Annotated in this window: 43 protein-coding genes and 1 tRNA gene (1 of these 44 running past the window's edge); 12 read left to right on the top strand and 32 right to left on the bottom strand. The window is 73.5% G+C overall.

Going from position 1 to position 57671, the window contains the following annotated elements:
* Together ABT232_RS33110 and ABT232_RS33105 are read right to left on the bottom strand one after the other, a co-directional pair.
* A protein-coding gene (locus ABT232_RS33110) for a ferritin-like domain-containing protein (protein WP_351847034.1) crosses the window boundary here: on the bottom strand, positions 1–67 show its 5' portion. Its footprint begins 722 nt before the window's first position; 67 of the gene's 789 nt are visible here — the first part of the coding sequence; the start codon lies at positions 65–67; the stop codon falls past the left edge of the window.
* A gap of 226 nt (positions 68–293) precedes the next feature.
* A complete protein-coding gene (locus ABT232_RS33105; RefSeq protein WP_351847031.1) occupies positions 294–1349 on the bottom strand; it encodes an LLM class F420-dependent oxidoreductase in 1056 nt (351 codons plus the stop codon).
* Between the two features lie 173 nt (positions 1350–1522).
* Here ABT232_RS33105 and ABT232_RS33100 point away from each other — a divergent pair, with 173 nt between their 5' ends.
* Positions 1523–2506 carry an aldo/keto reductase gene (locus ABT232_RS33100; RefSeq protein ID WP_351847029.1) on the top strand — a complete coding sequence of 328 codons (984 nt, stop codon included), beginning with the start codon at positions 1523–1525 and terminating at the stop codon, positions 2504–2506.
* Positions 2491–4686, top strand: coding sequence for a helix-hairpin-helix domain-containing protein (locus ABT232_RS33095; protein ID WP_450871692.1), 2196 nt, complete (start codon positions 2491–2493; stop codon positions 4684–4686). Before ABT232_RS33100 ends, ABT232_RS33095 begins: the two co-directional genes overlap by 16 nt.
* An 82-nt stretch (positions 4687–4768) precedes the next feature.
* On the opposite strand, the gene ABT232_RS33090 is transcribed toward ABT232_RS33095, so the two are convergent.
* On the bottom strand, positions 4769–5524 hold the full coding sequence (locus tag ABT232_RS33090; protein WP_351847024.1) for a hypothetical protein: 756 nt from the start codon (positions 5522–5524) through the stop codon (positions 4769–4771).
* Positions 5525–5571: 47 nt separating this feature from the next.
* On the opposite strand from ABT232_RS33090, the gene ABT232_RS33085 reads away from it, so the two are divergent.
* Complete coding sequence (locus ABT232_RS33085) at positions 5572–5760, top strand: DUF5703 family protein (RefSeq protein WP_351847022.1); 189 nt, start codon at positions 5572–5574, stop codon at positions 5758–5760.
* A gap of 69 nt (positions 5761–5829) precedes the next feature.
* On the opposite strand, the gene ABT232_RS33080 is transcribed toward ABT232_RS33085, so the two are convergent.
* The 3 genes from ABT232_RS33080 to ABT232_RS33070 form a co-directional block, all read right to left on the bottom strand.
* Entirely contained in the window at positions 5830–6945 is a 1116-nt protein-coding gene (locus ABT232_RS33080) for a chaplin (protein ID WP_351847019.1), read from the bottom strand.
* A 117-nt stretch (positions 6946–7062) separates the two neighbouring features.
* The gene (chpH, locus tag ABT232_RS33075; RefSeq protein WP_351847016.1) at positions 7063–7296 is read right to left on the bottom strand and encodes a chaplin ChpH; all 234 of its coding nucleotides are present in this window, start codon (positions 7294–7296) and stop codon (positions 7063–7065) included.
* A gap of 156 nt (positions 7297–7452) precedes the next feature.
* Positions 7453–8778, bottom strand: coding sequence for a M20/M25/M40 family metallo-hydrolase (locus ABT232_RS33070; protein ID WP_351847015.1), 1326 nt, complete (start codon positions 8776–8778; stop codon positions 7453–7455).
* Between the two features lie 189 nt (positions 8779–8967).
* Here ABT232_RS33070 and ABT232_RS33065 point away from each other — a divergent pair.
* The 4 genes from ABT232_RS33065 (at position 8968) to ABT232_RS33050 (ending at position 14972) form a co-directional block, all read left to right on the top strand.
* Positions 8968–9055: transfer RNA gene (locus ABT232_RS33065), tRNA-Leu, on the top strand.
* A 366-nt stretch (positions 9056–9421) separates the two neighbouring features.
* Complete coding sequence (gene glgX, locus ABT232_RS33060) at positions 9422–11554, top strand: glycogen debranching protein GlgX (protein WP_351847012.1); 2133 nt, start codon at positions 9422–9424, stop codon at positions 11552–11554.
* A 1-nt stretch (position 11555) separates the two neighbouring features.
* Positions 11556–13703, top strand: coding sequence for an AGE family epimerase/isomerase (locus ABT232_RS33055; RefSeq protein ID WP_351847009.1), 2148 nt, complete (start codon positions 11556–11558; stop codon positions 13701–13703).
* 69 nt (positions 13704–13772) lie between these two features.
* Positions 13773–14972, top strand: coding sequence for an IS701 family transposase (locus ABT232_RS33050; protein ID WP_450871737.1), 1200 nt, complete (start codon positions 13773–13775; stop codon positions 14970–14972).
* On the opposite strand, the gene ABT232_RS33045 is transcribed toward ABT232_RS33050, so the two are convergent.
* Positions 14947–16653, bottom strand: a complete 1707-nt coding sequence (locus tag ABT232_RS33045) for an ABC transporter family substrate-binding protein (protein ID WP_351847003.1) — start codon at positions 16651–16653, stop codon at positions 14947–14949. The two genes, ABT232_RS33050 and ABT232_RS33045, sit on opposite strands and share 26 nt — an antisense overlap.
* 170 nt (positions 16654–16823) lie before the next feature.
* Between ABT232_RS33045 and ABT232_RS33040 the strand changes: the two genes are divergently transcribed.
* From ABT232_RS33040 to ABT232_RS33030, 3 genes are read left to right on the top strand one after another with little or no spacing between them, the layout of a single operon-like run.
* Positions 16824–17807 carry an ABC transporter permease gene (locus ABT232_RS33040; RefSeq protein WP_351847001.1) on the top strand — a complete coding sequence of 328 codons (984 nt, stop codon included), beginning with the start codon at positions 16824–16826 and terminating at the stop codon, positions 17805–17807.
* Positions 17804–18733, top strand: a complete 930-nt coding sequence (locus ABT232_RS33035) for an ABC transporter permease (RefSeq protein WP_351846999.1) — start codon at positions 17804–17806, stop codon at positions 18731–18733. The genes ABT232_RS33040 and ABT232_RS33035 overlap by 4 nt, the downstream gene beginning before the upstream one ends.
* Positions 18730–20895, top strand: a complete 2166-nt coding sequence (locus ABT232_RS33030) for an ABC transporter ATP-binding protein (protein WP_351846996.1) — start codon at positions 18730–18732, stop codon at positions 20893–20895. The genes ABT232_RS33035 and ABT232_RS33030 overlap by 4 nt, the downstream gene beginning before the upstream one ends.
* 37 nt (positions 20896–20932) lie before the next feature.
* Here ABT232_RS33030 and ABT232_RS33025 read toward each other — a convergent pair whose 3' ends face one another.
* Entirely contained in the window at positions 20933–21058 is a 126-nt protein-coding gene (locus ABT232_RS33025; RefSeq protein ID WP_351846994.1) for a hypothetical protein, read from the bottom strand.
* A gap of 294 nt (positions 21059–21352) precedes the next feature.
* Here ABT232_RS33025 and ABT232_RS33020 point away from each other — a divergent pair, with 294 nt between their 5' ends.
* Positions 21353–22708 (top strand): helix-turn-helix domain-containing protein, encoded by a 1356-nt coding sequence (locus ABT232_RS33020; protein ID WP_351846991.1) that lies wholly within the window; start codon positions 21353–21355, stop codon positions 22706–22708.
* 62 nt (positions 22709–22770) lie between these two features.
* Here the strand turns inward: ABT232_RS33020 and ABT232_RS33015 are convergent, their stop codons facing one another.
* The 4 genes from ABT232_RS33015 to ABT232_RS33000 are packed head-to-tail and all read right to left on the bottom strand — an operon-like array spanning position 22771 to position 27463.
* Complete coding sequence (locus ABT232_RS33015) at positions 22771–24270, bottom strand: maltokinase N-terminal cap-like domain-containing protein (RefSeq protein WP_351846989.1); 1500 nt, start codon at positions 24268–24270, stop codon at positions 22771–22773.
* On the bottom strand, positions 24267–24893 hold the full coding sequence (locus ABT232_RS33010) for a DJ-1/PfpI family protein (protein WP_351846986.1): 627 nt from the start codon (positions 24891–24893) through the stop codon (positions 24267–24269). The genes ABT232_RS33015 and ABT232_RS33010 overlap by 4 nt, the downstream gene beginning before the upstream one ends.
* Positions 24894–24895: 2 nt before the next feature.
* Complete coding sequence (locus tag ABT232_RS33005; protein WP_351846983.1) at positions 24896–26575, bottom strand: thiamine pyrophosphate-binding protein; 1680 nt, start codon at positions 26573–26575, stop codon at positions 24896–24898.
* A gap of 48 nt (positions 26576–26623) precedes the next feature.
* The gene (locus tag ABT232_RS33000; RefSeq protein ID WP_351846981.1) at positions 26624–27463 is read right to left on the bottom strand and encodes a type 1 glutamine amidotransferase domain-containing protein; all 840 of its coding nucleotides are present in this window, start codon (positions 27461–27463) and stop codon (positions 26624–26626) included.
* 462 nt (positions 27464–27925) lie between these two features.
* Here ABT232_RS33000 and ABT232_RS32995 point away from each other — a divergent pair, with 462 nt between their 5' ends.
* Positions 27926–28819 (top strand): LLM class F420-dependent oxidoreductase, encoded by an 894-nt coding sequence (locus ABT232_RS32995; protein ID WP_351846978.1) that lies wholly within the window; start codon positions 27926–27928, stop codon positions 28817–28819.
* A gap of 83 nt (positions 28820–28902) precedes the next feature.
* Here ABT232_RS32995 and ABT232_RS32990 read toward each other — a convergent pair whose 3' ends face one another.
* The 20 genes from ABT232_RS32990 to ABT232_RS32895 all read right to left on the bottom strand — a co-directional run bounded on the left by ABT232_RS32990 (position 28903) and on the right by ABT232_RS32895 (position 57630).
* Entirely contained in the window at positions 28903–29799 is an 897-nt protein-coding gene (locus ABT232_RS32990) for a LysR family transcriptional regulator (RefSeq protein WP_351846976.1), read from the bottom strand.
* A gap of 113 nt (positions 29800–29912) precedes the next feature.
* Entirely contained in the window at positions 29913–30941 is a 1029-nt protein-coding gene (locus tag ABT232_RS32985; protein ID WP_351846973.1) for a LuxR C-terminal-related transcriptional regulator, read from the bottom strand.
* A gap of 139 nt (positions 30942–31080) precedes the next feature.
* Positions 31081–32073: a TauD/TfdA family dioxygenase gene (locus tag ABT232_RS32980; RefSeq protein WP_351846970.1), complete on the bottom strand. Its 993-nt coding sequence runs from the start codon at positions 32071–32073 to the stop codon at positions 31081–31083.
* Between the two features lie 5 nt (positions 32074–32078).
* Entirely contained in the window at positions 32079–33179 is a 1101-nt protein-coding gene (locus tag ABT232_RS32975) for an amino acid kinase family protein (protein ID WP_351846967.1), read from the bottom strand.
* The gene (locus ABT232_RS32970; RefSeq protein ID WP_351846964.1) at positions 33176–34219 is read right to left on the bottom strand and encodes an aspartate-semialdehyde dehydrogenase; all 1044 of its coding nucleotides are present in this window, start codon (positions 34217–34219) and stop codon (positions 33176–33178) included. Before ABT232_RS32970 ends, ABT232_RS32975 begins: the two co-directional genes overlap by 4 nt.
* Entirely contained in the window at positions 34216–35184 is a 969-nt protein-coding gene (locus tag ABT232_RS32965; protein WP_450871735.1) for a DMT family transporter, read from the bottom strand. The genes ABT232_RS32970 and ABT232_RS32965 overlap by 4 nt, the downstream gene beginning before the upstream one ends.
* Before the next feature lie 36 nt (positions 35185–35220).
* Positions 35221–36165: a transporter substrate-binding domain-containing protein gene (locus ABT232_RS32960; RefSeq protein WP_351846962.1), complete on the bottom strand. Its 945-nt coding sequence runs from the start codon at positions 36163–36165 to the stop codon at positions 35221–35223.
* Entirely contained in the window at positions 36162–37439 is a 1278-nt protein-coding gene (locus tag ABT232_RS32955) for a methylaspartate mutase (protein WP_351846959.1), read from the bottom strand. The genes ABT232_RS32960 and ABT232_RS32955 overlap by 4 nt, the downstream gene beginning before the upstream one ends.
* Positions 37439–37918 carry a cobalamin B12-binding domain-containing protein gene (locus ABT232_RS32950; RefSeq protein WP_351846956.1) on the bottom strand — a complete coding sequence of 160 codons (480 nt, stop codon included), beginning with the start codon at positions 37916–37918 and terminating at the stop codon, positions 37439–37441. Before ABT232_RS32950 ends, ABT232_RS32955 begins: the two co-directional genes overlap by 1 nt.
* 106 nt (positions 37919–38024) lie before the next feature.
* Entirely contained in the window at positions 38025–39386 is a 1362-nt protein-coding gene (accC, locus tag ABT232_RS32945) for an acetyl-CoA carboxylase biotin carboxylase subunit (protein ID WP_351846954.1), read from the bottom strand.
* Positions 39387–39397: 11 nt separating this feature from the next.
* Complete coding sequence (locus tag ABT232_RS32940; protein ID WP_351846952.1) at positions 39398–39922, bottom strand: acetyl-CoA carboxylase biotin carboxyl carrier protein; 525 nt, start codon at positions 39920–39922, stop codon at positions 39398–39400.
* Positions 39912–41618, bottom strand: a complete 1707-nt coding sequence (locus ABT232_RS32935; RefSeq protein WP_351846948.1) for an acetyl-CoA carboxylase carboxyltransferase subunit alpha — start codon at positions 41616–41618, stop codon at positions 39912–39914. The genes ABT232_RS32940 and ABT232_RS32935 overlap by 11 nt, the downstream gene beginning before the upstream one ends.
* The gene (locus tag ABT232_RS32930) at positions 41615–42097 is read right to left on the bottom strand and encodes a DUF4188 domain-containing protein (RefSeq protein WP_351846945.1); all 483 of its coding nucleotides are present in this window, start codon (positions 42095–42097) and stop codon (positions 41615–41617) included. Before ABT232_RS32930 ends, ABT232_RS32935 begins: the two co-directional genes overlap by 4 nt.
* Before the next feature lie 62 nt (positions 42098–42159).
* Entirely contained in the window at positions 42160–43575 is a 1416-nt protein-coding gene (locus tag ABT232_RS32925; RefSeq protein WP_351846942.1) for an aldehyde dehydrogenase family protein, read from the bottom strand.
* Positions 43572–44228 (bottom strand): RNA polymerase sigma factor, encoded by a 657-nt coding sequence (locus ABT232_RS32920; RefSeq protein ID WP_351846939.1) that lies wholly within the window; start codon positions 44226–44228, stop codon positions 43572–43574. The genes ABT232_RS32925 and ABT232_RS32920 overlap by 4 nt, the downstream gene beginning before the upstream one ends.
* Before the next feature lie 152 nt (positions 44229–44380).
* On the bottom strand, positions 44381–45187 hold the full coding sequence (locus tag ABT232_RS32915) for a 4'-phosphopantetheinyl transferase family protein (RefSeq protein WP_351846935.1): 807 nt from the start codon (positions 45185–45187) through the stop codon (positions 44381–44383).
* A 6-nt stretch (positions 45188–45193) separates the two neighbouring features.
* On the bottom strand, positions 45194–46951 hold the full coding sequence (locus tag ABT232_RS32910) for an acyl-CoA dehydrogenase family protein (protein WP_351846932.1): 1758 nt from the start codon (positions 46949–46951) through the stop codon (positions 45194–45196).
* Positions 46948–48699: an acyl-CoA dehydrogenase family protein gene (locus ABT232_RS32905; RefSeq protein ID WP_351846929.1), complete on the bottom strand. Its 1752-nt coding sequence runs from the start codon at positions 48697–48699 to the stop codon at positions 46948–46950. Before ABT232_RS32905 ends, ABT232_RS32910 begins: the two co-directional genes overlap by 4 nt.
* Positions 48696–50318, bottom strand: coding sequence for a PfaD family polyunsaturated fatty acid/polyketide biosynthesis protein (locus tag ABT232_RS32900; protein ID WP_351846926.1), 1623 nt, complete (start codon positions 50316–50318; stop codon positions 48696–48698). The genes ABT232_RS32905 and ABT232_RS32900 overlap by 4 nt, the downstream gene beginning before the upstream one ends.
* 223 nt (positions 50319–50541) lie before the next feature.
* Complete coding sequence (locus ABT232_RS32895) at positions 50542–57630, bottom strand: beta-ketoacyl synthase N-terminal-like domain-containing protein (RefSeq protein WP_351847047.1); 7089 nt, start codon at positions 57628–57630, stop codon at positions 50542–50544.
* Between the last annotated feature and the right edge of the window lie 41 nt (positions 57631–57671).

Raw genomic sequence — 57671 nt, 5'->3', positions numbered from 1 at the left:
AGCAGAACAGGGCGAAGGACGCGTCGTCGTCGAGGATCTCCTGGAACAGACTCTTGGCCGAAAGCATCTGGGCACCTCTCTGCAGGATTCCGCAGGCCGCGAAGTACGAGTCAAGTGCGGCCCGGGAGGCGGTGCAACAGGTGTGTCGGACGACTCCGCCGAAAGAAGGACCCCGGAGGCTTCGCCGGGGGCGTAACCGTGCGCGCGGCGGCGCGTTGTTCCGCGTGACGGCCGTGGCGGGGAAGACCCCCGAGCCCCCACCACGGCCGCGGAACTCCGGCGGACCGTTCGGGTTACGCCAGGCCGGCCCGCTCCAGCGCCTCCACACCGGCGCGCAGCGCGGCGAGGCGCTCGTCGAGGGTGAAGCCGGCCGGAGCCAGGGTCAGGGTGGTGACGCCGGCCGCCGCGTAGGCCTGCATCCGGTCGGCGATGCGGTCCACGGAACCCAGCAGAGTCGTCTTGTCGATGAGGTCGTGCGGTACGGCGGCCGCGGCGCCCTGCTTGTCGCCGGACAGGTACTTGTCCTGGATCTCGGCGGCCTGCTGCTCGTAGCCCATGCGCTGGGCGAGCTGGTTGTAGAAGTTCTGCTTGCGGCTGCCCATGCCGCCGACGTACAGGGCGGTGTAGGGGCGGAAGGTGTCGGCGAGCGCGGTGACGTCCTTGTCCTCGCCGACGGCGAGCGGCAGGGTCGGGCAGACGTCGAAGCCGTCCAGGGTCTTGCCGGCCTTCTCGCGGCCCGCGCGGAGGTGCTTGACCGCGGTGTCCTCCAGGTGGTCGGCGGAGGGGAAGATCAGCAGGGCGCCGTCGGCGATCTCGCCGGTCTGCTCCAGGTTCTTCGGGCCGATCGCGGCGATGTAGAGCGGGATGTGCTCGCGCTCGGGGTGCACCGTCAGCTTGATGGGCTTGCCGGGGCCGCCGGGCAGCGGCAGGGTCCAGTGCTCGCCGTCGTGGGTGAGGCGTTCGCGGGTCATCGCCTTGCGGACGATCTCCACGTACTCGCGGGTGCGGGAGAGCGGCTTGTCGAACTTGACGCCGTACCAGCCCTCGGAGACCTGCGGGCCGGAGACCCCGAGGCCGAGCCGGAAGCGGCCGCCGGAGAGCGAGTCGAGGGTGGCGGCGGTCATCGCGGTCATCGCGGGCTGCCGGGCGGGGATCTGGAAGATGGCCGAGCCGACGTCGATGCGGGTGGTCTGGGCGGCGACCCAGGTGAGCACGGTGGCGGCGTCCGAGCCGTAGGCCTCGGCGGCCCAGCAGACCGCGTAGCCGAGGCGGTCGGCCTCCTGGGCGACGGCGAGGTTGTCCGCGTCCATCCCCGCGCCCCAGTAGCCGAGGTTGATGCCGAGCTGCATGGCCTTCCCCTTACTGATCAGTAACGTCCCTGTGTGGGACGACCATACCGGGTGGCACGCACGCCGCCGGGGCGGCTGTGGACGACCGGTCCGGGGAGGGGCCCGCGGGGGCCGGAAACCGGTTGTCCACAGGCAACCCACCGCAGCAGTTCTGGCCAGTAATCTCGGCGGACATGGAGCAGAGGCATCTCGGCCGTACCGGCCTGCGTGTGTCCCGGGTCGGACTTGGCACCCTGACCTGGGGACGGGACACCGACGAGCATGACGCCGCGGACCTCTTGAAGACGTTCTGGGAGGCCGGCGGGACCCTCGTCGACACGGCGGACGTGTACGGGGACGGGGATGCCGAGTACCTGCTGGGGCGGCTCATGGACGGGCTGGTGCCCCGTCGCGATCTGGTCATCTCGACCAAGGCCGGGAGCGTGCCCGACCCGGACCGCCGGTTCGACGGATCGCGCGGACACCTGCTGGCCGCGCTGGACGCCTCGCTGGCGCGGCTGGGCACGGACCACGTCGACGTGTGGCACGTCCACGCCTTCGACCCGCACACCCCGCTGGAGGAGACGCTGCACGCGCTGGACCTGGCGGTGAGCAGCGGACGGGTGCGCTACGCGGGCGTGTCCAACTTCTGCGGCTGGCAGCTCGCGAAGGCGGCGACCTGGCAGCTGGCCGCGCCGGGCGCGCGGACCCGGCTGGCCAGTACGCAGCTGGAGTACTCGCTGCTGCAGCGCGGGATCGAGCGCGAGGTGCTGCCCGCCGCGCTCGACCTCGGCATCGGCCTGCTGCCCTCCTCGCCGCTCGGGCGGGGTGTGCTGACCGGCAAGTACCGCAACGCCACGCCGCCGGACTCGCGCGGCGCCTCCGAGCAGCTGGCGCCGTTCGTGGAGCCGTACCTCGACGACACCGCGAGCCGGATCGTCGACGCCGTGACCACCGCGGCGGACGGGCTCGCCGTGACACCGTTGCAGGTGGCGCTCGCCTGGGTGCGCGACCGGCCGGGCGTGACCGCGCCGATCGTGGGCGCGCGCAACGCGCAGCAGCTCACGGCGGCATTGTCAGTGGAGGCCCTTAGTCTTCCTGACGAGATCTGCCGGGCGCTCGACGATGTGTCGGCGCCCGTGCACCGCTATCCCGATCACGACTGGAGCACGCTGTGAGCACGGAGCCGGAGACCACCGAGGACGCCGAGCCGACGACGCCGGCCCCCGCGGCGGAGAGCGGCACCCCGCAGGCCGAGGAGACCGAGGAGGCGAAGCTCGCCGAGGCGAAGAAGCTCTCCGAGGCGGAGGCGGAGCTGGCGGCGCAGCGGCTGGAGCGGGAGCGGATCGAGCGGCGCAAGGCGGAGAAGCAGGGGCCCATCGAGGCCGGCGCCAAGCTGAGCGGCAAGGCCGCCGACCTGCTCGCGGCGGTACGGGCCGTGGAGAGCGGCGAGAAGCCCGTGGCCGCGGTGTTCGCCGAGCCCGAGGCGGCGGTGCGGCGCGCGGCGCCGGAGCCGGTGCGGCGGACCCAGCCGGTGACGCCGGCCGTCGTCGCCGCGCCCGCCCGGGAGGCCGTCGAGGGGGTGCGGCGGGTGCTCGCCGAGGGCGGCGCCCCGGAGGCGCTGGCGGCGCAGGTCGCCGCCGTGCTGGGGGACGGCGGCGAGGAGCGGCTGCGGGCGGACCCGTGGCTGCTGCTGCGGGTCGGCGGGGTGCGCCCGGAGCAGGCCGACGGCTTCGCGCGGGCGTTGCTGGGCGACCGGTGCGGCCCGGACGACGAGCGGCGCCTGCGCGCGCTCACCGTGTGGCTGCTGGAGCAGGCGGCCCTCGCCGGGCACACCGCGCTGGAGCTGCCGACGCTGCACAGCGCCCTGGCCCAGCGGGGCGTGCCCGATCCGGACGCGGCCGTGCGGAGCGCGCTCGCGGAGGGCGAGGTGCTGGCCTTCCAGGACGGCCTGGACGGTCTGGACGCTCTCGACGGGCCCGGGGAGGGCCTCGAGGCCGAGGACGGCGCCACCGGGGAAGAAGGCCCGGACGGCGAGGAAGCCGAGGAAGGCCACGGCGGCGCAGAGGACGCGGGCGAGCGGGAACCGGTGCGGGTGCTCGTCGGTCTGGAGCGGTACGCGCTCGCCGAGGAGAGCCTGGCCGACGGGCTCGGACGGCTGATCAACTCGGTGCCGAAGGAGGACGGCTCGGCCGAGGAGTGGGAGCGGGCCGCCGCCGCGGCCCGGAGCTCCACGGCCGACCTGGTCCGCGCGGTCGCGGGACACGGTCTGGTGCTGCACACCGGCGGTGAGGCGTCCCGCGCCGAGGTCGCGGAGCTGCTGGGTGCCGCACAGGGGCTGGGACTGCGGGCCTGGGCCGCCGTGCACAGCCCGGCGGGGCGCGGCCGGTTCGGTGCGGAGACCGCGGTCGCCACCGTGGCGGGGCTGCTGTCCGGGGCCGAGGGGCCGGGGCGGGACGCGGACGGGGCGCTGGACCTGGATCTGCTGGCCGTGCTGGACGCCCCGCAACTGGACGTGGAGACCGGAGCGTTGCTCGTCGAGTCGCTGCCGGACGGGGCCCGGCTGGTGCTGTCCGGGGACCCGGCGGTGCTGTGGTCGGCCGGGCCGGGGCGGGTCTTCGCCGATCTGCTGGCGGCGCGCCGGGTGCCGCAGATCGCCTCGCGGCGGCCGGACCCCGGTCCGCTGGGCGAGCTGGTGTCCGGGATCGGCGTGGGCGAGCTGAACCAGGTCGAGGCGCCCGGCAAGGAGATCGTGATCGTGCCGGTGCGGGACGCGGCCGAGGCGGTGCACCGGACGGTGCAACTGGTCGCCGACTCGGTGCCGCGGGCGATCGGCGTGCCCGCCGAGGAGACGGTGGTGATCACTCCGGGGCACGGCGGCGCGGCCGGCACGCGCGCGCTGAACGCCGCGTTGAAGGAGCGGCTGAACCCGGGCCCCGGCCGCTTCGGCGGCTTCGACCCCGGTGACCGGATCGCCTACTCCCCCGCGCCGGGTCGTACGGTGCCGGGACAGGTGGTCGGGGCCGACGTGGACGGGCTGCGGCTGTCGTGCGCCGGTGAGGCCGTCGTCGTACCGCGGGAGCGGGTGGAGCAGTCGGTGCGGCACGGGTGGGCGCTGACCGCGCACCAGGCGGTGGGCGGCCGTTGGCCGGCCGTGGTCGCGGTGCTGCCGGGCGACGCCGCGCAGGCCCTCACCCGGCCCTGGATCTACACCGCGTTCGGCCGGGCCGAGCGTCATCTGTCGGTGGTGCACGGCGTCGAGCAGGCGCTGCCGAGAGCGGTCGCGGAGGGCCTGGCGAAGCCGCGCACCACCCGGCTGCCGGACCTGTTGCGCCCCGCGGCGGCCCCGGCGGAGTGACCGGCCGCCGGGCCCGGACGTGAGACGGCGGCCACCGGGGTGTCCCGGTGGCCGCCGTGTCGTGCTCGGCCGGGTGCGTGCGTCAGCGGCGGTCCGCGTCCAAGGGCTCCAGGTCCGGATCGTCGTCCCCGTCGTCCTCCACGTCCTCGTCCACATCCGCGTCGTCGTCCACCTCCGCGTCCTCGTCCTCGTCCTCGTCCTCGACGAGGTCCAGGTCGTCGTCGACCAGTTCCGCGGGGTCCTCGTCGAAGACCGCGCTGACGTCGAAGCGGCAGACCACGTGCTGCGGGTCGACGGCCTCGAAGGGGGCCGCCAGCCACTCGCCGGGCTCGGGCGGCTCGTCGGTGGCGGTCACCCACAGCGTGGAGTCGCCCTCCTCCAGGCCGAACTCCTTGTGCCGGGAGGCGATCTCGTCCGGTTCGAACTCGCCGAACAGGATGCCCAGCGCCCCGTTCACCGACTCCGCGGCGTCCGCGTCCGCGCCCTGGTCCACCGCCTCGATCCGCTGGGCCTGCGCCAGCAGCCGCTGTGGTTCGGCCACCGCGTAGTCGCGGCGGATCAGCACACTGAGCGCGTTCGGTTCCTCGGGCCCGGTGTACGGCGGCAGTGAGTCGTCGGCGCCCGGGATCTCGAAGGGCGTGACCTCGTCGTAGCGGTCGTAGAGCAGTTCGTCGTACACCTCTGCGGCCGCGGCCAGCTGGTTGAACGCCTCGTAGACGGCCGGGTCGTCCTCTCCCGACCGGCGTTCGACCGCGGCGAGATGGCGGTCGAGCGCGGTCTTGACCGCCTCGGCGGCGGCGCGTACCTCGGCAGCGGTGGGCTGCGCAGCATCAGACATACTGCAGACGCTATCCGTACCGGGCCCCAGCCCGCACAATAGATGCGATGCCGGAATACGAATTTGTCGACGTGTACGTCCCGCGCGGGGTGTCCCGCAAGGATGCCGCACGTCTGCTGACGGACCATGCCGAGTACGGAAACTGGGAGTTGGACCGCCTGAGCCTGCTGCGTGACGGCAGCCGCAGGGTGCGGTTGCGCAGGAGGATCATCCGCCAGGTGCGTGCCACATGGTGAGGTGAGAAGTGAGTCGGAGCGGGCCCCGCCGGTGGCGGGGCCCGCTCCGTTCTCGTCACCGCGGGTGCGTCACGCCGACGCGCGTGCCTTGCGGTAGAGCACCGCGCCCGCGAGCAGCGCTCCCGCGCCGAGGCCCGCGGCGGCCCCCATCGGCAGGCTGCTGCCGGTCTCCGCGAGCTGGGCGGTGCCCTGGGGCTGGGTCACGGAGTGCGCGCCGGGCCGGTTGCCGGATCCGTCGTCGCCGGGCGTGCGGTCGCCCGCGGGCGGCGTCGCGGGGGTGCCCGGGGTCACCGGGGTTCCCGGAGTGCCGGGTTCGACGGGGTCGCCCGGAGTGCCGGGCTGCTCGGGGGTGCCGGGCGTGCCGGGCGTCTCCGGCTGGGTGCCGGGCGGGGTGCCGGGCGGCGTCGTTCCCGGCGGGTTGGTGCCGGGCGGGTTGGTGCCGGGCGGTGTCGACCCGTCGCCGTCGCCCGGCGGAGTCGGGTGGCCGCCGCCGGAGCCGCCGTCATCGGCGCAGTCGTTGCCCACGGCGGTGTTGCCGACGCCGATGACGTCGACGGTGTTGCCGCAGACGTCGACCGGCGCGTGGACGGGCGCCTCGATGTGGTTGCCCGAGGCGACGCCGGGCGAGTCGGAGGCGTGTCCGCCCGCGTGGGCGCCCCCGGAGCCGCCGTGCCCGCCGGAGTCGCCGTGACCCCCGGACGGACCGCCGCCGTGGTGGCCGCTGTGGTTGCCGCAGGAGTTGCCCGCCGCCGGGTTGAGCAGCCCGACCACGTTGACGGTGTTGCCGCAGACGTCGACCGGCGCGTGGACGGGCGCCTCGATGTGGTTGCCCGAGGCGACGCCGGGCGAGTCAGAGGCGTGTCCGCCCGCGTGGGCGCCCCCGGAGCCGCCGTGCCCGCCGGAGTCGCCGTGACCCCCGGACGGACCGCCGCCGTGGTGGCCGCTGTGGTTGCCGCAGGAGTTGCCCGCCGCCGGGTTGAGCAGCCCGACCACGTTGACGGTGTTGCCGCAGACATTGACCGGCGCGTGCACCGGTGCCTGCACGGTGTTGCCGGACAGCACGCCGGGTGAGCCGGCCGTGGCGCCGCTCGCGCCCGAGTGCGCCTGGGCCTGGCCGCCGGCGGCGGCGATCACCCCCGTCGCGGCCGCCACGGTCATCAGGCCCTTGCGGGTGGCCTGTCGCATTGCTGAATCCCCCTTCTACGTCGTGACAGAACCGGGAAGAGCGCACTCGGCCCCGGAACGCATGGCGGTGCGCTCCGGGGCCGAGGGCTCAGACCCTCATGAGGCGAGGCTCAGACGTCACTGGTTGACGCAGGTGTTGCCGAAGGCCGGGTTCAGCAGCCCGATCACCGAGATCGTGTTGCCGCAGACGTTCACGGGGATGTGCACGGGCACCTGGACAACGTTGCCGGACGCGACACCCGGGGAGTGCACGGCGGCACCCTGGGCACCGGAGTCGGCGACGGCCATGCCGGCACCCGCGAGAACCAGTCCACCGGTGGCAGCCGCGGCGGCGACGATCTTCTTGATCATTATTCCTCCTCGTTGGCAATGCGATCCCAAGCCTCGGATCGCATCACCTGTAACGAGGAGGGGCTAATAGAGCTACGACCTGATGAGCGCATTCACTCTTCCCAGTCCGTTTCGCACGGGCGGGCGAAAAGTGCGGCTCGGTCGCGGCGGGGCGGGTCAGGACGCGTCGAGGAACCGGTCGAGCACCCGCACGCCGAACTTCAGTCCGTCGACCGGGACGCGCTCGTCGACGCCGTGGAACATCCCGGCGAAGTCCAGCTCCGGCGGCAGCTGGAGCGGGGCGAAGCCGAAGCAGCGGATGCCGAGGTCGTCGAAGGACTTGGCGTCGGTGCCGCCGGAGAGCATGTAGGGCACGGCCCGCGCGATCGGGTCCTCGGCGCTCAGCGCGCTCTGCATGGCGTCCACGAGCCGGCCGTCGAAGTCGGTCTCCAGCGCCTTGTCGGCGTGCACGTCCTCCCGCTTCACGCGCGGGCCGAGAATCCGGTCGAGGTCGGCCAGGAACTCCTGCTCGTAGCCGGGCAGGAAGCGGCCGTCGACGTGGGCGGTCGCCTGGCCCGGGATGACGTTGACCTTGTAGCCGGCGCCGAGCATGGTGGGCGCCGCCGAGTTGCGCAGGGTGGTGCCGATCATCTTGGCGATGCCGCCGAGCTTGGCGAGGGTCTCGTCCATGTTCTCGGGGTCCAGCTCGGTGCCGAGCGCGTCGGACAGCTCGTCGAGGAAGGACCGCACGGTCTTGGTGACCCGGACCGGCCAGGTGTGCCGGCCGAGCCGGGCGACCGCCTCGCACAGCTCGGTGATCGCGTTGTCGTCGTTGGTCATCGAGCCGTGGCCGGCGGTGCCCTCGACGGTCAGCCGCATCCAGTGCATGCCCTTCTCGGCGGTCTCGACGAGGTAGAGCCGCAGCTTCTCGTTGACGGTGAAGGAGAAGCCGCCGACCTCGCCGATCGCCTCGGTGACGCCCTCGAAGAGATCGGGATGCCGGTCGACCAGGTGGCGGGCGCCGAAGGTGCCGCCGGCCTCCTCGTCGGCGAGGAAGGCCACCACGACGTCGCGCGGGGGCTTGCGGCCGCTGCGCAGCCGGTCGCGGACGACCGCGAGGGTCATCGCGTCCATGTCCTTCATGTCGACGGCCCCGCGTCCCCAGACGCAGCCGTCGGCGATCTCGCCGGAGAAGGGGTCGTGGGTCCAGTCGGCGGCGTTGGCCGGTACGACGTCGAGGTGGCCGTGCAGGAGCAGGGCGGGCCGGGACGGGTCCTCCCCCTCGATCCGGGCCACCGTGGAGGCGCGGCCCGGGTGGGACTCGAAGATCTGCGGCTCCAGACCCACCTCGGCCAGCTTCTCGGCGACGTACTCGGCCGCCTTGCGCTCGCCGGGGCCGGAGTGGTCGCCGTAGTTGCTGGTGTCGATCCGGATCAGCTCGCGGCAGAGGTCGACGACCTCGTCCTCGCCGGTGACGCCCTGGCCGGTGCCCGTCTGGCTCACGCTGTTCCTCCCGCTGTCGCCGCTGGTGGTTCCCCCTCATCCTCCACCCCGGGCGGTCGGGGCCCAAGACCGGACCCGGTCCGTCACACGCCGTTCACGCGGGAGCGGGGGGTGATCGGCCACCCCCGAAAGCCTGGTAATGTTTACGACGTCGCCGCGGGGGAAACCGCCCCGCACGACAGACACCTTGTCCGGGTGGCGGAATGGCAGACGCGCTAGCTTGAGGTGCTAGTGCCCTTTATCGGGCGTGGGGGTTCAAGTCCCCCCTCGGACACCAGCCGGATCCCCCGGTCGCTGCGGCGGCCGGGGGATCCGTCGTTTCAGCCCCTTCCGTACCGCCTGACGCGTACACGGCCGAAATAACCGTGGACACCGCCCGCCGCGGTGGGGTTCCGCAAGATTTCCGTGCACCCTCCCGCTTCCGGGAAGTCCCTGCTCCTCCACTCCTGGCCGCTCCCGGCCGGGCCGCACTCGACCCTCCGGTTTTACAAGGCGCTTGACTCGAACTTACTGAGCTTGTTGACTGATTCGGGCGTGCAGTCGGAACGCGTCATCGCGAACACGGTGGTGAGCGCGAGAACTGGCCGGTAACCGGGCTTGACTGCTGCTCGACAACCCAGGTGACAAGAGGTGAAGCTCTGTGATGACCCAGGGAAGCCTGATGACGGAGCACCGGCCGGAGGCCGTCGCGAGAGTCACGCCGGGGCGCCCCCAGCCGCTGGGCGCCACCGTCGATGCCGACGGCGTGAACTTCTCGATCTTCTCGGAGCACGCGACCCGGGTCGATCTGCTGTTGTTCGACCGCTGTGACGCGCCCCGGCCGTCCCGGGTGATCCGGCTGCATCCGGAACTGCACCGCAGTTTCCATTTCTGGCACTGCCATGTGGCCGGCCTCGGCCCGGGACAGGTGTACGCGTACCGGATCGACGGCCCCCGCAACACCCCGCACTCCGGGACCCGGTTCAACCACCGCAAGGTGCTGCTCGACCCGTACGCCCGGGCCAACATCAACAGCCGCTGGGACCGCACCCGGGCGCTCGGCACCGCGGACAACGTCGAACACTCCATGCGCAGCCTGGTCGTCGACCTCGACAGCTACGACTGGGAGGGCGACCGGCCGCTGCGCACGCCGATGGCGGACACCGTCATCTACGAGATGCACGTACGGGGCCTGACCGCCTCCCCCACCTCGCGGACCGCGCACCCCGGCACCTTCTCCGCGGTGGTGGAGAAGATCCCCGAGCTGCAGCGGCTCGGGATCACCGCGGTGGAGCTGCTGCCGGTCTTCGACTTCGACGACACCCACATCCTGCGCACCGGCCCGGACGGCACACCGCTGCGCAACTACTGGGGCTACGACCCCTACGGCTTCTTCGCCCCGCACACCGGCTACTGCGCCGCGCCCCATCTGGCGGCGCACATCACCGAGTTCCGGGACATGGTCAAGGCCCTGCACCGGGCCGGCATCGAGGTCATCCTGGACGTGGTCTTCAACCACACCAGCGAGGGCAACGAGTTCGGGCCGACGATCAGCTTCCGCGGGGCGGCGAACGAGGCGTACTACCACCTGTGGCCGCAGGACCGGAGCCGGTACATGGACTTCACCGGGTGCGGCAACGCGGTCAACGCCAACCATCCGATGGTCACCAAGTTCATCCTGGAGTGCCTGGAGTACTGGGTCACCGAGCACCATGTGGACGGCTTCCGGTTCGATCTGGCCTCGGAGATGTCCCGGGGGCCGATGGGCTACGAGATGGCGGTGCCGCCGTCGCTGTGGGCGATCGAGCTGTCCCAGGTGCTAGCCGAGACGAAGATCATCGCGGAGCCGTGGGACGGCGGCGGCCTCTACCAGGTGGGCCGGTTCCCGGGGAAGCGCTGGGCGCAGTGGAACGGGCCGTTCCGGGATGATGTCCGGCGCTTCGTGCGCGGGGACGCGGGGCTGGTCGGCGAGATCGCCTCGCGGCTCGGCGGCTCGGCGGACCTCTTCTTCCCGCAGCAGGTGCTGCCCACCAACAGCATCAACTTCATCACCTGCCACGACGGGTTCACCCTCAACGACCTGGTCAGTTACGACCACAAGCACAACCACGCCAACGGCGAGTCCGACGCCGACGGGGCGCACGAGAACTTCAGCTGGAACTGCGGGGTCGAGGGGCCGACCGACTCCGAGGAGGTCGAGCGGCTGCGGGTGCGGCAGATCAAGAACTTCCTGTCGATCCTGATGCTCAGCCGGGGCGTGCCGATGCTGCTCGCCGGGGACGAGTTCCGCAACACCCAGGACGGCAACAACAACGCCTACTGCCAGGACAACGAGACCTCCTGGCTGGACTGGAACCAGGCCGAGAAGGAGACGGAGATACGTTCCTTCACGGAACGGGTGATCCGTCTGCGCAAGCGGTTCCGCACCTTCCGCGAGGCCCGCTTCTTCACCGAGCGCCCCAATGAACGGGGGCTGCCCGACGTCACCTGGCACGGCACCCGGCTGGACTGCCCCGGCTGGGACCACGCCGACGCCCGGGTGCTCGCCGCCACCCTCGGAGGCTTCCGCGGCGACCCGGACCTGCACCTGATCCTGAACATGTACCACCTGGGCCTGGACTTCGAGCTGCCGGCCGTCGACGGCCACCGCTGGTACCGGGTCCTGGACACGGCCTGCTCCGGGCCGCACGACCTGCTCCCACCCGGCCAGGAGGAGGCCGTCGACGGCGACGTCTTCCACGCCCACGGCCGAAGCGTCGTGCTGCTCGTGGCCTTACCCGACGAGAAGGGCACATGAGATGAGCCCCAGCGCCGACCGCCGTACCTACTCCGACACCCTCGCCGGCTACGTCACCTACCACAGCCCCACCCAGCACCGCTTCGGGCTGCGCACCTCCGACGGCCGCGAGTACACCGTGCACCTCGCCCGCAACGTCGTCTCCCGCGTCGTCCGCAACCTCGGCGACCCCTACCGGGACACCACCGCGCACACCCGGGACATGCTCGGCACCGGCCGCTTCCTGTTCGCGTACGGGATCTTCTACGAGTGGCAGGGCGGCGCCCGGTTCGAGGCGAAGGAGATCACCTTCCCCGAGGAGAACCGGGGCCAGTACGTCTTCGAGCACCCCAGGTGGTGGGTGCAGCAGGCCGCCGCGGTCGCCGACTTCTATCTGCGCGGGCAGTTCCCGGACGGCAAGTACGACTGGCGCAACTACCGCACGCACCTGACCCTCGACGGCGCCCATCTGCCGGAGTTCGCCGGGCAGAACGTGCGCCAGGAGACCGACACCATCTCCCGGCTGGTCTACGGGCTGTCCACGGCCTACCTGCTGACCGGCGAGGACCGGTTCCTGGACGCGGCCGAGAGCGGCACCGAGTACCTGCGGCAGTACATGCGCGTCGACGACAAGCAGGACGGGATCGTCTACTGGTACCACGGGATGGACATCACCCCGACCGGGCGGCGCAAGGTGTTCGCCTCGGAGTTCGGGGACGACTTCGACGCCATCCCGATGTACGAGCAGATCTACGCGCTGGCCGGTCCCACCCAGACGTACCGCGTCACCGGCGATCCACGGATCCTGGAGGACATCGACCGCACGGTCGCCCTGTTCCAGCGGTACTTCCGCGATGAGGAGCGCGGGGGCTTCTTCTCGCACATCGACCCGATCAACCTCAGCCCGTGCGACGACGCGCTGGGCCGCAACCGGTCCCGCAAGAACTGGAACTCCATCGGCGACCACGCCCCGGCCTATCTGATCAACGCGTATCTGGCCACCGGCCGCGAGGACTTCGCCGCGCTGCTGGAGGAGACCGCGGACACCATCGTGGAGCGGTTCCCGGACGAGCCGGACAGCCCCTTCGTCCAGGAGCGCTTCCACGAGGACTGGACGCCGGACCGCACCTGGGGCTGGCAGCAGGACCGGGCCGTGGTCGGCCACAACCTGAAGATCGCCTGGAACCTCACCCGGATCCAGGCGCTGCACGACAAGCCGGAGTACGCCGAGACCGCCCGGCGGATCGCCGAGCTGATGCCGCCGGTCGGCAGCGACCAGCAGCGCGGCGGCTGGTACGACGTGGTGGAGCGGCGGGCCGACCCGGACAGCGGCATCCACCGCATGGTCTGGCACGACCGCAAGGCCTGGTGGCAGCAGGAGCAGGCGATCCTCGCCTATCTGATCCTGGCCGGCACCAGCGGTGACCCCGAGTCGCTGCGGCTGGCGCGGGAGGCGGCCTCGTTCTACAACGCCTTCTTCCTCGACCACCAGGACGGCGGGGTCTACTTCAACGTGCTGGCCGACGGCATCCCGTACCTGGTGGGCACCGAGCGACTGAAGGGCTCGCACGCCATGGCCGGCTACCACGCGCTGGAGCTGTGCTACCTGGCCGCCGCCTACACCGGGCTGCTGATCAGCCACGAACCGCTGACCCTGCACTTCCGGCCGCGCCCCGGCGATCTGCCGAACCGGGAGCTGCGGGTGGCGCCGGATCTGCTGCCGCCGGGCTCGGTGGAGCTGACCCGGGTGTGGATCGAGGGCCGGCCGCACCACCAGTTCGACGCCAAGGAGCTGACGGTCCGGCTCCCGGAGAGCGACGGACCGCTGCGGGTGCGCGTGGAGCTGGAGCCGGTGCAGATGCGGCTGCGGATCCGCGGCGAGTTCGACGGCGGCACCGCGCATGTGCGCTGCGGCGGCGCGGTCGACGGTGTCGAGCTGGAGAAGTTCCGCCGGGTGCTCGGCGAGGTGATGGCCGCCGGTCCGCAGCGGGTGGAGTTCCACCTGGGCGAGGTGACCGAGATGTGCCGGCCCGCCGTCAACGAACTCCTCGTGCAGCGGACCAAGGCGGGCCTGGACGTCGACTTCGTCGTCGTCGGCTCGGTACTGCCCGAGGTCCGTGAAGCCCTGCTGGCCACCGACGCCTTCCTGCTCGAAGGCGAGGAGGACTGAGAAGCCGTGACCACCACCCTGCCTCCCCTGTATCTGACCGCCGAGGCGGAGACCGCCGCGGCCGTGCGGATGCCCGCCGAGCCGGTGCGGATGCCCGCCGAGCCGGTCGACTTCTCCGCCTACTGCCAGGACCTCTTCGGCACGCTGTCCCGCTCCGACCAGCGGCGCTGGGGCGAGGTGTACGTCCGGGGGCTGCTGGACGTACCCGGGCGCAAGACGCCGGCCCGGATCTCCGAGCAGGTCCTGGGACGCCGGGCGGTCCAGCAGATCCAGCAGTTCGTCAACCAGAGCCCGTGGCCCTGCGGTCCGGTGCGGCGCCGGCTCGCCGGGCAGCTGGACCAGGCCTTCGCCACCGAGGCCTGGTGCGTCGACGAGGTCGTCTTCACCAAGAACGGCGACCGCTCGGTCGGCGTGGCCCGGCAGTACGCGCCCTCGCTGGAACGCACCGTCAACTGCCAGCTGGCGCTGGCCACCTCGCTGGTGGGCCGGCACGGCGGGGTGCCGGTGAGCTGGCGGCTGCTGCTGCCGCAGCGCTGGGACCGGGACGAGGAGCTGCGCCGGCAGGCCCATCTGCCGGTCGAGGAGCGCAGCCGCCCGCGCTGGCAGTACATCCTCGAAGCGGTCGACGAGATGCTGGAGGACTGGTGCCTGGAGCCGCTGCCGGTGCTCGTGGACTGGCGCGGCGAGGGCGATGTGGCGCCGCTGCTGCGCGGTCTCGAGGCGCGGGGCCTGGCCTATCTGGTGGAGGTCTCGCCCACGGTCGCGGTGACCCTGCCGCGGCCGTGCGCCGGCTCCCCGTACGGCAGCGGCACCCTGGTGGAGCTGGCGGGGCACGCCGCGCAGCACCGGGGGCGCACGCCGATCGCCTGGCAGGACCGGGCGACGGCGCGGATGCGGCAGTCGCAGGTGCTGTCGATGCCGGCGCTGCTCCAGACGGAGGCGCAGCCGGCCGCCGCGGCCGGGCGTCCGGCCGAGTCCCGGCCGGCGCAGCGGCCCCGGCATCTGGTGACCGACTGGCCGTACGGCCGGCCGACGCCGCGCGCCTACTGGCTGACGAATCTGCCGGCCCGCAATCTGTCGGACGTGCTGCCGCTGGCGCAGCTGCGGGCGCTGTCCGGGCAGAGTCTGGGCCGGATGCAGCGGGACTTCGGGCTGGCGGACTTCGAGGGCCGGTCGTTCCGGGGCTGGCACCACCACGTCACGCTCGCCTCGGTGGCGCTGGGGTACGACGCGCTGCGCCGGACTACCGTTCCCAGCCGACGGCGGTGAAGTCGATGTCGCCGAGGCCGGGTACGCCGTAGTTGGCGAGGCCCTCGCGGACGGCGAGCACCTGCGGGCGCTGGTAGAGCAGGACGTCGTGGCCGAGTTCCCAGACGATTTCGTCGGCCTGGTTGTAGAGCCGGGTGCGGCGGTCCTCGTCGAGGGTGCGGCCCGCCTCGCGCAGCAGGGCGTCGAGGCGGGGGCTGGAGATCCGGCCGTAGTTCGCATAAATCTGTTCGCCGTCGGCGGGGCGGTAGACCGGATAGAGGGAACTGGGAAATGTCAGGCCGACGAACCGGAAGATCGCGAGGTCGAAATTCCCGCGGTTGAGGTATTTCGGCAGATAGTCGTCGGCCGGGACTTTACGGATGTCCACCTGGAATCCCGTATTCCTCAGCATCTGCTGGACCAGCTGGGCGAGGTCGAGGCCGAGGCGGTTGGTGGACTGGCTCAGGACGAAGCGCAGTCTCAGCGGCTCGCCGTCCTTGCTGCGGGTTCCGCCCGGTCCGTCCCGCCGCCAGCCCCGCCGGTCCAGGATGCGCCCGGCCTCCGCCGGGTCGTGGTCGGCGTGCGGGTCCGCGTGGTCGGCGTATCCGGGCTGGTTGGTCATGTAGAAGTGGTTGCCGAGCAGCGGGACGCCGACCGGCAGGCCCTCGCCGGCCACGTCCGCGAGGGCGCGGCGGTCGATGGACCGCAGGACGGCGCGGCGGACCTCGGGGTCCTTCAGGGGCCCGGCGTCGCCGTTGAGGGCGACCTGGACGTGGTCCCAGGCGGAGCCGGTGCGGATGTCGGTGTCGTGGGCGCCGTCGAGGCGGTCGTACACATCGGCGGCGGCCGCGTTGACCGCGTCGATCTCCCCGTTGAGGAAGGCCTGTACGGCGGTGGTGGGATCGAGGGTGCGCAGGACGACGTGGTCCAGGCGCGGAGGGGTGCCCCACCAGTCGGGGTCGCGGTCCAGGGTCAAGGTGCGGCCGGTGGCGTCCAGTTCGCCGACCTGGAAGGGTCCGGCGGTGATCGGCGGGCCTTGCCGCCAGCCCTCGTTGAACCGTTCGGGCGTGCTGAACGCGGCGGCCGGATAGAGCGGGGTGAACAGCCGCCGCCAGTCGGCGAACGGCTCGTCGAAGGTCACCCGCACCTCGTGCTCCCCGGTGCCGCGGCGCACCGAGGCGATGTCCTCGTAGCCGCTGGGGTCGGCGATCTGGAAGCGGGTGTCGCCGCGGCCGAGGGCCCGCCACTGGGCCTCGAAGTCCCGCCAGCCGAGCGGCTTCCCGTCCGACCAGCGGGCCTTGGGGTTGAGCCGGTAGGTGATGGTCTGGGGGTCGGTGGAGGTGACCTCGGCGGAGTGCAGGTAGTCGGGGACGGGGTGGGGCACGCCCTTGGCGTCGCGCGCGAACAGGCGGGGTTCCAGCAGGCAGGCGATGGTGCCGACGTCGTTGAGCGCCCCGTCCATGTGGTGGTTGTTGAACTGCGTCGGCCACTGGGCCATCGGCAGGGTGAGGGTGCCGCCGCGGCGCAGTTCGCCGGGGGGCCGGGGGTTGACGTCGGCGCGGCCGTAGGCCGGGACGGCTCTGTGCGGGGGCCGGCCGTCGGCGGTGCCGGGGCCGGAGGTGCAGCCGGTCAGCAGACCGGCCAGCGCGGCCCCCGCCAGCACGGCGGCCGACAACCTGCTGCGGACTGCGAACCCCGTCATTGCGCTGCCCTCTCCACGGCGTGAAGTCCTCACCGCTCAACCACAGCGCCGGTGCGAATGAATGCGAACACGTCTTCCAAGGAGCGGGTCGGAGCTTAACATTGGCGCATGTCACGCTGGTGAGGTGCACGGGGGAAAGACCCCCCGGTTACCGGGGAGCCGGATTCCGGATGCTCGCATTGTCGGCAATACGTCTGACACGCTGTCTCGTATTGCTTCTCGCTTCAACATTTCTTTCCTATCTGATTTCCTCGGCGGCGCTCGACCCGCGCGCCTACTTCGAGGAGCGCACCCCGCGTCCGCCCGCCGCGGTCGTCGACCGGCGGCTGGCGGAACTCGGACTGGACCAGCGGGATCCGGTCACCGAGCGGTTCGCCCGGTGGTCGTGGCGGGCGCTGCACGGAGATCTCGGCCGCACCCTGGACGGGGCCTCGGTGAGCGCCGAGTTCGGCCGGCGGGCCGGGGTGACCGCGCGGCTGCTGCTGGTGGGCACCGTCGTGGGGACGGTGCTCGGCGTGCTGGCCGGGGTGTGGGCGGCGGTGCGGCGGGGCCGGCTGCCGGACCGGGCGCTGACCGTGTTCTCGTTCGCGGTGCTGGCGGTGCCGCCGTTCGTGCTCGGACTGCTGCTCCAGGCCGGGGCGCTCGGCGTGAACGACCTGGCGGGCCGTCCGGTGATCCGGTACACGGGCGAGCGGACGCCCGGCCTGGAGGGCGGGCCGGCGGCCCACCTCCGCGACCTGGCGGTGCATCTCGCGCTGCCGACGGCCGCGGTCGCCATGGCGGCCGTCGCCACCTACAGCCGCTACCAGCGTGCGGCCACCCTCGACGTCCTCGCCTCGGAGCATCTGCTGACCGCCCGCGCCAAAGGGCTCACACCCGGGCGCGCCCTGCTGCGGCACGGGCTGCGGGTCTCGCTGATCTCGCTGGCCACGTACTTCTCCTTCGGCGTGCTGACCCTGTTCACCGGCGCGGTGTTCACGGAGAAGATCTTCGGCTGGCACGGCCTGGGCAGCTGGTTCGTCGACTCGGTGCAGAAGGGCGATGTGCACGCGGTCGTGGCCGTCGAGGTGTTCGGCGCCGCGCTGGTGCTGGCGGCCGGGCTGCTCGCGGAGCTGCTGCACCAGGCGCTCGATCCGAGGGTCCGGCGGCCGTGAGCTCCGGGCGCGCGAAGGCGGTACGACGGCGGCTGGCCCGCTCACCGGGCGCGCTGGCGGGCCTGGCCCTGCTGCTCCTGCTGTGCGCGTTCGCCTGCGCCGGTCCGCGGCTCACCGGCTGGGGGTACGCCGATGTCGACTACACGGCGCTGCACCGCCCGCCCGGTGCCCGGCACTGGCTCGGCACCAACCGGATCGGCCAGGACCTGTTCGCGCAGGCGGCGCGGGGCCTTCAGAAGTCGCTGCTGGTCGGGACGCTGGCGGCGGTCCTGTCGACCGTGCTCGCGGCGGCCGTCGGGGTGTGCGCCGGGTACTTCGGCGGATGGACCGACCGGGCGCTGATGTTCCTCGTCGATCTGATGCTGGTGGTGCCGGCGGTCCTCGTCCTCCTCGCCGTGGCCCCTCGCCTGCGCGACACCGGCCCGCTCGCGTACGTCGGACTGATCGCCGCGTTCGGCTGGATGGTCACCGCGCGGGCGGTACGGGCCATGACCAGGTCACTGAGAGAGCGTCAGTTCGTGCGCGTGGCACGGTACATGGGGGTCGGGCCGGTCATGGTGATCCGCCGGCACATCCTGCCGCACCTGGCCTCCTTCCTGATCGCGGACGCGACGGTGACGGTGGCCGGGGCGGTGATCAGCGAGACCGGGCTGTCGTACTTCGGCTTCGGGACGCAGCCGCCGGACGTGTCACTGGGCACGCTGATCGCCGACGCGTCGGACGTGCCGACCGTCTATCCGTGGATGTTCGCCGTCCCGGCCGTGCTGCTGGTGCTGCTGGTGCTGGCGTTCCACCTGATCGGCGACGCGCTGCGCAAGGCGCTCGACCCGGTCGACCGGGCGGCACGCGGATCCGAGCCCACGGCCACGGCCGCGCCCCTGTCCGCGTCCGTGTCCGTGTCCGTCTCCGAGCGGGGTACGGGATGAGGGCGGCGGAGCCCGGACAGGCGCTGCTGACGGCGCGCGGACTGCGGATCGAGCGGCCCGCGACCCGCCGCCGCCCGGCGCTGCCGCTGGTGCGCGGGGTCGACCTGGAGCTGCGCCGGGGCGAGGTGCTCGCGCTGGTCGGCGAGTCGGGCGCGGGCAAGAGCCTCACCGCGCTGGCCCTGCTCGGGCTGTGCCCGCCGGAGCTGAGGGTGACCGGCTCGGTCCGGCTGCTCGGGCAGGAGCTGTCCGGTCTGCCGGCCCGGGACCTGGCTCGGCTGCGCGGCCGGCGTATCGCCCTGGTCTTCCAGGACGCGCTGACCGCCTTCACCCCGGTGCAGCGGATCGGCGACCAGATCGGCGAGGCGCTGCGCATCCACCAGCGGCCCCGCCCGGGCCGGGCCGCCGCGCGGCGGGCGGCTGCCGAGCTGCTCGACGCGGTGGGGGTACCGGAGCCGGGCCGGGTGGCCGACGCCTACCCGCATCAGCTGTCGGGCGGGACACGGCAGCGGGCGATGATCGCCATGGCGATGGCCAATCGCCCGGACGTCATCGTGGCCGACGAACCCACCAGCGCCCTCGACGTGACCGTCCAGGCGCAGGTGCTCCAGTCGCTGGCGGCCGCGCGGCGAGAGACGGGTGCCGCGCTGCTGCTGGTCAGCCACGACCTGGGCGTGGTGGCGGGCGCCGCGGACCGGGTCGCGGTGATGTACGGCGGGCGGATCGTGGAACGCGCCCCGGTCGACGCGCTGTTCGCCCGGCCCCGGATGCCGTACACCAAGGGGCTGATCGGCTCGGTGCCCCGCATCGACTCCGACATCCCGCCCACGCCGATGCCGGGCGTCCCACCCCGGCCGGGCGGCACCTCACCGGGCTGCGCCTTCGCACCCCGCTGCCCCCTGGCCACGCGCCAGTGCACCGACTCGGAGCCCGGACTCCGGCCCGACGGCAGCCACGCCACCGCCTGCCACCGAATCGAGGAGAGCGCCAGGCACAGCGCCGTGGACCTGTTCCCACCGGCCCGGCAGGCGGCACGGACACCGCGGCCCCGGCACGCGCCACCGGCCGAGCGGGCCGAGCACGCACCGCAGGACACGCGTACCCCGTCCGCCGCCCGAGCGCCGGCGGCCGAGCGGGCCTCGCCGGACCCCGGGGCCGCGGTCGTGTTGCGGGTCAGTGGGCTTGTTCGGACGTTCTCGGTGGGGCGGGGGCGGCGGCGGTCCGTGGTGGGGGCCGTGGACGGGGTCGATCTGGAGGTGCGGCGGGGCGAGACGCTGGCGCTGGTGGGTGAGTCCGGGTGCGGGAAGTCGACCACGCTGCTGGAGGTGATCGCCCTGGCGGCTCTGCGGCGTGGGCGGATCGAGGTCCTGGGGCACGACACCGCGGCGCTCTCCCGGGACGCGGTGCGGCGGTTGCGGGGAGCGGTGCAGTACGTGCCGCAGGACCCCATGTCGAGCCTCGACCCGCGGATGCCGGTCGGGGACATCGTCGCGGAGCCGCTGCTGGTGCAGCGGGTGTCGGCCGACCGGGTCGCCGCACGGGTGGCGCGGGTGCTGCGACTGGTCGGCCTCCGCCCCGAGGACGCCGACGCCCATCCGCACCGGTTCTCCGGCGGGCAGCGCCAGCGCATCGCGATCGCCCGCGCGTTGGCCGTGGAGCCGGAGCTGTTGCTGCTGGACGAGCCGGTCTCGGCGCTGGACGTGTCGGTGCGGGCCGGGATCCTCGATCTGCTGCGCAGCCTGAAGGAGGATCCGGGCCCGGCCTGTCTGTTCGTCTCGCACGATCTGGCGGCGGTACGGCACATCGCCGACCGGGTCGCGGTCATGTACGCCGGTCGCGTCGTCGAGACCGGCGCGGTCCGTGAAGTGTTCGGGCGGCCGGGCCACCCGTACACTCGGGCGCTGCTCGCCGCTGTTCCCGTGCCGGATCCGGCGGTGGAGCGAGCGAGGCCGTCCGTCGTCCTGGGCGGTGATCCGCCGACGGCCGGCGAGCGGGCGGAAGGCTGCCGATTCCGGCCACGTTGCGCGTTGTTCACGCGGTTGGAGCCGGAGCAGCGGATCCGGTGCGAGCGGGAGGTTCCCCCGGTGGCGGAGATTTCCGCGGGCGGCGACCGATCGGTCGCCTGTCATTTTCCGTTGCGGGCGCCTGCTCCGGGGCGAGTCTGATCGCTCGCGCCCGGCCGTCACGGGGCCCGGTGGCGTGTTATTCGATCGAGCGGCAGCAGACGACGGGGCCGTTTTCCTTCGCGGGCTTGATCGTCTCGTACTTGGGCTCACCTGCTGCGACGTAGGAGCCGGCACCGAGCAGACCGACCAGAAAGAGTGCCACAGCGAGGAATATCAACGGTTTTGAAATCACTCCTTTTCTCCATTCTTTTAGGGCGAGTTGATTTACCTATATAGTCATGTGACTCTACAGATCAAGTCAAGTTCGAAATAGTAAAGAATACGGCAGCGGAATCGGAATTTCCATTTCCTCTGTCCGCAGATCCGCCCGGTCGGCCGAGCAGCGAACTTCGGCCGTCAGTCAGTGGAAAGCTGAACCAACCCATTGGCGGGACCCAGTCATGCTGGTATCGTGATCTATGACATCTCAAGTCATGCGCTCACACTGGGAAGCCAAATGGATCACGTCGAAGAGGCATCTCCGGTCCAGGTGGGCAGGCGCATCCGAAACCTTCGGGTCAAGCTCGGCCTCAAGCAGCAGGACCTTGCTTCCACGGATATCTCGGCGAGCTACATCTCGCTCATCGAATCAGGCAAAAGGGCTCCCTCGGATGCGGTGCTGACCGCCCTCGCCAAGAAACTGGGCTGCTCGTCGGACCATCTCAGGACCGGTCATGACGACCACGCCCTGGAAGACGCCAGACTGAAGCTCTCCTTCGCCGAAATGGCCCTGCGCAACGGGGACAACGGAGCGGCACTCCAGTCCTTCGGGGAACTGCTGGCGAAGCCCGATCTGCTCGACCGGCCGATGCTGCTGCGCGCCCGTATCGGCCAGGCCACCGCGCTGGAGAAGCTGGACCGCATCGAAGCCGCGATCCCGGTGCTGGAGGAGCTCGGCAAGGACCCCGCGCTCGCCGCCGGCTCCGACGAGTGGTGCCGGGTCTCGGTCGCGCTCAGCCGCTGCTACCGCAACACCGGCGACATCGCCCTCAGCATCGAGATCGGCGAGCGGACCATGGCCACCCTGGACTCCCTGGGGCTGGACGTGACCGTGGACCACATCCAGGTGGGCTCCACGCTCATCGGGTCGTACCTCATGCGCGGCGACCTCACCCGGGCCCATCTGCTCGCCCAGCGGCTGATCCCGGTGGCGGACGAGCACGGCGGCCGCACCGGCCGGGGCGCCGTGTACTGGAACGCCGGCCTCGTGGCGCTGTCCCGTCGGCAGTTCCCGGAGGCGCTGGCCCTCACCGAGCGGGCGCTCGCCCTGATGGCCGACGACGACAACCTGCGGCACGTGGCGATGCTGAGGCTGAACGTCGCCTGGCTGGAGCTCCAGTCCGACCACCCCGACCCGGCCCGCGCCCTGGAACTCCTGGAGGACGCCGAGCGGACCCTCGCGGAGCTGGGCACCGCCGTCGAGCAGGCCAAGTGCGAGATCTGCATGATCGACGCCAACACTCAGCTCGGCCGGTGGGACGAGGCCACCGCGCACGCCCGGCGCGCCCTGGGTCTGCTCAGTTCCGGCCCGCGGGTGGAGGCGGTCGGGGCGCGGGTGCGGCTCGCCGAACTGCACCTGCTGCGGGGCGAGACGGAGGAGGGCCTGCAGGCGCTGCACGCGGCCACCCGCCAGCTGCGGCACTTCACGCCCTCGTACGAGACCGCGCAGGAGTGGCGTCGGCTCGGGGACGTGTGGAAGCGCCAGGGCCGCTCGAAGGAGGCGCTGGAGGCGTACGACCACGCGCTGCTGGCCTCCGGTATGCCGATGAGCTACGACCCCGCGCAGTCCCTGGCCCGGCAGCCGCACGGCTGACCGGTGCGCACGCGGCGGTGCGCCGGCGATGATGCCGGGCCGTTCTCCCCCGTCGGCCCTCATCAGCGCACCCGACCCGCAAGCCGGTGCACCTCGGCGAGGGGCACCGGCAGCCCGTGCGGTCGATGTCTCGCCTCGTGGACGGCCTCGGACAGGGCCCGGTCCGCCTCGAAGGCGGTCAGCTGGACCGTCCGGCAGGACGGGTCCTCGCCCCCGGCCGCGGTGTAACCGGCGCAGAACGCGCGGCGGTTGCGCAGCGCCCAGGCCGAGGCGCGGCGCAGCCGGCTCAGCTGCCGGCCGGGTCCGGTGTCGGCCTCCGCCTCCGCCTCCGTCTTCGCCTCCACCTCGGCCGAGACGGAGAGCAGTGCCGCGCGGGCCGCGTGGTCGAAGGAGCGCAGGACGCCTGCCACGTCCCGCAGCACCGGCTGCGGCCGGGGCGGTCCGGCGGGCGGGTCAGCCTCGTCCGCGAGGCCGACGAGGCGCCAGCCGTCGCCGGTGTACAGGGCCCGGCCCAGATGGAGGTCGCCGTGGACGCGCTGGGCGAGGACCGGGCAGCCGCGCGCGGCCGGCCCGCCGTACTCGTCGAACAGCGCGGTGAGGCGGCTGCGGTGCCGGGCCAGTTGCGGGACGGCGGCCGTCGCGGCGGCGAGCCGGCGTTTCATCCGGGCCGCGTCGGCGGCGGTCTCCTCGGGACTCATCCGCTGCCGGGGGAACGCCGTGCCGAGCGCGTCGTGCAGCTCGGCCACGGCCTGGCCGAGCGCCTGGGCGCGGGAGGTGAAGCAGCCGGTCCGGCCGGTGTCGGCGGTGCCGAGGATGTGGTCGCGGGCGTGGGCGACGGCCTGGCGCCAGCCGTCCTCCGCCGCCGGCAGGTGCTCCTCGATCACGCCCAGGAGGAGCCCGTCGAGGTGCAGTGAGCCGTACAGCCGGGGCGTGCGCGGACAGGCCCGGTCGGTGAGCGCGCGCAGCAGCTCCACCTCGGGGTGGGGTCCGGGCCGCGGGTCGCGGTAGAGCCGCAGGCGCAGCCGGTCGCCGTAGACCACCGCGCCGCCCTGGCCGCCGTCGGCGGGCGGGCGCGGGATCAGGCCGACCGGCAGCGGGTGCGGTCCGGCCGCCTCCAGTCGCAGTGGGCCGGCCCGGCGGGCGGCCAGCGCGCGCAGCAGGACGCCCATCAGCGCGGGGTCGGCCGTGCCGTCGTAGAGGTGCCGGCCGGCCCACGGTCCGTTGGGGACCGTGCCGATGGCCGCGGGCTCCAGGCGTCCGGGCAGGTCGCGCCGCAGGCCCAGGAGCAGCGGGCAGCGGTCGCCGGAGGCGGTCTCGACGACCGCGACGACGAGGTCCGGGCGGCTGTCGCCGCCGATGACGGTGGCCGTGACCGGGCGCGGGGTGCTCATGGTCGTCCCCTGGTGGCGGCGACGGGTCGCCAACCAGGGGACGAGGAGCGGGAGCAGGGGGCCGAGCAGCGCGTCGGCGCGGTGCCGGCCGGCCTCCGCCGCCCGGGGGACGGCGCGGGCCGCGCGGTCCGCGCCGTGGACCGCGGCCCCGTGGTGTGTCGTGGTGCTCATCGCGGTGCCGCCGCGACCGGTGAATCGTTTCCTCGCGGGTGTGCGCGACCGTGCGGCCGGGCGGCGAGCAGGTCGATGATCTTCCGGGCGAACAGATGGCAGTGGTCGCCGGTGCGGGCGGTGACCAGATCGTCGTCGACGACCACGTCCTGGTCGACGTAGACACCGCCCATGTTGCGCAGATCCCCGAGCAGGTTGTTGTGCACCACCGCCCGCCGGTCGCGGACCAGTCCGGCCACCGGCGCGGCCAGCCACATGCCGTGGCAGATGACGCCCTTGACGATGGCCGGGTCGGCGAACGCCCGGCGCAGGAACAGGGCGGCGGGCGGCAGCCGGTCCGGGTCCTCGGTGTAGCGGAGCCGGTCGGCGACCATGCCGGACGGGACGATGACCGCGCTGAACTCCTTCAGCGCGAACTCGTCGACGTCCTCGAAGGATTCGGTGACCGTGAAGGGCATCCGGTGCTCGTGGCCCCGGAAGGTCTGGCGTGGCTCGCCCCACAGCCGGGACAGGAAGTGGATCTCCGCACCCTCTTCGGGAAAGCGGTGCCGGTAGTAGAGGATCTCGGGTTCGTAGAAGTCGCTCTCCATCAGTACGGCGATCTTGTGCCCCGTCAGTCGCACGGTTACCGTCCCTTCCCCCGTCCGGTCACCAGGTCGATCAGGAACGGACCCCGGTGGGACAGCATCTCGGCCACCGCCGCGGCCGCCCGGTCCGGTTTCTCCACACGCAGCGCGGGCACCCCGAGCGACCTCGACAGCGCGACGAAGTCGATGGCGGGCCGCGAGAGATCGAAGATCTCCGGATGGTCGTGCGCGGGGATGTCCTGTTCCCGCCAGTACTGCTCGATGTTGTCCTCCAGGAGCTTGTAGCTCCCGTTGTTGCAGATCACGAACTTGGCGCCGATGCCGTGCCGGGCCGCCGTCCACAGCGCCTGCACGGTGTACATGCTGCCGCCGTCGCCGGTGAAGCCGACCACCGTGCGCTCCGGGTGGGCCAGTTTGGCGCCCAGCGCGCCCGGGATGCCGACGCCCAGCGAGCCGCCGCGCGTCTGGTGCCAGCGGCCGGGCCGGGTCGGCGGCAGTGGCCGGAACAGGTCCGGGGAGGCGGTCAGCGCCTCGTCGAACAGCACCGCGTCGTCGGGGAGCAGCCGGGCCAGCTCCTCGGCGAACACGATGTGCGGGAGATCCTGCGCGGCCGCCGACTCCTGGGCGCGCTGGGCGGTGACCGCCCGGCTCAGATTGCGTTCGGCGGCCGCCCTGCGCAGCCGCAGTGTCGCGGCCTCCCGCTCGGTCTCGCTCATCCGCCGCGCGAGCAGGTCGGCGAGCAGTCCGAGGGAGCGCTTGGGGTCGGCGACCAGGCCCAGGTCCACGGGGAAGTTCTTGGCGATGGCGTCGGTGTCCAGGTCGATGTGGACCACCGGGGCCCCTTCGGCGAAGACGCCGTCCAGGGCCGGGAACACCTCCGGCAGCGCGTAGGTGCCGCACAGCAGCACGGCGTCCGCCTCGGCGGTCACCTTGCGGCTGTTCGCGCCGAACATGTGGCCGAGCTGGCCGGCGTAGGCGGGGTGCTCGGCGGACAGGTTGACCTCCGCCCAGTCCGCGCCCCACACGTCGGCGCCCCACACCTCGGCCAGCCGCGCCAGCTCCGGCTGGGCGCCCGAGAAGTGGACGCCGTCACCGGCGATCACGATCGGCCGCCGGGCGCCGGACAGCAGCCGCGCGGCCCGCTCCAGCGCCTCGGGGTCCGGTGCGGAAGCGGTGTCGGGGTACGACACCGGCACCGCCTCCTCGCTGGTGGGCCGGTCCAGCACATCGGCGGGCAGCACCACGAGGACCGGCCCGTACGGCGGGGTGCCGGCCACCTTGAAGGCGCGGCGCAGCACCCGCAGCGTGGAGTCCGGGTCGATGACGCGGGTGGCCCACTTGGTCACCGGTTTCGCCATGCCCACCAGGTCGGCGGCCATCTGCGCCTCCAGGGCGTCGTAGCGCACCCCGGCCTCGCCGGCCACCACGACCAGCGGCGCGTGACCGCGCATCGCCTGGTAGAGCATGCCGATGCCGTTGCCGAGCCCCACCCCGGAGTGCAGCTGGACGACGGCCGGGCGGCGGGTGGCCCGCGCGTACCCGTCCGCCATGCCGACGGCCACGGACTCCTGGAGGGTCAGCACGTAGTCGATGCCGGGGAAGTGGCGCAGTTCGTCCAGGAAGCCCTGCTCCACCGTGCCGGGGTTGCCGAACATGTGGGTGACGCCCTCGACCGTCAACTGCTCGAGGAACGCCGCCCGGGCCGGCCTGCTGTCCATGGTCCTACCGCCTCTCGTCCGCCTCGCCGGGTCTTCGCTGCCGGGTGCTCAGTCCTGGGCCTTGAATCCCCACTGCCGCAGCCCGTGGTCGAGGACCTCGACCGTCTTCTGGCCGGTCAGGTAGGAGTCGGGGGTGGAACGCCCGGTGATGAACGGGTAGTCGACGATCACCGAGGTGGTCTTGCCGAAGTTGCCGTGGTAGGCGCCGCCGGGCGCGGTGGCGTCGCGCAGGATGTACTCCAGCGGGTACGGCGGCGGGCCGATCACGAAGTCGGTGCCGACGAAGCCGGTGCCGTCCAGGTAGTCGTACTCGATGCAGTGGCCGGTGACGTGCTTGCCCTGGATGATGCTGCGCCGGTCCTCCTGGTCGCGGGCGAAGGCCAGGCAGGCGACGCCGTAGCACTCGGCGGCGATCGGCCGGTCGAGGGCGTGGAAGGCGAGGATCAGGTCGTGCACCCGCCAGTTGTTGGCCAGGTCGACGATGGGGCCGCTGCCGCCGACGATGAGCAGCGCGTCGTAGCGGTCGGCGATCTGCTCCTGGACCTTCTCCAGCCGGGAGTTGTAGGCCTCCCAGTCGCGCAGGAAGTACGGCTTGGAGCGGTACGGGCGGTCGGGCAGCCAGGACGACAGGTCGAGCGGGTGGTCGAGCCGGTCGGAGGCCTCGACGGCCTTGACCTTGGCGGCCATCTCGGGCGTCGTCACGGAACGCCCGAGGGGCGGGTCGACGTAGTCGGGGTCCATGCTGGGCGGGAGCGCCACGGGCCGCTTGCCGGTCGGGGTGGCGAAGGTGACGTGGTAGCCCGCCTTGTCGAAGGTCTCCAGGGGGCCTATCAGCTCCTCGCCCCAGTAGCCGTACTCGGACAGGACGACGAGGATGCGCCTGCTCATGGGGGTTCCTCTCGGTCGGCGTCCGGCAGCGTGCGTCGGGCCGCGCTCGGACACGTGAACTACCGGACCCCTGTCTATTTTTGGCGGTCCGCGCGCCACCAGAGCGGGGGCGGGCGGAGGGCGCACATACCCAAGTGGGTGGCGGCACTACGGCAAGTCCGTGGCGCTCGGCCCGCGACGGCCGCCCGGCGGGGCGTGCGGCGCCCGGTCCGCGGCCTTGACGGCGGCACTTGACGAAGTGTGACCACCGGGATGACTGAGTGAGAGCCGCCGGGCCGGGCCGGGCACTGGGGCATGGGGCACCTGAGGACGGTGGAGGCGCGAGAGAGCGCGCGCCCGGGTGGGCGCGCGCCGCGGCATGGCGACCGAGGGAGGACTCACGTGACCAGGACACACCGCGGGCCGGCAGCGGACGAGGACGACGGCTGGGGTCTGGTCGGACGCGGCTGACGGGGGCGCGCGATGGCCAAGCGCAGCGTCGTGCGTCTCGGCGCGGTCTTCCCGCACCTGGAGATCGGCGCGGACCCCGGAGCGGTACGGGCGTGGGCGCAGGCCGTGGAGGAGACGGGCTTCCGGCACGTGGTCGCCTTCGACCAGGTGCTGGGCGCCGGGAGCGGTGACCGGCCCGGCGCGTCCGGGCACCCCGGCGACCGCCTCTTCCACGAGGTGTTCGTCCTCTTCGGTTACCTCGCCGGGGTCACCCGCACCCTGGAACTCGCCACCGGCGTCCTCGTACTGCCCCGGCGGCAGACCGCGCTCGTCGCCAAGCAGGCCGCCGAGGTGGACGTGCTCAGCGGCGGCCGGCTGCGGCTCGGCGTGGGCATCGGCGGGGACAAGGCGGAGTACGACGCCCTCGGCGCGGACTTCCACGACCGCGGGGCCCGCAGCGCCGAACAGGTCGAGCTGCTGCGGGCGCTGTGGTCCCGGCCGGCCGTGGACTTCGCGGGACGCTGGCACCGGCTCGACGACGCGTCGATCCTGCCGCGTCCGGCGCGGGGCGAGATCCCGGTGTGGTTCGGCGGGAGCGCCGAGCCGGTGCTGCGCCGGGCCGGGGAGCTGGGCGACGGCTGGCTGCCCGAGCGCCCGCCGGACGAGACCGCCCGCTCGATGGTGGGCCGGGTGCGCGGCTACGCGCTGGCCGCCGGCCGCGACCCGGCGGACCTCGGCTTCGAGGCGCGGCTGGTCCTCGCGGACGTGCCGGAGCCGAAGTGGCCCGACTTCGTCGCCGGCTGGCGCGACCTGGGCGCCACCCATCTGTCCCTGAGCACCATGGGCCTCGGCCTCGCCACCGTCGACGACCACATCCGCATGCTGGCCAGCACTCTGCGGGAGCTGCGGCCGGTGGCCACGGGCTAGGCGTGTCCCCGTCGTCGTGCCCGGTCCAGGCGGAAGGCCCTCCCGTGAACGGGAGGGCCTTCTTCGCGCGCGGGACTGCCGGACTAGTGGGCGTACTCCTCCGCCAGGAATCTCATGGTCTGGTCGACGAAGACGCGCATCTCTCGGGTGAGGTTCTTGCCGCGGCGCCAGGCGAGCTGGGTGAAGACCTGGAAGGGGATGTCCCAGTCCAGGCGGACGAGGACGCGGTTGTCGAGGGCGTCCTGGACGCAGGCCGTGGGCAGCAAGGAGATGCCGAGGCCGGCGGCGACGCCGCGCTTGATGGACTCGATGGTGCCGAACTCCAGGAACGGCAGTGCCTCGCCGGTGCCGTCGTTCAGTTCGGCCTCGAACAGCTCCCGGTAGGCGCAGCCGGCCTCCGCGGAGATGACCTGGGTGCGGCGCAGTTCCTCGGTGGTCACCTTGGGGGCCCGGGTGAGCGGGTGGTCCGGCGCGGCGACCACGGTCAGCGGCTCGGAGCCGAGCACCTCGGTCTGCACCCCCGGGTGCCGGGTCTCGGCCTCCATCAGGAAGCCCATGTCGAACATGCCCTGCCGCAGCGCATGGCAGGTCTCCGCGCACAGGCTGGGCCGCAGCACGATGTGCAGGGCCGGGTAGCGGTGGTGGAAGAACTCCAGCAGCGGCGGCATCCGGTAGGAGGTGATGGACTCCATCGAGCCGACGGTCAGGACACCGGCGGGGTCTCCGGAGCCGACGGTGGCGCCGCGCGCCTCGCCCGCCAGGCTCAGCATCTGCTCGGCGTAGGGCAGCAGCCGCTGGCCCGCCTCGGTGAGCTGGATGCGCCCGCCGAGGCGGTCGAAGAGGTCCACGCCGAGCGACATCTCCAGGCCCTTGATCTGACTGGTGACACTGGACTGCGCGTACTTCAGCTCCGTGGCCGCTTTCGAGAAGCTGAGCAGCGTGGCCACCTTGTGGAACGCCGCCAGCTGCCTGATATCCATGGTCCTCTCCCTGCCTGGGCCGACACCGAATGGATCTGTCAATTCAGGGAATCACCGGCGCCGTCGGGAGCGCCACGATCCGGTGCTGTCTCCTTGCGGACAGGCGGCGTCAGTTAGCGGCCATCCGCGTCGTCGTTCTCGAATTTCGGGAAATGCCCTTGCCGGCCGAGCATCAGGCCCGCCTGGAAACGGCTGACCGCACCCATCTCCTCCATGATCGCGGAGATGTGGCGCCGGCACGTCCGGGTGGCCATGCCCAGGCGGCGGGCGATGACCTCGTCCTTCAGGCCGAGCGCCATGAGGCGCAGGATGGACAGCCGTACCTCTTCGGCGAGTTGCTGGTACTCCGCGGGGTGCCCGTCCACCTCGAAGGGCCGGCCGATCTGCCAGACGGACTCGAAGGACCGGCAGAGGTAGCCGACGATGGTGGGTTCGCTGACGACGGCCGCGCCGGGGGGCCGGCCGTCGGGCGGTTCCTTCGGGATGAAGGCGACCTCACGGTCGTAGATGATGAGGCGTTCGCTGAGTTCCTCGACGGTGCGCACCTCGGCGCCCTGCCGGGTGATCTCCTGGACGTAGGTGCGGGTGGCGAGGCTGCTGCGGGCGGTGTGCTGGTACAGGGTGCGCACCCGCACACCGCGGCGCAGCAGTTCCAGGGTGTGTTCGCGGTCGGCCTCCAGGAGTTCGGGGGGCCGGCCGCCGCCGGACTGCAGGCTCATCCGTTCCCGGGTGCAGCCGTAGCGGGCCCGGTCGATCTCGCGGCGCACCTCGTCGACGTCGTCGAGGACGGTGACCGTGTCGGCGCCGGCGGGCCCTTGGTGCCGGGCCCGGTAGGCGGCGGCGAGGGAGCGCAGTTCCTGGTGGATGCGGGCGGCCTCGCGGCGCCGCCGGGCGATGGCGACCTCCAGGGGGCCGACCAGTTCGGCCTCGGCGGCCTCCGGGTCGAGCGGGACGACGGGCCGGCCGGGCGCGGTGGCGCTCAGCAGCCTGAGGTCCTGGAGGGTCTTGCGGGCCTGCTCGACCCGGGAGGGGTCGACGCCGAGGGCGTCGGCCGTCTCGGCGTCCTCGAAGCGGCCGAGGCGCAGGGCCCGTTCGTAGGCCGCGACCGCGAGCTCGTCCAGAAGAGGAATACCGTCCGTCAATTCCTCACCTCCCGGCCGGTGTCGCGGTGGTTCCGCGGCCTGCTTCGGTCATCCGTTCCAGCGTAGGGCGGGGGCCCCGCGCCCGGCGGTCCGGCGGCGCACGCCGTCTTGACAGCGTTATGTGGGCCGCTTGACCGGCTCAGTAATGGACTCGCCGGTCCTCCGGTGTGGCCCGGTAGCGCACGTTCCACAGGCTGCGCCGGATGTAGGTGCGCTGGAGCCAGCGGTCCCGGCCGTCGTAGTACGCGCGGAACGTGGACCGGGCGTGCACCCCCTTGCGGTTGTTGATCAGCAGGGCCTGGCCCCGCTGGAGCCGGACGGCGTGGGCGACCTCCTCGCAGGCCTCCTCGAGGGCCTTGAGGGCGGCTTCGGCGCCGCGGGTCAGGGGCCGGGTGCCGTTGGCGGAGACGGCGATCTCGGGGAACCGGGCGGCGCCGCTGAGGATCGGCACCGGGTCGGACAGCACCTCGGCGTCCCCGGCCACGGCGCGGGTGTAGCTGCCGGGGGCGTTGAGGCGGAACAGCGGGCTGCGCAGGGTGTCGACGACCTGGTCGGGCAGCCGGCGGCAGATGTCGCGGGCGTCGGCGTAGTAGGTGACGGCGTCGTCGTCGGGTGCGCCGCGCAGGCAGTTGAGGACCAGGAAGTCGGGGTTGGCGAGGTCGTAGCGGCCGATGGCGTCGTAGGTGATGTCGCTGTGGAAGTTGAGGAAGACGGCGGAGCCCTGGTTGGTCTGGGCCCGCTCCCCCGCGCGTACCGGCACCACGTCGTGGACGATCCGGCCGTCCTTCTCGGTGAGCACGCCGATGGGTTCGCCGAGCAGTCCGGTGAGTCCCAGCAGCACGCCTTCGGCGACGAAACCGCCGCGGGTGGTGCCGGGGCCGCCGTCGGCGGGGGTGGGCGGGAGGTCCGCGTCGTGCGGGAGATTGCGCACCCACAGCACTCCGGGGGCGTCGTTGTGCCGGCCGAAGTCCAGCAGCCGCTGCAGGAGCGCGGCGGGCAGGGCGGCGGCGAAGACCTGGTGGTAGCGGGTGAGCGCGGCGTCCAGGTCGGGGACCGGGTCGGGCAGCGGCGCGAGCCGGGCCGCGAGTTCGTCGCGGACCCGGTCGGGCAGGGCGAGGTCGGCAGAGGTCACGGCGGTCACACTCCGGCGAGGTGGGGGCGCGGCGTGTCGGCGGCGGGCATGTCGAGCGCGTCGTGCAGACGCTGGGCGAGGTGCAGGGCGTCCTCCCCGCTCTCGGCGATGTGGGTGGTGACCTTGGAGCCGCGGATCTCGGCCACCGGCACCCCGATGTAGCTGCCGGGTTCGATGTTCTGCCGCCGCTGGACGGCCTCCAGGTCCACATAGCCGCCGACGACCGCCACCCAGGGCTTGTCGGTGAGCCGTACGGTGTCGATGCCGGCGGCGTGGAACACGCCGTGCGCGCAGTCGGCGATGTCGTCGGAGTCGTAGCCGAGCACCACGGACCGCTGGTTGAAGACGATGGCGGCCATCTGGTCGCCCTCGCGGCTGATGGTGGTGCCCGGCGAGAACGGCGCCCGGTTGTAGCGGCAGACGATCTCGATGCCGTGCCGCAGGGCCAGCTGGACGGCCCTGCGGTGCAGCACCTTGGCGCCGTACAGCGACATCAGGGCGGCCATGTTGTACGACACCCTGGGCAGCAGGCGGGCGCCGCGGACCAGGTGCGGGTCGGAGGTGTAGATGCCGTCGACGTCGGAGTGGATCTCGCAGGCGGTGCCGCCGAGCGCGCGGGCGACGGCGATCGCGGACAGGTCGGAGCTGTTCTTGCCGAGCCAGGTGGGCCGTCCCTGGGCGTCCACCGCCTGCCCGCCGGGCACCACCACGACCTCGTGGTCGGTCAGGGTGCGGCTGAGCGGGCCGGGGTCGGTCTCGATGACCCGCGCCCACAGGAAGGACGAGTTGGTGATCAGGCCGACCTGGTGGCCGGCGAGCACCGTCGCCGAACGGCCCCTGCGGTGCAGGGCGGTGGCGAGCAGATGGGCGCTGACCAGGTCGGCGGTGGCGAGCATGCCGGCCGACGTGGTGTCCTCGGGGTGCGGGTTGACCTCGTGCAGCCGGCCGCGCAGCTGCTCGGTCTCCCCCTGCATGGCGCTGACCACCACGGCCAGCCGCCGGCCCTCGCGCTCCAGCCGTTCCTCCAGGCCGGCCGCGAGCACGTCGTAGGCGGCATGGGTCCGGAAGGTGGAGCCGCCGAACTTGAGAATGGCAGCGTCGCTCACAGCAACCCCCGTTCGAGGACGTTCTCGGCGATCTGTACGGCGTTCAGGGCGGCGCCGATCCGCAGGTTGTCGGCGACCAGCCAGAGCCAGAATCCGCGCGGGTTGTGCGGGGCCACCCGCACCCGGCCGACGTGGACGTGGTCCGGCTCGCCCGCGGTGCGCGGGGTCGGGAAGCCGCCGGGGACGTCCTGGTCGTGGACGGTGACCTCGGGCAGCGCGGCGAGTCGGGCCACCAGCTCGGCGCGGTCCACGGGGGCTCCGGCCTCCACCCAGACCGCCTCGGAGTGGCAGTTGACGACCGGCACGCGGACGCAGGTGGTGGTGACGTCGAGGTGCGGCAGGCCGAGGATCTTGCGGGACTCCTGGAGCATCTTCTGCTCCTCCAGGGTGAACCCGGTGTCCAGCAGCTTGTCGATGAACGGCACGACGTTGAAGGCGAGGGCCGGCCGGAAGCGCTCGGCGGGCAGTTCGGCCGCCGGGTCGCGCAGCGCCAGTTCGCTGCCTTCCCGCAGCTCCTCGATGCCGTGTTCGCCCTGCCCGGAGGCCGCCTGGTAGGTGCTGACGACGACCTGCCGGATGCCCCAGCGCTGCTGCACGGTGGTCAGCAGCCGGACCAGCGGGATGGTCGAGCAGTTGGGGTTGGCGATGATGCCGCTCGCCGGGCGTCCGGTGAGCACGTCGGCGTTGACCTGCGGCACCACCAACGGGCTGTCGGGGTCCATGCGGAAGGCGTTGGTGTTGTCGATGACGAGGGCGCCCTGCGCGGCCGCCTTGGGGGCCCACTGGAGGCTGACGGACGTGCCGGCGGAGAAGAAGGCGATGTCGACGTCCGAGAAGTCGAACCGCTCCAGGTCCTCGACCACCGTGCTGTGGCCGTCGACGTCGATCCGGCGGCCCGCCGAGCGCGCGGACGCGGCGAGCCGGACGCCGCGGTGGCGCAGTCCGCGGGAGGCGATCAGTTCGATGAGGGTGTGGCCGACGGCTCCGGTCGCTCCGGCGATCGCGAGCCGCGGGGCCGTGGGGTCGCTGACGAGTGTCATCGGGGTTCCTTAAGGACGGTCGGGGTCCGGGTGAGCGCGGCCGGCGGCACGTCGTCCCGTGACGTGCGGCGCCGGGAGGCGGGCAGCAGGGGCCAGCCCAGGTTCACGCCGAGGCCGGCCGCCGCGATCAGCGGGACGCCCAGGGCCTGGAGCAGCGTGATGTGGTGGCCGTAGACCGTGAGGTCGACGAGGATCGCCACCGCCGGGTAGACGAAGGACAGCACCGCGATGCGGGCGGTGGGCAGTTTCTGGTACGAGGCGTACAGCAGGATGTAGAGCAGGCAGGTGTGGATCACCCCGAGGCCGGCCAGCCAGCCCCAGTCGGCGCCGAGGCCCGCGGTCCGGCCGAGCGCGGTGAACGGCAGCAGCAGCGGGATGCCGACGGACGCCTGGATGAGCGCGGTGAGTTCGGGGCGTACGCCGGTGAGGTGCTTGGCGATGACGGTGGCGAACGCGTACAGCAGCGCGGCGAGCAGGGCCTGGCCGACGCCGAGCAGATAGGCGCCGCCCTCCGCGCCGCCGCCCGCGCTCAGGTCGGCGACCAGCAGCACCCCGGCGAAGGCGAGCAGGATCCAGGCGGCCTGGTGGCGGTCGAGGCGTTCCTTGAACAGCAGCAGGCCGAGCAGCACGACGTAGAACGGCTGGGTGTGGTAGACGACGGTCGCCACCGAGATGGAGGTGGTGGTGTACGCGCTGAACAGCAGGACCCAGTTGAAGACGATGCAGACCCCGCCGAGCGCGGCGAGCGCGAAGGTGCGGCGGGTGAAGCCGTGGCCGCGGAGGAAGCCGCGCAGCAGGCAGTAGGCGGCCAGGGCGAGGGCTCCGAAGACGCAGCGGAAGAAGACCACGTTGAAGCTGGACTGGCCGGATTCGACGACGAAGACGCCCAGGGTGCCCGACAGGACCATCGCCGCCGTGAGTTCGACGGCCCCTCTGGTCTGTTGCCGGGAGGTGGGGGTGGTCACAGGTCGTACCTCGCCTTCGCGTTCGGTGGGGGGATGTCAGTGCAGGGGGACGGCGTAGTGCAGACCGCCTCTGGTCCACAGCTCGTTGGGGCCGCGCGGCACGTCGAGGCCGGAGGCCCGGCCGAGGTTGCGTTCGTACAGCTCGGCGTAGTCGCCGACGGTGTCCAGCACCCGGGCGGCCCAGCCGGCGTCGAGTCCGGCGGCGGGGCCGTGCCGGCCGGCCTGGCGGGCGACGGCGGCGCGGCCCTCGGCACCGGCGCGGTGGGTCTCGTACTCGGCGGCGAACAGCAGTTGCAGGACCCAGCGGCAGATCCGGAACCAGCGCGGGTCGTCGTCGCGGACCACGGCGGCCATCGGCTCGCGGGAGATCTCGGCGGGCAGGATGCGGTGCGCGTCCGGGTCGGGCAGGGTGCGCCGGGCGCCGGCGAGGGCCACCTTGTCGAGGACGTAGGCGGCGCACTCCCCCGCCGCGTACGCCTCCAGCGCCTGGCGCGGGTGGTCGAAGGCGACCGGGCGGACGGTGAGGCCGCGCGGCCGGTACCAGGCCGTCAGGTTGGCCTCGGTGGTGCAGCCCGCGTGCACGGCGACCGGGCGGCCGGCGAGCGCCCCCGGGTCGTGCACGCCGGAGTCGGCCCGGACCAGGAAGCCCTCGCCGTCGTAGCAGGTGACGCCGGCGAACAGCAGTCCGTGCGCGGCCTCGCGGCCCATGGTCCAGCTGACGTTGCACACCGTCAGGTCGGCGTGGCCGGCGGCCAGCCGGGTCAGCCGGGCGGCGGGGCCGGCGGGCCGCCAGTCGACGGCCTCCGGGTCACCGAGGACGGCGGCGGCGACGGCCCGTGCCACATCGGCGTCCAGGCCGGTCCAGCGGCCGTCCGGGGCGCGCTGCGACAGACCGGGCTGGCCCTGGGAGACCAGGGCGCGCACGGCGCCGCGGTCGCGGACCGTCCCCAGGGTGTCGGCGAGCACCGCGCGGGCGGTCACGCGGGGCTCCTGAGCAGGGCGCCGACGGTGTGCTCGCGGTCGTAGCGGCGTTCGTTGTGGGCCAGCATGGTGGTGAGCCGGCGGGCGGTGAGCGGGGCGGCGCAGCGCCGGTCGGCGGCCCGCACGGTCACCGGCATGCCGCCGGCCCGGGACCAGGCGAGCATGCCCCGTTCGTCGATGACGGCGCGGGCGGCGCCGGCGTTGTCGCGGTGCAGGCAGTACGGCACGTCGAGGACGCCGCGGGCGAAGGCGGCGACCAGGGCGGCGCCGGTGGTGCGGCCCAGCTCCAGGGTGGCCTCGACGAGGGTGCGGGCCTCGTCGTGAAGGCCGGTGTCGGCGGGCTCGGGGCAGCGGGTCACCGCGCAGTCGGCGGCGGACTGCCGGGCGACGGCGTCGGCGAACTCCAGGGCCTCGACGTTCTCCTCGATCGCGGGGATGCGGCGGGCCTCGGCGGGTGTCTTGACGATGAGGCGTTCGGTGCCGCTGTGCACGGCGAGCCGGGCGCTGTCCTCCAGCAGCCGGAAGGCGCCGACGGGGGTGCGCGGGAAGACGCCCATGTAGGTGTAGAGGGTGACGTGCCAGTCGGCGTCGGGCAGGTGCTCGGCGGCCAGCCGGCGCAGCGCGGCCAGCGCCTCCAGGTCCTGGCCGAGATGGACCTGCTGGGCGTAGCTGAGGGAGATCGAGCGCAGTCCGTGCTCGTGGAAGAACCTCGCCTCCAGCACGCTGAGCGCGACCAGCAGCGAGGGCGGGCAGAGCTGGCCGAGCATGCAGCCGCCGAAGGTCTCCAGGTGCATGGGTGCGGGTGCGGCGGCGGCCAGTTCGCAGCAGCGGGCCCAGTTGTCGGCGGCCTCCGGCAGCGGGACCCGGCCGTAGGGCAGGCAGTAGGAGACGGGGCCGCCCTCGGTGGCGTCGACGCCCGCCTCGACCATGATCCGGAACAGTTCCAGCGGCAGCGGCGAGCCGTGCCGCACCTGGACGGGGAAGTCCTCGTGGGCCACGTCGGCGAGCAGCGCCCGGACGGTCCGGGCGCCGTGCGCCTCCAGCGGGAAGCCGTTGAGGTCGGCGCCCTCGGCGAGGGCGCGGCGGGCGGAGGCGTGGTCGCCGACCCGGGTGTAGCTGTCGAGGGTGATGGTGCCGACGGTGGTGGCCCGGCAGTCGCGTACGGCGGTCAGGCCGGCCCGCATCCGGTCCAGGGCGCCGAAGCCCATCCGGGGCTGGACGACGAGCCGCCGCTCCGCCCGCGCGGTGCGCACGAAGTCGGCGAAACGGCCCATCAGCGTGCTCCGGCCGGCACCGGCGGAGCCGTCGCGGCCAGCGTGTCGAGGAAGCGGGTGAAGTCGGCGATCAGGCGCGGGGCCGGTGCCTCGGACTCGTTGAACACCGCGGTGAATCCGGCGTCCAGCAGCCGCTGTCCGAGGCGGTCGTCGGCGGCGCCGCGCACCCCGAGCTTGCCGCCGATGACCACGGGCAGGTCGGCGAGTTCGGGGTCGCGGCGCAGGGCGCGCACCAGGCGCAGTCCGTCGAGGTGGCCGTGGCCGTTGACGGTGCTGAGCACCAGCAGGTCGGGCCGGTCGGCACCGCGGCAGGCGTCCAGCACGGTCGCGTCCGGCGGGCACACCCCGAGGTTGGCGACCTCGTGTCCGGCTTCTTCCAGCAGCAGCTGCAGATAGACCAGGTTCCACATGTGGGCGTCGGAGGAGACGCTGGAGACCAGGATGCGCAGCGGGCGGGTCCGTATCGGGTGAACAGACATGTCTCTCACTCTTGGATTCGTCCGGCGAAAAGTACAGCTGCCGCGGAACGAATATCCGAAAGCGGCGATCAGGAATTTCCATACACCAGCAGGTGGTTGGGCCCGCTCAGAGTGAAAAGTGGCGGGTGAGGAAATCCGTGGAGAAACCGCCGCGGCGGAATTCGGGGTGCTGGAGAATTTCCCGGTGCAGCGGAATGGTGGTGCGGACTCCGGGGCCCGACACCGCGAACTCGTCGAGCGCGCGCAGGGTGCGGTCGAGGGCGGTGGCACGGTCGGGGCCCCAGACGATCAGCTTGCCGATCATCGAGTCGTAGTAGGGGCTGATCCGTGAGCCGGGGACGTAGTCGGTGTCGACGCGGACCCAGGGGCCGCCGGGGGTGCGGTACTCCTCCAGCAGGCCCGGGGTGGGCGCGAAGCCGCGGTCGGGGTCCTCGGCGTTGATCCGGCACTCCAGGGCGTGCCCGCGGATCTCGATGTCCTCCTGCTTGACGGTGAGCGGCCGGCCGGCGGCGACCCGCAACTGTTCGGCGATCAGGTCGACGCCGGTGACGAGTTCGGTGACCGGGTGCTCCACCTGGATGCGGGCGTTCATCTCCATGAACCAGAACGCGTGGTCGGCGTCCGGGCCGGTCTCCAGCAGGAACTCCACGGTGCCGGCGCCGCGGTAGCCGACCGCGCGGGCCCCTTCGACGGCCGCCGCGCCGAGGCGTTCGCGCAGGTCGGGCGGCAGCCCCGGGGCGGGTGACTCCTCGATGAGCTTCTGGTGCCGGCGCTGCACCGAGCAGTCGCGTTCGCCGAGGTGGACGGCGCCGCCGAAGTCGTCGCACAGCACCTGGATCTCGATGTGCCGGGTGACGGGGAGGTAGCGCTCCAGGTAGACGGCGCTGTTCTTGAACACGGCCTGGGCGCCGGCCCGGGTCGTGGTGTAGGCCTCCCGGAGGTCCTGCGGCCGGTGCACCACGGTGATGCCGCGTCCGCCGCCGCCCGCGGCGGCCTTGATGATGACCGGGTAGCCGATCTCCCGGGCGATCTCCTCGGCGGCCTCCGGCGAGTCGACGGGTTCGGTGGTGCCGGGCAGCAGCGGCAGTCCGGCCGCCGTCATCAGCTTGCGGGCGGTGGCCTTGTCGCCGACGTTCTCCATGACGTCCGGCGGCGGGCCGATGAAGGTGATCCCGGCGTCCGCGCAGATCTCCGCGAAGTAGGGGTCCTCGGAGAGGAAGCCGTAGCCGGGGTGGACGGCCTGGGCGCCGGTGCGCAGGGCGGCGCCGATGATGTTGGGGATGTTGAGGTAGCTGCGGGTGGGCGCGCCGGGCCCGATGTGCACCGCCTCGTCGGCGGCGCGCACGAAGCGGGCGTCGGCGTCCGGGGTGGAGTACACGGCGACGGTACGGACGCCGAGGTCCCGGCAGGCGCGGATGATCCGCAGCGCTATCTCGCCGCGGTTGGCGATGAGCACCTTGTCGAACATGCCGCGCCGCCTCAGCCGGCCGGGAGGAGGTCGATGAGCGGCTGGGCGTACTCGACGATCTCGCCGTCGGCCGCGTGGATGGCGTGCACCGTGCCCTTGACGTCGGCGGTGATGGCGTTGAGCAGTTTCATCGCCTCGACGACGGCCAGTTGCTGGCCGGCCTCCACGGTGTCGCCGACCTTCACGAAGGGTTCTGCGCCGGGGGCGGGGGCCTGGTAGTAGGTGCCGACGAGGGGGGCGGTGACGCGGACCAGGTTCGCGGGGGTCTCCTCCGCGGGGTCCTGGCCCGGGCCGGTGGTCCGTGCCGCGGGCGCGGTCGTGGCGGCGGTGGCGGTCGCGGCCGGGGCGGGGGCTGCGGCGGGGGCCGGTGCGGTCTCCCACTCCACGTCCACGCTGATCGTCCCGGCCCGCAGGGTGATCCGCCGCAGGGTGCCGGGGAGTTCACCGGCCAGCAGGCGGGTGTGCGCCCGCAGTTCCTCGACCGTCGGGTCCGCCGCCGTGCCGTCGGCGGCCGTGCTCTCCGTGTCAGTGCTCATCGTGCCTCTCCCAGTCCACTGCAGGCTGCAACAGGGGGTCCCCGAAGCGGTCGAACCGCTCCCGCCGGGCGTCGACGAGCTGCCGGCCGGACCGGTCGAGCAGCGGGGCGAGGGTGCGTACCAGGGCGCTCTTCAGGGTCAGCGCGGTGGTGTGCGGAGCGGTGTGCGCCCCGTCCGGCGGCTCCGGCACGATGCCGTCGACGACACCGAGGCGCAGCAGGTCGGCAGGGGTCAGCCGGAGCGCGTCGGCGGCCCGGCCGGCGTGCTCCGCGGTGCCGAAGAGGATGGTGGAGCAGCCTTCGGGGCTGATCACCGAGTAGTAGGCGTGCTGGAGGATCAGCACCCGGTCGGCCACGCCGAGGGCGAGTGCCCCGCCGCTGCCGCCCTCGCCGGTGACGACGGAGACGACCGGGACGCGCAGCCGGGACAGTTCCAGGATGCAGTCGGCGATGGCGACGCTCTGGCCGCGCTCCTCGGCGTCGATGCCGGGGAACGCGCCCGGGGTGTCGATGAAGGCGATCACCGGCAGTCCGAACCGGTCGGCGAACCGCATCAGCCGCAGGGCCTTGCGGTAGCCGTCGGGGCCGGGCATGCCGAAGTTGCTGCGCACCAGTTCGGCGGTGTCGTGGCCCTTCTGGTGGCCGAGCACCACCACGCTCTGCCCGCCGAGCCGGCCCAGTCCGCCCACGAGCGCCTGGTCGTCGCCGTGGACGCGGTCGCCGTGCAGGGCGACGAAGTCGTCGAAGACGTAGCCGATGTAGTCGAGGGTGGTGGGCCGCTGGACGTCGCGGGCGAGGGCGACGAGTTCGCGGGGTGTGCGGGTGGTGGCCGGGGGCCGGGTGAGCAGGACCGCCGGGTCGGGCGCGTCGGGCAGTTCGGGCACCGACGGGCCGAGCAGGTGCAGCAGCCGGGCCAGGTGCTCGCGCTGGCTCTCGCGCGGGACGACGGCGTCGATCATGCCGTGCTCCAGCAGGAACTCGGCGCTCTGGAAGCCGGCCGGCAGCTCCTGGCGGATGGTGTTGCGGATGACCTGCGGACCGGCGAAGCCGATCAGCGCGCCCGGTTCGGCGAGGACGACGTCGCCGAGCAGCGCGAAGGAGGCGCTGACCCCGCCGAAGGTCGGGTCGGTGTTGAGGTTGATCACGGGGACGCGGGCCTCGCGGAGCGTGGCGACCCACTGGGCGGTCTTCGCCATCTGCATCAGCGACAGCGCGCCCTCCTGCATCCGCGCCCCGCCGGAGGCGGCGACCAGCAGCAGCGGCAGCCGTTCGGCGAGCGCGTGGCGGGCGGCGGCGGCGATCCGCTCGCCGACGGCCGTGCCCATGCTGCCGCCCATGAAGGAGAAGTCGAGGACGGCGGTCACCACGGGCCGGCCGCGGATGGTCATCCGGCCGGCGAGGACGGCGTCCTGCCGTCCGGTGCGGGCCTGGGCGTCCCGCAGCCGCTCCGGGTAGGGCTTGCTGTCGGTGAAGCCGAGCGGGTCACCGGGGGCGGGGGTGTCCGGGAGGGCCTGGAAGCTGCCGGGGTCGGCGAGTTGAGCGATGCGGACCTCGGGCGGGATGCGGAAGTGGAACTGGCACTCGGGGCACACCTTGAGGTTGCGGTCGAGGCGCTTGCCGTAGACGAAGGCGCCGCAGGAGGCGCACCGGCGCCACTGGACGTCCTGGTCGGCGCGGACCTGGCGGGGTGTGGTCATGCCGCTTTCCTCCCGCGTTCGCCGCCGGGGACGGGCGGGGCGGCCTTCTGCGGTACGGACTCGGTGGCGGCGGCCATGCCGAAGCGGGGCATGTTGCGGTAGACGGTGTGCATTTGGTCCGGGGAGACGATGTACGCCTCGTGGAAGATGCCGACGGCGCCGTCGTTGCGCACGGCCCGGTTGAACCAGGCCCACATGGAGCGGTGCCGGCCGTCGGTGCGGTGCGAGTAGCGCATGAGGTCGTCCATGCTGCGCCAGTACTGCACCATGATCACGGTGCGGTTGAACCAGGCCCGTGAGTACAGGAAGCCGTGCTCCTTGTTCTTCTTCAGCTCGATGAGCATGGGGATCATCGAGCCGATCACCGGCATCCAGCGGTGCACCATCCGGAACTTGTTGATGCGCAGGCCGATCAGCAGCACCACCGTGCCTTCGGGCGGGACCGCGATCCGCGGCTCGGTGACGACCTTGAGGTCCATTGGGGTTTCCTCCGTGTCGGCGGAAGCGGGGGCTGACAGAGCTGTTCGGGGCCGGCGGCCGGTCAGAAGGGGTAGCTGCGGGGCGGGGTGCTGGTGGTGAGGGTGCGCCAGCGGGTGAACGCCTCCAGGGCGGCCTGCCCGCCGAAGCCGTAGCCGTTGCCGGAGGCGCCGGTCCCGCCGAAGGGCAGGGCGGCGTCCTGCACCACGGTCTGGTCGCCGATGTGGGTGACGCCGCAGCGCAGCAGGCGGCCGAGGGCGGCGCCGCGCTCCGCGTCGCCGGTATAGACGGCGGAGGTCAGGCCGTGGTCGGAGGTGTTGGCGAGGCGTACGGCGTCGGCGTCGTCGGTGAACGCGGTCACCGTCGCCACCGGGCCGAACACCTCGGTGTGGAAGATGTCCATCCGCTCGGTGACGTCGGCGAGGACGGTCGGCGGGTAGTACGGGCCGTCGGGCCGGCCGCCGGTGAGCAGCCGGGCGCCCTGGGCGACGGCGTGTTCCACGGCGGTGGCGATGGAGCGGAGCTGGCGGCGGTCGATGACCGGGCCGATCTGGGCGTCGCCGCGGAAGGGGTCGCCGACGCGCAGGGCGGCGGCGTGCCGGGCCAGGGCCTCGGTGTACTCCGCGGCGATCGTGTGGTGCACCAGGTGCCGGCGGGCCGCCATGCAGATCTGGCCCTGGTGCAGGAAGGCGCCCCAGGAGCCGGCGGCCGCGGCCTGCTCGACGTCCACGTCGTCGAGGACCACGAAGGCGTTCTGGCCGCCGAGTTCGAGGACGGCGCGCTTCAGGAGCCGGCCGCAGGCGGCGCCGACCTGGCGGCCGGCCGCCGTGGACCCGGTGAAGGACACCATCGCCACGTCGGGGGCCTCGACGACGGCCGTCCCGGTCTCGGCGTCGCCGTGCACCACCTCCAGCACTCCGGGCGGCAGTCCGGCCTCGGCGAACACCTCGGCGAACAGGCTGCCGCCGCTCAGCGGGGTGTGCGGGTCGGGTTTCAGCAGGACCGCGTTGCCGAGGGCGAGCGCCGGGCCGAGGGAGCGGGCGCCGAGCAGCAGCGGGAAGTTCCACGGCACGATCACGCCGACCACGCCCAGCGGGACGCGGGTCACCTCGGCGGTGCGGGAGGGGTCGTCGGAGCCGGGGTGCGGCGGGCCGGGGTCGCGGGCCAGCCGGGCGCCGTGGCGCAGCTCCTGGGCGGCGAGCAGCACCTCGAAGAACGCCTTGCCGGGGATCGCGCCGCCCTCGCGGACCAGCAGTTCCTGGGCCCGTTCGGTGCGGGCCTCCAGCAGCTCGGCGGCCCGCTCCACGATCTCGGCCCGCCGCTCCGGCCCGGTCGCGGCCCAGCCGGGCGCCGCGGCGGCGGCCCGCCGGGCGGCGGAGGCCACCCGGTCGGGGCCGGCCAGCGCCACGCTGCCCAGTTCCGCACCGGTGGTGATCTCACGGCTGGTCAGCAGGGTCGGGGTGTCGGTGAGAGTGGTCACCTGGGGACCTCACTTCCGTCGGGGCGCCCCGCCGGGCAGTCGGCGCAGCCGGGGGTCGGGGGCGGGGGGTCGGTGCGGGGCGCGGTGTGTTCCAGGGCGCGGCGCAGGCGCCGCAGGCAGCGGGTGCGGATGGGGCCGATGGAGCCGACCGGGACGGACAGCGCGGTGGCGAGGTCCTGGTAGGAGGGCGGCGGGTCCTGGAGGGCGTGTCTGAGGACGTCGCGGCACTGCGGGGACAGGGTGTCGATCGCGCGGCGCAGTTCGCGGGCGTGGTCAGCGCGCAGGGTGATCTGCTCGGGGCTCTCGTGGTGGCCGGCCCGGCGGTCGACGAGGTGTTCCAGGGTCTCGCTGTCCCCGACCATCACCAGCCGGCGGGCGCGGGTGGCGGCCTTGATGGCCTCGCGCCGGGCGACGGTGGCGAGCCAGTCGCCGAGCCGGTCGGGGTCGCGGATGCGGTCCACGTTCTGCATCAGCCGGAACCAGGTGAGCTGCCGTACGTCCTCGGCCTCGGCCGGGCTGACGCGGTGGCTGCGGGCCACCGTCCAGACCAGCGCGCCGAACCGGTCGACGGTCTCGTCCCACGCTTCGGCCTCGCCGCGGGCGCAGCCGGCCAGCAGCTCCGCGTTCGGCTTCGGCTTCGACTTCGACGGCATGACTCGTCCTCCGTATGCCAACTCCCGCGCCTCGGCGCGCACTCCGGCGGATTCCGCCTTCCATGCAACACACCGGGCGCGGCGGCCGGGGGCGTCCGCCGCTGTCAGGTTGCGGACATACCAGGAGTGGACAGCCGGGTGGCCGGGGGCCGTCATCGCCGGCCGTCCGCGGCCGGCCGGGGCAGCAGCTCGGCCATCGCCGAGCGCAGCCGTACCGGGATCGGGCCGGTGTCGTCCGCGTTGGCGCGGATGGCGATGCCGAGGGCGAAGCGGTCCCACACCTGGAGCACCTGGATCTGCCACAGGGGCCGCTCCGGTTCGGGGATCTCGTCGTCGACGACGGCCAGTCCGCCGCCCCGCAGGCGGTGCACGGAGAACGCGTCGAAGCCGCGTGCCATGCCCATGCCGGTGGCCTTGGTGTAGGCCTCCTTGGCCACCCAGGAGTCGGCGAAGGCGTGCCCGCGCTGGTCCTCGCGGTCGCGGCGCAGCACCTCCTGCTCCAGCGGGGTGAACACCTTGGGCGCGAACCGGAGGGCCTCGGGGCGAGCCGGGGTGTTCTCGGCGTCGACTCCGGCGGTGCGGCCGCGCACCACGATCGCGGCGATCAGTCCGTTGGTGTGGGTGAGGTTGAAGTCCAGCCCCCAGTCGGAGCCCTGGACGGTGGGCCGGCCGAACTTCCCCTTGTCGAAGCGCCACTGATCGGGTGCCACGTCGGCGTACTGCGACAGCACCTGGCGGGAGAGCAGCCGGGCGCCGAGGAAGCGGGCGCGGGCGGCCGGGAACAGCAGCCGGTCGTGCCGGGCCCGTTCCTCCTCGGTGAGCAGGTCCAGGCCGCCGGTCGCGGCGGCGAACCGGGGCACGTCCTCCTCGGCGAGCAGCCACACGTCGGCGCCGCCGGCGAGCGGGTCGGTGCCCGTGCCGCCGGGCGGCGGGCCGGCGTCGGGCGTGGTCGCGGTCATCGGCCGTCACCACCTCACCCGGTACGGCCGGAAGGAGAACAGCCGGCCCTCGCCGTGGGCGTCGGACAGCACCGCGGCGACGGCGTCGACGTCAGCGGGGCCGGTGACCAGGTGGGTGGGGTGGAAGCGGCGCAGCAGCCGCTCCAGGCAGAGCAGCAGTACGGCGGGCGAGCGCAGGGCGGGCGCGAAGCTGTCGCGGCCGTGCAGGTAGAGGTGGACGCAGGCGGCCGCGGCGGAGATCGCGCTGTACTGCTTGGCCAGGTCGTACAGTTCGGCGGACTGCCCGGCCGCGCGGCCCTGTTCGGCGAGGAGCTTGGCGTGGTCGTCGGCGATGCGGTGCACCTCGTCGGCGAGGAGCGCGGCGGTGTCGGCGCAGCCCGCGAGCCGGGCGGCGTCCGGGCCGTCGGCGCGCTCGGCGGCCCGGCGCAGCTCACCGACGGCCGCCCGCAGCGCCAGCACCGAGTCGTCGCCGTCCCGGCTGAACAGCTGCTGCCGGGCGGGCTCGTACGGTTCCATCGGCCGGGCCGGGTCGAACAGCGCGGCGACACAGGCGGTGGCGCGGGCGACCGCGGCGGGTTCCTGGCCGACGGCGTTCGCGAGCAGGCCCTTCAGCTGGAGGGCGATGTTCTTGAGGTTCACCACGGTGTTGCCGTCGGCGAAGTTGGAGATGGCGAAGTCCCGCAGCACCTTCTGGAAGATGCCGTGGCGCGGGTGCGCGCGCAGGTAGTAGCGGGCGCCGAGGACGGTGGTCAGCCGGGCCAGGGTCTCGTCCAGCAGGGTCGGGACGAAGTACTTCACCACGGACGACCAGACGCTCGCCTGGGCGGGCGCCAGCTGGAGGGAGCGTACGGCGCCGGTGGTGAGGGCGTCCGCGATCAGCAGCTCGGCGTAGCTCTCGGCGAGCTGCCGCCGGGAGTACGGCACCTCGGCCACGGTGCCGCCGAAGATCACCCGGCGGCCGGCGAAGTCCAGGGTGCTGCGCAGCGCGGTGTCGACGCAGGCCATGGCGATGGAGGCGATGGCGATCCGGGCCAGCTGGCTGCTCTTCAGGGCGATCTCGAGGCCCTGTCCGACCCGGCCGACCAGCGCGCTGTCGGGCACCCGGCAGTCGGTGAGCCGGACGCCGCTCATGTCGAGGCCGCGCAGGCCGTGCAGCGGCTCGTCGGGCAGGTGGGCGAGCTGTCCGGCCGGGATGCCGTCCTTCTCCACGGCGAAGATCGAGTAGCCGCCGGGGCCGCCCTGCTCCGACGTCCGGGCGAAGACCATGACGGTGGAGGCGACGGTGGCGTTGCCGATGGTCCACTTCTCGCCGGTGAGCAGCCAGCCGCCGTCGGTGCGGCGGGCGGTGGTCTCGTTGGCGAGGACGTCGCTGCCGTGCCGGCGCTCGGACAGGCCCCAGGCCAGCTTGCGGCCGCTCCTGATCGCGTCGGCGAAGTGCTGGCGCTGCGCGGGGCTGCCGGCGATCCACACCGGCATGTAGCTGAGGCTGGTGAGGACCATGGCGGTGGCCGAGGTGGGGTCGCGGCGGCCGACCAGCCGGTACAGGTTGAAGCCGTCCTCGACGTGCACGGCCCGCCCGCCGTTGGCGGCGGGCACGATCCAGTCGTACAGGCCCCAGGAGGCGAGCGTGTCGACGAACTCGTGCGGATACCGCTGGTCCTCGTCGTGCGCGAGGATCCGTGGGTACGGCATGGGGGCCCCGGCGTCCCAGGGGTCGCCGAGGTACTCCTCCAGGTCGGCCATGAGCGCGATCAGGTCGGTCATGTCGGGTCGTCCCCCTCGTCGGATCCCTCGTCGGGTCCCGGCCCGTCGCTGAGCGGGACCGGGAGGGCGGTGAACAGCAGCCGGGCGTCGTCGAGCCGGGCGAGCGCGCGGCCGGCGGGCGGCAGATCGGACGCCGCCTGCCGGGGCGCGCGGCCCTCGGCGTGCGCGAGCAGCACGGCCAGGACGGCGGTGAGCCAGCCGGCGCCGCCGGGTTCCTCGCCGTACAGGCCGCGTTCGGGGTGCGCCCACCAGGTGAGCGCCGCCGCGGCGGCCGGGTAGAGCAGGCAGCAGCGGTCGGCGAGGTCGAGCTGCCGGGTCGCCGCGGCACTGTCGCCGCGCCGCACGCCGGCCGCCGCGGCGACGGTCCGCTCCAGCGCCGCCCGCACATGCCGCACCAGCACCGCCGCGCGGTCCGCGCCATGGTCGGCGAGGCGGGCCTCGATGGCGTCGGCGTGCGCGGCGAAGCCGAGCAGCACCAGGTCGCGGGGGCGGGCGGCGAGGTCGAGGGCGGCCGGGTCGAGGTCCGGCAGCGGGTCGCCGAGGGCGAGCAGCCGGTCGAGACCGGGCGGCTCGGCCGCCTCCCGCAGCAGGCCGGCGTAGGGCGGCAGCTGGGCGGCGACCGCGCGCAGCACCCCGAACGGGCTGGTGTCGATGGACTCGACGACCGCGTTGTCCCGCTGCGCCTTGTCCACGACCGCACCCGGCCCGTGCGCCAGCACACCGCGCGCCCCCAGCAGGGCGCGGGAGCGGGCGATGGCGGAGGCGGTGAGGCGGGTGGTGGCGCGTTTGACGACGGAGGAGCACAGGCCGAAGCCGCCGGGGGCGAGGTGGGCGTAGCGGGCGGCGGTCAGCGACACCACGTCGGCCGCCATCAGTTCGGCCGCCGCGAGGGAGAGTTCGCGCGAGCCGTGGCCGGTGCCGGCGACCGGGACGCCGCCCACCCGGCGGGCGCGGGTGAAGCGCAGGGCGGTGCGCAGCGCGGTGTCGGCGGTGGCGAGGCAGGCGGCGGTGGAGAGCAGCCGGACCAGTTGCTGGGCGCGCATGGCGGCCGCGAGTCCGCCGCCGACGGCGCCCAGCACGGCCGTCGCGGGGACCGGGACGGCGTCGAAGACCAGGTCGGCGAAGTCGATGCCGCGCATCCCGGTGACCGGCTGGGCGGGCCGGCGGGTCACCGCCGCCATCTCGGGCGGGCCGAGCAGGACGGCGGTGAAGGCGGCGGCGCCGCGCGGTGCGGTCCGGGCCACCACGACCGCCGCGTCGGCGCTCGCGCCCCGGCCGACCAGCCATTTGCGGCCGGTGAGGACATGGCCGTCGGCGGTGGCGTCCAGCCGGCACCGGCCCGCGAGGACGTCGCTGCCGGCCTCCTCCTCGGAGAGCGCGAAGGCGACGGTACGGCCTTCGCGCACCCACTCGGCGACGGTCTTCGCCTGCTCGGGGGTGCCGGCCGCCAGCACGGTCATCACCGCCGAGCAGGACAGCAGGGTGGCGGGCATGACGGCGGCGTCCCGGCGGGCGGCGACCCGCACGAGCAGCAGGGTGTCGTCGAGGGGGCGCGTATCGCCGCCGAGCGCCGGGGGCAGGTAGGCGAGCGGGAAGTCGGCGGCGGCGAGCCGGGCGGCGAAGGCCGCCGGGTACTCCCCCGTGGCGTCCCGGACCGCCCCGGCCGTGAAGCCGTAGGGGTTGTCCGGGTCCCAGGGGTCGCCGAGGAGCGCGTCGAGCCGCGCGGCGGCGGCGTACGGCGCCGTCACGGCCGCACCCGTACGACGGTGTCGTCCTCGGGCGCCGGCTGCGGCACCGGGTAGTCGGCGAGCGCCGGGGAGAGCGCGAGGCCGGCCGCGCGGAGCATCGACAGCCGCTGGTGGTAGGCGGCGCCCGCCATCAGATGGCGGGCCACGTCGGCCACCCGCCGGTTGCGCGGGGCGGCCAGGTAGGTGCCGCGCGTCCAGGAGTTGAAGCTGCCCATCGCGGGCCCGCACCAGATCTGGTAGTCCACGGCGCGGTCCGCCTCGCCGGTCTTCGCCCAGCGGGAGGCCATGCCCAGGTACCAGCGGAAGACCAGCGCGGCCTTGCGCTTGGGATGGTCGGCGGCACGGGCCAGCTGGGCGGGGTCGCGGCGCTCGAAGTAGGCGACCGTCTCCGCCCACACGTCCGCCAGCGGCCGCCGGAACACCTGCTGTTCCAGACGGGCCCGGACCGGGGCGGGGATGTCGTCGACGCCGTCGTGGTCGCGGTACAGCTCGTACAGGTGGCGGGCCCGCATCGGGAACAGGGTGCCGCGTTTGAGGACCTGGAGCTCGACGCCCATCTCGAACATGTCGGCCGCCGGTGCCATCTCGAAGTCCGCGAGGTCGGCCTGGGCCAGCATCTCCTTGACCCGCTCCGAGGTGCCGGCCTCCACGCAGGACTGGTTGACCGAGCCGGTCACCACGTAGTCGGCGCCCATCGCGAACGCCGCCCAGGCCGCCTCCGGGGTGCCGATGCCGCCCGCCGCTCCCACCCGGATCCGCTCCGGAAGGCCCAGCTCCGCCGCCAGCGCGTTGCGCCGGCGCAGGATCACCGGCAGCTGGGCGGGCAGCGGACGGCGATCGGTGTGGCCGCCGGAGTCGGCCTCGACGGTGATGTCGTCGGCGAGCGGCACCCGTGCCGCCAGCCGGGCCTGCTCCTCGTCGATCGCGCCCTCGGCCAGCAGCGACCGCACCATCGGCTCCGGCGCGGGCCGCATGAACAGTTCGGCGATCTCCGTGCGCGACACCTTCGCGATGACCCGGTTCTCCGCCACCACCCCGTGCGGGCCGCCCGCGCGCAGCCCGGCGAGCCGGTAGCGCACGATGTGCGGGGTGAGCCCGAGGAACGCGGACGCCTCCACACAGCGCACCCGGTGCCGCAGGAACAGGTCGACGGCGGTGCGCTCCAGACGTTCCTCGCTGGGGCTGTGGATCAGGTTGCAGGCGTAGGGCAGGCCGGGGATCTCGGCGGCGAAGCGCAGCAGCGCGCGCTCCACCGCCTCCGGCAGCAGTCCGGCGGCGCCGTACGAGCCGAGGTAGCCGGCCCGGGCCATGGCGATCACCAGGTCGGCGGAGGCGATGCCGTTGGCCATGGCGCCGCTCATGTACGCCTGCCGCACCCCGTGGGCGCGCAGGAACGCGGCGCTGCCGAGGCGTTCGGGGCCCAGCGGCGGCACGGCGGCCACCACCTCGTGCTCCCCGTCCGGGCCGACGGAGCCGCCGGCGGCCGCGCCGAGGCCGTGGGGGCCGCGCAGGATGTACACGGGTTCGTCGAGGCGGGTCAGGGCGTCGCGGATCGAGCTGTCGCCGACCGCGGGGGCCACGGGTCCGCTCCAGCGCGGCCGCGGCTGCTCGGTGCTCATGAGGTCTCTCCTCCGGGGCTGGTGCGGCGGGTGAGGCGGGCAGGGCCCAGGTCGGGTCCGCGAAGTCCCTTCGTCCGCCCGGAGGGCGGGCCTGCGGCGTCTGGTGCGTGCTCTCGGCGTGCCGGACGCGGTCCCTCGTACTTGGGCGTACTCGGGACGGTGTCCGGTGCGGCGAGAGCGCGTGCCAGGCGTCGCGGGGCAGGAGGGACTTTGCGGACACGGCCTAAGGGCGCGACGGGTCCTGGTCGTGGTGGATCTCGATGCCGAGGTCGCCGAGGCGGTAGATCCGCAGGTCCGACTTCCAGACGTGGCCGTCGCCGGTGATCACGATGCGGCCCGGTTCCCGGCGGATCTCCTTGATGTGCACGTCGAACTCCATGTCGGGGTCGTCGCGCAGGATCTGGCCGCGGTAGGACCAGGTGGTCTCGGTGCCGCGCAGCAGCGCGAAGCGCGGATTGCGCAGGCCCTCGGTCAGCCCGGTCTCGACGGCGTACACCTGGAGCCCCTGGAGCAGGGCCTCCACGCCGAGCGAGCCGGGCATCACCGGGTCGCGGTGGAAGTGGCAGGAGAAGTACCACTCGTCGGGGCGGATGGCCCGGTGGCCGCGCAGATAGCCCTGCGCGTGCTCGCCGCCGTCCGGCAGCACGTCCAGCCACTCGACGAGGTCCAGCCGGCCGCCGGCCAGGCGGGGCGCGGCGGAGGCGGTGCGGTCCCGGAACGCCGGCAGGTCGATCCGGCGGGTGCCCGGCGGGCGGGTGGGCCTCGCGTCCAGCCACGGCGGCACCAGACCGCCCTTGTCGAGGCCGACCTGGCGGGCCAGCGCCTTCTCGTTGAAGTAGCCGAACAGCGACTCGCCGGTGTAGAAGACCTCGCCGTCGCAGGAGAGTTCGTAGGAGAAGTTCTGCAGGATCGAGCCCGGCATCCGGTCGCTGGACAGCAGGGTGGAGCGGTGCTGGACGGTCCTGCCGCGCAGGTCGAGGTCCTTGACGAGGGTGGCGCGGCCGTCGAGGTTGCGGATGCTGAACTGCTCCTCCGGGAAGGGCAGGGTGGCGCCCAGGTAGTAGCCGAGGAGGATCGCCGCCTGGAGGCTGGACTCCATGTAGACGCAGTTCGGCATGTACGGGTGCCCGTTGTCGGCGTAGTACCAGGCGTCCTCCGGCACGTCGTACTCGGTGACCATCACCGCGCCGCGCTCGAGCCTGCCGCGGGTGCCGTCCAGGCGCATCACCCGGTCGACGAAGAGGAAGTCGCCGTTCGGGATGTACGGCGCCCTGCTGTCGGCGTACACCTCGAACTCCGGGCCCATCGCGACCGCGAGGTCGCCCTTGGCGGCGTGCGCCATGTGGAACTCGTTGAGCAGCGCGGGCTCGCCGGAGGCCGGGGAGAGCCGGCCGAGGAAGTGCGGGACCGTGCCGCCGGCCTCCGGGCGGAACGGAGTGCCGGGCTTCTCGCGCAGCCGGATGCCGAGGCCGGTGACGCTGATCGACGGGGTGCCGTCGCGCAGCACGACCACGTCGGCGACCAGCGCGGGGCGGGGCAGCAGGGTCAGCTCGGTGATGTCGATGCGGTACTCGATGCGTTCGGTGCGCGGGGTGATCTGGCCGCGGACCTTCACCTCCGTCGTCAGCCCCGGCACCGGCTGGAAGCGGGCGTCCGGCAGGGTGAGGTGCAGTCCGAGGGAGAGGGCGTACACCTCCAGCAGCTGCACCGCGCCCTCGGCGACCAGCGAGCCGGCGAGGACCGGGTCGTCGGGGAAGTGGCTGGTGAAGTACCAGCCGTCCGGGTCGAGCCGTTTGACCGCCTCGATCCGGCCGAGCCCGTGCGGGCCGCCGGTGCGGTCCAGGACGGTCACCTCGTCGGCCATGCGCAGCCGTCCGTCCGGCAGTCGCAGGGAGGGGTTGCTGCCGGGCGGCTGGCGGTGGCCGGCACCGAAGACGTCCGCGATCCGGCCGTCGGCGAGGGCGTCGAGGTCGGCGGTGGTGAGGGCGGTGCGGTCGGTGCGGGCGAGCGGCTTGAAGCCGGTCCGCTCGGTGGGCGGCTTCGGCACGGCGCGGCCCTGCACCAGCCCCGGCGAGCTCTCCAGCTCCTCGTCGGTGAAGAAGCCCGCGCAGGCGTTGGTGAGCTTCAGGATCAGCTCGCCGTCGGCGTAGCAGTCGTAGTGGAAGAAGAAGAGCAGGGTGTCGCCCTGCCGGACGAACTGGTCGATCCAGATGTCGTAGCGCAGGGTCTGCCCGGTGCGCGGCAGGTCCCCGACGAAGCTGAGGGTGCTGTCGAGCAGGCGGTACACCCGCTGGCCCCGGTTGGTGAAGTCCGCGCCGAGGTAGCTGATCAGCAGCAGGTCGCACTGGCCGGCCTCGATGGTGACGGCGGGCGGCACCTGCCCGTCGACCGCGTACCAGGCGTCCTCCGGGACGTCGTACTCGGTCCGGATGAAGCTGGGCCTGAACTCTCCCGGCTCGGCGTCCAGTTGTGTGACCCGGGTGGCGAACAGGTAGGGCGGCGCGGGCAGGCGGACGCGGCGCGGGTAGCCGTCGATACGGGCGAACCGCGGACCGAAGACGTTGCCGATCTTGCCGCTGGCGAATTCGAGGAGGTCGTGCTCGTCCCAGACGACACCCTCGGGCTTGGGCGGCCGCGGTGCCTGCGGCACGGCGGCGGGGGTGGAGCCGGGGGCGTGGGTGGGGGCGGGCGGCGCGGTGGACAGCACCGTCAGCAGTTCGTCACGCAACGCGCGCTGCGCGTCCAGGACCTCCCGGTGCGCCTCCAGTACCTCGGCACGCAGGCTCCGGACCAGCGTGAGAGCCGACTCGTGCGCATCGGCCCGGCGGGCGGGCTGCTTCGGCGGTACGGGGAGGGGGGCGCCGAAGATGGCGGGGCGCGGCGGGACGTCGGGGGTGCTGGGGGTGCCGGGCGCGTCGGACGCGTCGGGCGTGTCCGGAGCCTGCGGGGCTCCGGGGGCTCCGGGGGCTCCGAGGGCTGCGTGGCCCTCGGCGGCGTCGGCCGGACGCCTGGGCGCGGGGATCGGCTCGGCGGGCGGACTGGCGGAGGGAGGGGCGGACGGTGGTACGGCACGCACCGCCTCCGCAGGGAGCATCGTGATCGGGTCCCGCTCCAGTGCGAGCGCGGGTACGGGCGGACCGGCGGGGCGGGTCGGCATCGCGGTGTCCCATTCCGTGGCGGGGGGTCGAGGGGCGAGGTCGGAATCTCCGGACGGGCCCGGGGCACGGCGCGGCACCGCCGACTCGGCCCCCCGGCCCACCGGGTGAACGTCGGACAGGGCCCGACCGGCCGCGCCGACCGGCCCGGAAGCACCGGCGCCCGCGGACACCGGAGCGGGGTCCTTGGAGGCGGCCACGGGCGCGGGGGTGCCGGCGGCGGGTCGGGGCGCGGGAGACGGCGGCTCGGCGGCACCGACGGTCCCGGACATCGCCGGGGCGACACCAGGCACCGCAGGCACCGCCGACGCGGGCGCAGCGGCACCAGCCGCCACCGGCACCGCCGCCGGCTCCAGCACCGGCTCAGTCACCGGAACCCGCACCGGCTCCGCGACCGGAATCCGCAGCGGCTCCTCCACCGGCGTCTCCCCCGCCCCCATCGCCGCCAGGACCGGCGTCGCCGCTCGGGTGACCAGCGGAGCGACCGGGGTGCCGCCGACGGTGAAGGTGCGCAGGCCCAGGGGGCGGTGGGGGTGGGTGGTGCGGGGGTGGAAGGGGGTGAGGTCGACCGGGATGTGGTGGGCGGCCAGGCGGGCGACGAGGCGGGCCAGGTCGGTGGCGCCGCGGGCGCCGCGGCGGTCGACCGGGACGGACAGGTGCGGGGCGTCGCCGAGGGTCTCGTGGATCCAGCGGGTGCAGGTGCTGGACGGCCCGACCTCGATGAAGCAGCGGAAGCCGTCGTCGTAGGCCCGGCGGATCAGCCGGGGGAAGTCGACGGTCTCGCGCAGGGTGACGGCGATGTCCTGCGCGACGCCGTCGGGGTCGAGGTCGCCGACGGGCCCGTAGTGCCTGCTGCTGTAGAGGACGAGGCCGCCGGTGTCGCCGGTGGGATAGCGGTTGAGGTCGGCGAGTTCGGGCAGGACGCCGTCCACGACGGGGCAGTGCATGACGTGGTTGGCGGGCGAGCGCGCGCTCTGGCAGCCGAGGGCGTCGACGAGCGCGCGGCACTGGCCGGGGTCGCCGGCGACGACGACCTCGTGGGGGGTGTTGACGTGGGTGATGAAGACCCGGTCGTAGCCCGCCACGGCGGCACGCACCTCGTCGGCGGGGGCGAGCAGCACCTGGGTGGTCCACACCTGCTGGTCGGGCACCTCGTCGCCGAGGCCCCACAGGGCGCGTACCGCCTTCTTGGGTCCGCGCAGCCGGTCGACGAAGAGCGGCGAGGCGTCGATCTTCGTGGTGGCGCGGGCCTCCTTCGCCCAGCCGCCGGTCGCGAACAGCATGCTGCTCTCGCCGAGGCTGTAGCCGAACGCCCCGTGCACCGGCACCCCGAGCACTTCCCGCACCAGGTCGGTGGAGAGCAGCGCGTAACTGGTGCCGACGGCCAGCATCAGCGGGATGTCGTCGATGAGCGCGGTCTCGCGGCGCATCAGTTCGCGCCGGTCGAGCGGCCCGCGGGAGCGCGGGTAGAGCGCCGCGGAGCGCAGCATCGCGGCGGGCGTCTCGGCCTGGGTCTCGAAGCGCGGCAGGAGTCCGGGGAAGGCCCGGAACAGGGCGCGGCCGAGGCCGAGGTAGGAGTTGAAGGCGCCGGGGTAGACCAGTGCCGTCCGCACGCCGGGCCCGCCGACGGGGCGGGCGGCGAAGCTGCTGCCGGACGGGGAGGTCCACTCGCCGCCGGCCCGGTGCACGCCGGGCAGGTCCTTGACCGCCTGCTCGGCCTGGCGGACGAGCCCGGCGGGATCGTCGGCGACGAGGACGGCTTTCAGCGCTGCGGGCCGGTCCTGGGCGAGGTGTCCCCAGTCGCCGCCGGCGGCGATCGCGTCGCGCAGTTCGGTGAGGCGGCGCAGCAGTCCGTCGAGGTCGTCGGCGCCGACGGGGACGACGAGACTGCCGCCGGAGCGGGTCCAGTCGGTCGCGGCGACCTCGCCGCGGGTCTGCGCGCCGCCGAGGACGAGGTGGACGTGGCTGCCCGCGGTGCCGGTGACGCTGACGCAGGCCGTGCGGCGGCCTTCACGGCGCTGCCGCAGCCAGGGGCGGGAGTCGGCGGGGAGGAAGAACGCGGAGCCGGTGAGCCGGTCGCCGTCGACGCCGTCGGGTGCCACCGGCTGGTAGGCGTGGTGCAGGCACAGGGCGGCCCGGATGAGCGAGGCGAGCACGCCGGCGCAGCCGGTGTCGCCGACGGCCGCGCCGGCCGCGGAGAGCGCGGTGCGCAGTTCGCCGCCGGCGCGTGCGGCGGTCCAGACCCGGGCCAGTCCGGCGAGGACGGCCGGGTCGGCGGTGCCGGTCTCGACGAGTTCCACGTCGGCCGGGGTGATCCCGACGGCGGCGAGCGCCTCCTCGGCCGCGGCGGCGACCAGTTCGGGGTCGGGGCGCGGGGAGAGGGTCGCGCAGTGGTGGACGGCGAGGGCGTCGACGGTGGCGTACACGGTGCGGTCGGGCGGTACGGAGCCGGGCCGGGTGACGACGACGGCGCCGGCGCCCTCGCCGAGCAGCCGTACGCCGCCGGGCTCCAGCAGCTCGCGGGCGAGCGCGGCCTCGGGTCCGGCGGCCAGGTCGACGGCGCCGACGAGGACGGCCTCCACGGTCGGGTCGAGCAGCAGCAGCCGGGCGGCGTCGAGGGCGTCGGCGCCGGCGGTGCTGTCCGAGGAGACGGTGAAGGAGGGGCCGGTGAGGTTCCACAGGGAGGAGATGCGGGCGGCCATGATGTTGCCGATGTAGCTGAGGACTTCGTTGGCCTCGATCGAGTCGTGGATGCCGTCGCGGGCGGCGCGGGTGAGCGCGGCGAGCTGTTCGCCGGTCGGGGCGAGGCCGGCCGCGGCGCACCAGGCGGCGAGCCGGCGGCCGAGCGCGTACCGGGCGGCGTGTCCGTGGGCGCTGGGTTCCATCTCCATGCCGAGGACGACGGCGACCCGCCGCCCCTTGCCGCCGGGTGCGCCGCGTTCGTATCCGGCGTCCCGCAGGGCTTCCTCCGCGACCCGCATCATCAGCAGGTGCTGCTGGTTGAAGTGGTCGAGGTCGTTGGGCGGGATGCGGTAGGAGGTGGCGTCGACGTCGAACTCCTCGACGTACGCGGCGTCGGGGGCGCCGAGCCGGGCGGCCGGGCCGCCGGGGACCGCCTCGAAGCCGCGCCAGCGGTGCGCGGGCAGGTCCCGTACGGCGTCGAGGCCGTCGTATCCGGCGCGTTCGAAGGCGTCGAGGGTGGTGAGGGAGCCGAAGTGGGCGCCCATGCCGATGACGGCCATGGGCGGCGGGGGCTGCCGGTCCTCCGCGTCGTCGGGGTCGTCGGGCGCCGCGTCGGCGGCCCGTTCGGGGCCGGAGAGGACGACGTGCGCGTTGGTGCCGCCGAAGCCGAACGCGGAGACGGCGGCGCGGCGCACGCCGTCGCCGGCCGGCCACGGGGTGGGTTCGCGCACGACGCGGTCGGCGACGGTGCCGGGCAGCGGCCGCAGCACTCCGGCGGTCGGGGGCAGGGTGCCGTGGGTGAGCGCGAGGACCACCTTGAGCAGGCTGCTCATGCCGGCCGCGGTCAGCAGGTGCCCGATGTTGCCCTTGACCGAGCCGAGCAGCGGGGTGCGTCCGAAGTACCGCTCGACGCCTTCCAGTTCGGTGCGGTCGCCGAGCGGGGTGCCGGTGGCGTGGCACTCGACGTACCGCACACTGCGCGGGTCGACCCCGGCCCGCCGGTAGGCGAGCTCGTAGGAGGCGAGCTGGCCGTTGACGTTCGGGACGAGGAGGTGTTTGCCGGGGCCGTCGTTGCCGAGGCCGATGCCCTCGATGACGGCGTGGATCCGGTCGCCGTCGCGGCGGGCGTCGGCGAGCCGTTTCACGGCGACCATGGCGGCGCCCTGGCCGGTGATGATGCCCCGGGAGCGGGCGTCGAACGGCTGGCTCGGATCGCCGTCCGGCGGGTAGGCGCGCAGGTCGGAGAAGGACAGGTGGATGACGGTCGGGTCGGGTGCGCAGACGCCGCCCGCCAGCATCAGGTCGGCGCGCCCGGTGGCGAGCTGGGCGCAGGCCAGTTCGAGGGCGTAGAGGGCGGAGGAGCAGGCGGCGTCCAGGGTGAAGCGGGGGCCGCCGAGGCGGAGGGCGGCGGCGACGACGTGGGCGGGGAGTCCACCAGCGCCGTCCGCTGCGTGGGCAACACCCTGATCCTCCAGGGCCGCGTCTACTCACCGCCGTACAAGATCCAGGCGGTCGG

Origin of the sequence: Streptomyces sp. NPDC001532 (assembly GCF_040298625.1) — a bacterium.
Classification (GTDB): domain Bacteria; phylum Actinomycetota; class Actinomycetes; order Streptomycetales; family Streptomycetaceae; genus Streptomyces.
This window is presented reverse-complemented; position numbering and strand designations above follow the sequence as displayed.

Bases quoted from the DNA above. Each gene is read 5' to 3' on its own strand.
- ABT232_RS33105 (WP_351847031.1), bottom strand. From the start codon at position 1,349: ATGCAGCTCGGCATCAACCTCGGCTACTGGGGCGCGGGGATGGACGCG.
- ABT232_RS33100 (WP_351847029.1), top strand. From the start codon at position 1,523: ATGGAGCAGAGGCATCTCGGCCGTACCGGCCTGCGTGTGTCCCGGGTC.
- ABT232_RS33090 (WP_351847024.1), bottom strand. From the start codon at position 5,524: ATGTCTGATGCTGCGCAGCCCACCGCTGCCGAGGTACGCGCCGCCGCC.
- ABT232_RS33085 (WP_351847022.1), top strand. From the start codon at position 5,572: ATGCCGGAATACGAATTTGTCGACGTGTACGTCCCGCGCGGGGTGTCC.
- ABT232_RS33080 (WP_351847019.1), bottom strand. From the start codon at position 6,945: ATGCGACAGGCCACCCGCAAGGGCCTGATGACCGTGGCGGCCGCGACG.
- chpH (WP_351847016.1), bottom strand. From the start codon at position 7,296: ATGATCAAGAAGATCGTCGCCGCCGCGGCTGCCACCGGTGGACTGGTT.
- glgX (WP_351847012.1), top strand. From the start codon at position 9,422: ATGACCCAGGGAAGCCTGATGACGGAGCACCGGCCGGAGGCCGTCGCG.
- ABT232_RS33055 (WP_351847009.1), top strand. From the start codon at position 11,556: ATGAGCCCCAGCGCCGACCGCCGTACCTACTCCGACACCCTCGCCGGC.
- ABT232_RS33050 (WP_450871737.1), top strand. From the start codon at position 13,773: ATGCCCGCCGAGCCGGTGCGGATGCCCGCCGAGCCGGTCGACTTCTCC.
- ABT232_RS33045 (WP_351847003.1), bottom strand. From the start codon at position 16,653: ATGACGGGGTTCGCAGTCCGCAGCAGGTTGTCGGCCGCCGTGCTGGCG.
- ABT232_RS33040 (WP_351847001.1), top strand. From the start codon at position 16,824: ATGCTCGCATTGTCGGCAATACGTCTGACACGCTGTCTCGTATTGCTT.
- ABT232_RS33030 (WP_351846996.1), top strand. From the start codon at position 18,730: ATGAGGGCGGCGGAGCCCGGACAGGCGCTGCTGACGGCGCGCGGACTG.
- ABT232_RS33020 (WP_351846991.1), top strand. From the start codon at position 21,353: ATGGATCACGTCGAAGAGGCATCTCCGGTCCAGGTGGGCAGGCGCATC.
- ABT232_RS33015 (WP_351846989.1), bottom strand. From the start codon at position 24,270: ATGAGCACCACGACACACCACGGGGCCGCGGTCCACGGCGCGGACCGC.
- ABT232_RS33005 (WP_351846983.1), bottom strand. From the start codon at position 26,575: ATGGACAGCAGGCCGGCCCGGGCGGCGTTCCTCGAGCAGTTGACGGTC.
- ABT232_RS33000 (WP_351846981.1), bottom strand. From the start codon at position 27,463: ATGAGCAGGCGCATCCTCGTCGTCCTGTCCGAGTACGGCTACTGGGGC.
- ABT232_RS32995 (WP_351846978.1), top strand. From the start codon at position 27,926: ATGGCCAAGCGCAGCGTCGTGCGTCTCGGCGCGGTCTTCCCGCACCTG.
- ABT232_RS32990 (WP_351846976.1), bottom strand. From the start codon at position 29,799: ATGGATATCAGGCAGCTGGCGGCGTTCCACAAGGTGGCCACGCTGCTC.
- ABT232_RS32970 (WP_351846964.1), bottom strand. From the start codon at position 34,219: ATGACACTCGTCAGCGACCCCACGGCCCCGCGGCTCGCGATCGCCGGA.
- ABT232_RS32955 (WP_351846959.1), bottom strand. From the start codon at position 37,439: ATGGGCCGTTTCGCCGACTTCGTGCGCACCGCGCGGGCGGAGCGGCGG.
- ABT232_RS32950 (WP_351846956.1), bottom strand. From the start codon at position 37,918: ATGTCTGTTCACCCGATACGGACCCGCCCGCTGCGCATCCTGGTCTCC.
- accC (WP_351846954.1), bottom strand. From the start codon at position 39,386: ATGTTCGACAAGGTGCTCATCGCCAACCGCGGCGAGATAGCGCTGCGG.
- ABT232_RS32940 (WP_351846952.1), bottom strand. From the start codon at position 39,922: ATGAGCACTGACACGGAGAGCACGGCCGCCGACGGCACGGCGGCGGAC.
- ABT232_RS32935 (WP_351846948.1), bottom strand. From the start codon at position 41,618: ATGACCACACCCCGCCAGGTCCGCGCCGACCAGGACGTCCAGTGGCGC.
- ABT232_RS32930 (WP_351846945.1), bottom strand. From the start codon at position 42,097: ATGGACCTCAAGGTCGTCACCGAGCCGCGGATCGCGGTCCCGCCCGAA.
- ABT232_RS32920 (WP_351846939.1), bottom strand. From the start codon at position 44,228: ATGCCGTCGAAGTCGAAGCCGAAGCCGAACGCGGAGCTGCTGGCCGGC.
- ABT232_RS32915 (WP_351846935.1), bottom strand. From the start codon at position 45,187: ATGACCGCGACCACGCCCGACGCCGGCCCGCCGCCCGGCGGCACGGGC.
- ABT232_RS32910 (WP_351846932.1), bottom strand. From the start codon at position 46,951: ATGACCGACCTGATCGCGCTCATGGCCGACCTGGAGGAGTACCTCGGC.
- ABT232_RS32900 (WP_351846926.1), bottom strand. From the start codon at position 50,318: ATGAGCACCGAGCAGCCGCGGCCGCGCTGGAGCGGACCCGTGGCCCCC.